The 54,767-nt window shown below is 70.3% G+C and carries 54 protein-coding genes and 1 pseudogene (2 of these 55 running past the window's edge); 28 read left to right on the top strand and 27 right to left on the bottom strand.

The annotated features are described in order from the left end of the window. The 5 genes in view from ACZ7MG_RS12550 to ACZ7MG_RS12530 are tightly spaced (at most 56 nt apart) and all read left to right on the top strand, a layout consistent with a single transcriptional unit that may run on beyond the window. On the top strand, positions 1-648 hold the 3' portion of the coding sequence (locus tag ACZ7MG_RS12550) for a beta-ketoacyl-[acyl-carrier-protein] synthase family protein (RefSeq protein ID WP_471382013.1). The gene continues 621 nt to the left of window position 1, outside the view; the window shows 648 of its 1,269 coding nt (coding positions 622-1,269); the start codon falls outside the window, past its left edge; its stop codon occupies positions 646-648. After that, positions 645-1,919 (top strand): beta-ketoacyl synthase N-terminal-like domain-containing protein, encoded by a 1,275-nt coding sequence (locus tag ACZ7MG_RS12545; RefSeq protein ID WP_471382015.1) that lies wholly within the window; start codon positions 645-647, stop codon positions 1,917-1,919. The genes ACZ7MG_RS12550 and ACZ7MG_RS12545 overlap by 4 nt, the downstream gene beginning before the upstream one ends. A 52-nt stretch (positions 1,920-1,971) precedes the next feature. Further along, positions 1,972-2,229 carry an acyl carrier protein gene (locus ACZ7MG_RS12540; RefSeq protein ID WP_471382016.1) on the top strand — a complete coding sequence of 86 codons (258 nt, stop codon included), beginning with the start codon at positions 1,972-1,974 and terminating at the stop codon, positions 2,227-2,229. Between the two features lies 1 nt (position 2,230). Next, positions 2,231-2,710 carry an SRPBCC family protein gene (locus ACZ7MG_RS12535; RefSeq protein ID WP_471382017.1) on the top strand — a complete coding sequence of 160 codons (480 nt, stop codon included), beginning with the start codon at positions 2,231-2,233 and terminating at the stop codon, positions 2,708-2,710. Between the two features lie 56 nt (positions 2,711-2,766). Next, entirely contained in the window at positions 2,767-3,102 is a 336-nt protein-coding gene (locus ACZ7MG_RS12530) for a TcmI family type II polyketide cyclase (RefSeq protein ID WP_471382019.1), read from the top strand. An 80-nt stretch (positions 3,103-3,182) separates the two neighbouring features. Here ACZ7MG_RS12530 and ACZ7MG_RS12525 read toward each other — a convergent pair whose 3' ends face one another. From ACZ7MG_RS12525 to ACZ7MG_RS12515, 3 genes are all read right to left on the bottom strand, one after another. Continuing rightward, complete coding sequence (locus ACZ7MG_RS12525) at positions 3,183-4,178, bottom strand: methyltransferase (RefSeq protein ID WP_471382945.1); 996 nt, start codon at positions 4,176-4,178, stop codon at positions 3,183-3,185. Between the two features lie 124 nt (positions 4,179-4,302). Next, positions 4,303-5,424: a right-handed parallel beta-helix repeat-containing protein gene (locus ACZ7MG_RS12520; protein ID WP_471382021.1), complete on the bottom strand. Its 1,122-nt coding sequence runs from the start codon at positions 5,422-5,424 to the stop codon at positions 4,303-4,305. 99 nt (positions 5,425-5,523) lie between these two features. Further along, positions 5,524-6,726 (bottom strand): serine hydrolase domain-containing protein, encoded by a 1,203-nt coding sequence (locus tag ACZ7MG_RS12515; RefSeq protein ID WP_471382024.1) that lies wholly within the window; start codon positions 6,724-6,726, stop codon positions 5,524-5,526. Positions 6,727-7,106: 380 nt separating this feature from the next. Between ACZ7MG_RS12515 and ACZ7MG_RS12510 the strand changes: the two genes are divergently transcribed. Continuing rightward, a complete protein-coding gene (locus tag ACZ7MG_RS12510; RefSeq protein WP_471382027.1) occupies positions 7,107-7,694 on the top strand; it encodes a DUF2637 domain-containing protein in 588 nt (195 codons plus the stop codon). A 6-nt stretch (positions 7,695-7,700) separates the two neighbouring features. Here ACZ7MG_RS12510 and ACZ7MG_RS12505 read toward each other — a convergent pair whose 3' ends face one another. Both ACZ7MG_RS12505 and ACZ7MG_RS12500 read right to left on the bottom strand, forming a co-directional pair. Beyond that, positions 7,701-10,199 carry a SpoIIE family protein phosphatase gene (locus tag ACZ7MG_RS12505; protein ID WP_471382029.1) on the bottom strand — a complete coding sequence of 833 codons (2,499 nt, stop codon included), beginning with the start codon at positions 10,197-10,199 and terminating at the stop codon, positions 7,701-7,703. Positions 10,200-10,333: 134 nt separating this feature from the next. Further along, complete coding sequence (locus ACZ7MG_RS12500) at positions 10,334-10,489, bottom strand: hypothetical protein (RefSeq protein WP_471382032.1); 156 nt, start codon at positions 10,487-10,489, stop codon at positions 10,334-10,336. Positions 10,490-10,604: 115 nt separating this feature from the next. Here ACZ7MG_RS12500 and ACZ7MG_RS12495 point away from each other — a divergent pair, with 115 nt between their 5' ends. After that, entirely contained in the window at positions 10,605-12,062 is a 1,458-nt protein-coding gene (locus ACZ7MG_RS12495; protein ID WP_471382035.1) for an APC family permease, read from the top strand. 253 nt (positions 12,063-12,315) lie between these two features. Here ACZ7MG_RS12495 and ACZ7MG_RS12490 read toward each other — a convergent pair whose 3' ends face one another. Then, complete coding sequence (locus ACZ7MG_RS12490; RefSeq protein ID WP_471382038.1) at positions 12,316-13,263, bottom strand: hypothetical protein; 948 nt, start codon at positions 13,261-13,263, stop codon at positions 12,316-12,318. A 517-nt stretch (positions 13,264-13,780) separates the two neighbouring features. On the opposite strand from ACZ7MG_RS12490, the gene ACZ7MG_RS12485 reads away from it, so the two are divergent. From ACZ7MG_RS12485 to ACZ7MG_RS12475, 3 genes are all read left to right on the top strand, one after another. Further along, positions 13,781-13,984 (top strand): cold-shock protein, encoded by a 204-nt coding sequence (locus ACZ7MG_RS12485; RefSeq protein ID WP_005483357.1) that lies wholly within the window; start codon positions 13,781-13,783, stop codon positions 13,982-13,984. 94 nt (positions 13,985-14,078) lie between these two features. Next, a complete protein-coding gene (locus ACZ7MG_RS12480) occupies positions 14,079-15,650 on the top strand; it encodes a DEAD/DEAH box helicase (RefSeq protein WP_471382040.1) in 1,572 nt (523 codons plus the stop codon). A 133-nt stretch (positions 15,651-15,783) separates the two neighbouring features. Further along, positions 15,784-16,383, top strand: a complete 600-nt coding sequence (locus tag ACZ7MG_RS12475) for a tellurite resistance TerB family protein (RefSeq protein ID WP_471382042.1) — start codon at positions 15,784-15,786, stop codon at positions 16,381-16,383. 22 nt (positions 16,384-16,405) lie between these two features. Here the strand turns inward: ACZ7MG_RS12475 and ACZ7MG_RS12470 are convergent, their stop codons facing one another. Together ACZ7MG_RS12470 and dacB are read right to left on the bottom strand one after the other, a co-directional pair. Next, the gene (locus tag ACZ7MG_RS12470) at positions 16,406-17,530 is read right to left on the bottom strand and encodes a M28 family peptidase (RefSeq protein ID WP_471382045.1); all 1,125 of its coding nucleotides are present in this window, start codon (positions 17,528-17,530) and stop codon (positions 16,406-16,408) included. Positions 17,531-17,833: 303 nt separating this feature from the next. Further along, a complete protein-coding gene (gene dacB, locus ACZ7MG_RS12465) occupies positions 17,834-19,192 on the bottom strand; it encodes a D-alanyl-D-alanine carboxypeptidase/D-alanyl-D-alanine endopeptidase (RefSeq protein WP_471382048.1) in 1,359 nt (452 codons plus the stop codon). A 561-nt stretch (positions 19,193-19,753) separates the two neighbouring features. On the opposite strand from dacB, the gene ACZ7MG_RS12460 reads away from it, so the two are divergent. Continuing rightward, positions 19,754-20,167 carry a VOC family protein gene (locus tag ACZ7MG_RS12460; RefSeq protein WP_471382051.1) on the top strand — a complete coding sequence of 138 codons (414 nt, stop codon included), beginning with the start codon at positions 19,754-19,756 and terminating at the stop codon, positions 20,165-20,167. Between the two features lie 73 nt (positions 20,168-20,240). Further along, positions 20,241-21,197 carry an alpha/beta fold hydrolase gene (locus ACZ7MG_RS12455; protein ID WP_471382053.1) on the top strand — a complete coding sequence of 319 codons (957 nt, stop codon included), beginning with the start codon at positions 20,241-20,243 and terminating at the stop codon, positions 21,195-21,197. On the opposite strand, the gene ACZ7MG_RS12450 is transcribed toward ACZ7MG_RS12455, so the two are convergent. Next, positions 21,184-22,761 (bottom strand): carbohydrate-binding protein, encoded by a 1,578-nt coding sequence (locus tag ACZ7MG_RS12450; RefSeq protein WP_471382056.1) that lies wholly within the window; start codon positions 22,759-22,761, stop codon positions 21,184-21,186. The genes ACZ7MG_RS12455 and ACZ7MG_RS12450 overlap by 14 nt on opposite strands. A gap of 354 nt (positions 22,762-23,115) precedes the next feature. Here ACZ7MG_RS12450 and ACZ7MG_RS12445 point away from each other — a divergent pair, with 354 nt between their 5' ends. Further along, a complete protein-coding gene (locus ACZ7MG_RS12445) occupies positions 23,116-24,537 on the top strand; it encodes a glycosyltransferase (RefSeq protein WP_471382059.1) in 1,422 nt (473 codons plus the stop codon). A gap of 103 nt (positions 24,538-24,640) precedes the next feature. Beyond that, complete coding sequence (gene helR, locus ACZ7MG_RS12440) at positions 24,641-26,941, top strand: RNA polymerase recycling motor ATPase HelR (RefSeq protein WP_471382946.1); 2,301 nt, start codon at positions 24,641-24,643, stop codon at positions 26,939-26,941. Positions 26,942-26,976: 35 nt separating this feature from the next. Here the strand turns inward: helR and ACZ7MG_RS12435 are convergent, their stop codons facing one another. The 3 genes from ACZ7MG_RS12435 to ACZ7MG_RS12425 form a co-directional block, all read right to left on the bottom strand. Then, a complete protein-coding gene (locus ACZ7MG_RS12435) occupies positions 26,977-27,471 on the bottom strand; it encodes a hypothetical protein (protein ID WP_471382061.1) in 495 nt (164 codons plus the stop codon). Positions 27,472-27,583: 112 nt separating this feature from the next. Beyond that, positions 27,584-28,813 (bottom strand): helix-turn-helix domain-containing protein, encoded by a 1,230-nt coding sequence (locus ACZ7MG_RS12430; protein WP_471382064.1) that lies wholly within the window; start codon positions 28,811-28,813, stop codon positions 27,584-27,586. Positions 28,814-28,997: 184 nt separating this feature from the next. After that, positions 28,998-29,582, bottom strand: a complete 585-nt coding sequence (locus ACZ7MG_RS12425; RefSeq protein ID WP_471382065.1) for a hypothetical protein — start codon at positions 29,580-29,582, stop codon at positions 28,998-29,000. Here ACZ7MG_RS12425 and ACZ7MG_RS12420 point away from each other — a divergent pair. Continuing rightward, positions 29,581-29,709, top strand: coding sequence for a hypothetical protein (locus ACZ7MG_RS12420; protein ID WP_471382067.1), 129 nt, complete (start codon positions 29,581-29,583; stop codon positions 29,707-29,709). The two genes, ACZ7MG_RS12425 and ACZ7MG_RS12420, sit on opposite strands and share 2 nt — an antisense overlap. A gap of 160 nt (positions 29,710-29,869) precedes the next feature. On the opposite strand, the gene ACZ7MG_RS12415 is transcribed toward ACZ7MG_RS12420, so the two are convergent. Together ACZ7MG_RS12415 and ACZ7MG_RS12410 are read right to left on the bottom strand one after the other, a co-directional pair. Beyond that, positions 29,870-30,745, bottom strand: coding sequence for a bile acid:sodium symporter family protein (locus ACZ7MG_RS12415; RefSeq protein ID WP_471382070.1), 876 nt, complete (start codon positions 30,743-30,745; stop codon positions 29,870-29,872). A 253-nt stretch (positions 30,746-30,998) separates the two neighbouring features. Next, positions 30,999-31,154, bottom strand: a complete 156-nt coding sequence (locus ACZ7MG_RS12410; RefSeq protein ID WP_471382072.1) for a hypothetical protein — start codon at positions 31,152-31,154, stop codon at positions 30,999-31,001. Positions 31,155-31,684: 530 nt separating this feature from the next. Between ACZ7MG_RS12410 and ACZ7MG_RS12405 the strand changes: the two genes are divergently transcribed. Further along, the gene (locus ACZ7MG_RS12405) at positions 31,685-32,254 is read left to right on the top strand and encodes a DUF4232 domain-containing protein (protein WP_471382075.1); all 570 of its coding nucleotides are present in this window, start codon (positions 31,685-31,687) and stop codon (positions 32,252-32,254) included. A gap of 184 nt (positions 32,255-32,438) precedes the next feature. Here the strand turns inward: ACZ7MG_RS12405 and ACZ7MG_RS12400 are convergent, their stop codons facing one another. From ACZ7MG_RS12400 to ACZ7MG_RS12380, 5 genes and pseudogenes are all read right to left on the bottom strand, one after another. Next, on the bottom strand, positions 32,439-32,828 hold the full coding sequence (locus tag ACZ7MG_RS12400) for a hypothetical protein (RefSeq protein WP_471382077.1): 390 nt from the start codon (positions 32,826-32,828) through the stop codon (positions 32,439-32,441). 230 nt (positions 32,829-33,058) lie between these two features. Continuing rightward, a complete protein-coding gene (locus tag ACZ7MG_RS12395) occupies positions 33,059-34,162 on the bottom strand; it encodes a M23 family metallopeptidase (RefSeq protein ID WP_471382080.1) in 1,104 nt (367 codons plus the stop codon). 526 nt (positions 34,163-34,688) lie between these two features. After that, positions 34,689-35,452 (bottom strand): annotated as a pseudogene (locus tag ACZ7MG_RS12390) (GntR family transcriptional regulator). Between the two features lie 82 nt (positions 35,453-35,534). Beyond that, positions 35,535-36,023 carry a GNAT family N-acetyltransferase gene (locus ACZ7MG_RS12385; protein ID WP_471382082.1) on the bottom strand — a complete coding sequence of 163 codons (489 nt, stop codon included), beginning with the start codon at positions 36,021-36,023 and terminating at the stop codon, positions 35,535-35,537. Further along, complete coding sequence (locus ACZ7MG_RS12380) at positions 36,020-37,300, bottom strand: hypothetical protein (RefSeq protein ID WP_471382084.1); 1,281 nt, start codon at positions 37,298-37,300, stop codon at positions 36,020-36,022. The genes ACZ7MG_RS12385 and ACZ7MG_RS12380 overlap by 4 nt, the downstream gene beginning before the upstream one ends. 259 nt (positions 37,301-37,559) lie before the next feature. On the opposite strand from ACZ7MG_RS12380, the gene ACZ7MG_RS12375 reads away from it, so the two are divergent. The 7 genes from ACZ7MG_RS12375 to ACZ7MG_RS12345 all read left to right on the top strand — a co-directional run bounded on the left by ACZ7MG_RS12375 (position 37,560) and on the right by ACZ7MG_RS12345 (position 42,496). Continuing rightward, entirely contained in the window at positions 37,560-37,862 is a 303-nt protein-coding gene (locus tag ACZ7MG_RS12375) for a hypothetical protein (protein WP_471382086.1), read from the top strand. Next, positions 37,859-38,062 (top strand): hypothetical protein, encoded by a 204-nt coding sequence (locus tag ACZ7MG_RS12370; RefSeq protein WP_471382088.1) that lies wholly within the window; start codon positions 37,859-37,861, stop codon positions 38,060-38,062. The genes ACZ7MG_RS12375 and ACZ7MG_RS12370 overlap by 4 nt, the downstream gene beginning before the upstream one ends. Further along, positions 38,059-38,319: a hypothetical protein gene (locus ACZ7MG_RS12365; protein ID WP_471382091.1), complete on the top strand. Its 261-nt coding sequence runs from the start codon at positions 38,059-38,061 to the stop codon at positions 38,317-38,319. The genes ACZ7MG_RS12370 and ACZ7MG_RS12365 overlap by 4 nt, the downstream gene beginning before the upstream one ends. Before the next feature lie 229 nt (positions 38,320-38,548). Continuing rightward, entirely contained in the window at positions 38,549-39,199 is a 651-nt protein-coding gene (locus tag ACZ7MG_RS12360) for a hypothetical protein (RefSeq protein WP_471382094.1), read from the top strand. Between the two features lie 291 nt (positions 39,200-39,490). After that, entirely contained in the window at positions 39,491-39,877 is a 387-nt protein-coding gene (locus ACZ7MG_RS12355) for a hypothetical protein (RefSeq protein WP_471382097.1), read from the top strand. A gap of 187 nt (positions 39,878-40,064) precedes the next feature. After that, entirely contained in the window at positions 40,065-40,511 is a 447-nt protein-coding gene (locus ACZ7MG_RS12350; protein WP_365216260.1) for a hypothetical protein, read from the top strand. 332 nt (positions 40,512-40,843) lie between these two features. Beyond that, entirely contained in the window at positions 40,844-42,496 is a 1,653-nt protein-coding gene (locus ACZ7MG_RS12345; protein WP_471382100.1) for a glycosyltransferase family 39 protein, read from the top strand. Positions 42,497-42,513: 17 nt separating this feature from the next. Here the strand turns inward: ACZ7MG_RS12345 and ACZ7MG_RS12340 are convergent, their stop codons facing one another. The 3 genes from ACZ7MG_RS12340 to ACZ7MG_RS12330 form a co-directional block, all read right to left on the bottom strand. Next, entirely contained in the window at positions 42,514-43,713 is a 1,200-nt protein-coding gene (locus ACZ7MG_RS12340) for a hypothetical protein (protein WP_471382103.1), read from the bottom strand. Between the two features lie 999 nt (positions 43,714-44,712). Further along, positions 44,713-44,874, bottom strand: coding sequence for a helix-turn-helix domain-containing protein (locus ACZ7MG_RS12335; protein ID WP_471382106.1), 162 nt, complete (start codon positions 44,872-44,874; stop codon positions 44,713-44,715). Positions 44,875-45,126: 252 nt separating this feature from the next. Then, entirely contained in the window at positions 45,127-45,723 is a 597-nt protein-coding gene (locus ACZ7MG_RS12330; RefSeq protein WP_471382109.1) for a TIGR03086 family metal-binding protein, read from the bottom strand. A 132-nt stretch (positions 45,724-45,855) separates the two neighbouring features. Here ACZ7MG_RS12330 and ACZ7MG_RS12325 point away from each other — a divergent pair, with 132 nt between their 5' ends. After that, positions 45,856-46,329, top strand: coding sequence for a DUF6597 domain-containing transcriptional factor (locus tag ACZ7MG_RS12325; RefSeq protein ID WP_471382112.1), 474 nt, complete (start codon positions 45,856-45,858; stop codon positions 46,327-46,329). Between the two features lie 384 nt (positions 46,330-46,713). Here the strand turns inward: ACZ7MG_RS12325 and ACZ7MG_RS12320 are convergent, their stop codons facing one another. The 4 genes from ACZ7MG_RS12320 to ACZ7MG_RS12305 form a co-directional block, all read right to left on the bottom strand. Then, complete coding sequence (locus ACZ7MG_RS12320) at positions 46,714-47,304, bottom strand: peptidase inhibitor family I36 protein (protein WP_471382115.1); 591 nt, start codon at positions 47,302-47,304, stop codon at positions 46,714-46,716. 190 nt (positions 47,305-47,494) lie between these two features. Continuing rightward, a complete protein-coding gene (locus ACZ7MG_RS12315; RefSeq protein WP_471382118.1) occupies positions 47,495-47,902 on the bottom strand; it encodes a PIN domain-containing protein in 408 nt (135 codons plus the stop codon). Beyond that, the gene (locus ACZ7MG_RS12310; RefSeq protein WP_471382121.1) at positions 47,899-48,126 is read right to left on the bottom strand and encodes a type II toxin-antitoxin system VapB family antitoxin; all 228 of its coding nucleotides are present in this window, start codon (positions 48,124-48,126) and stop codon (positions 47,899-47,901) included. The genes ACZ7MG_RS12315 and ACZ7MG_RS12310 overlap by 4 nt, the downstream gene beginning before the upstream one ends. Before the next feature lie 245 nt (positions 48,127-48,371). Then, entirely contained in the window at positions 48,372-50,453 is a 2,082-nt protein-coding gene (locus ACZ7MG_RS12305) for an RICIN domain-containing protein (protein ID WP_471382123.1), read from the bottom strand. A gap of 348 nt (positions 50,454-50,801) precedes the next feature. On the opposite strand from ACZ7MG_RS12305, the gene ACZ7MG_RS12300 reads away from it, so the two are divergent. Next, positions 50,802-51,842 (top strand): LacI family DNA-binding transcriptional regulator, encoded by a 1,041-nt coding sequence (locus tag ACZ7MG_RS12300; protein ID WP_471382126.1) that lies wholly within the window; start codon positions 50,802-50,804, stop codon positions 51,840-51,842. 7 nt (positions 51,843-51,849) lie between these two features. On the opposite strand, the gene ACZ7MG_RS12295 is transcribed toward ACZ7MG_RS12300, so the two are convergent. After that, a complete protein-coding gene (locus tag ACZ7MG_RS12295) occupies positions 51,850-52,092 on the bottom strand; it encodes a hypothetical protein (protein ID WP_471382129.1) in 243 nt (80 codons plus the stop codon). 338 nt (positions 52,093-52,430) lie between these two features. Between ACZ7MG_RS12295 and ACZ7MG_RS12290 the strand changes: the two genes are divergently transcribed. From ACZ7MG_RS12290 to ACZ7MG_RS12280, 3 genes are all read left to right on the top strand, one after another. Continuing rightward, on the top strand, positions 52,431-53,672 hold the full coding sequence (locus ACZ7MG_RS12290; RefSeq protein WP_471382948.1) for a sensor histidine kinase: 1,242 nt from the start codon (positions 52,431-52,433) through the stop codon (positions 53,670-53,672). Further along, entirely contained in the window at positions 53,669-54,484 is an 816-nt protein-coding gene (locus ACZ7MG_RS12285) for a response regulator (protein ID WP_471382131.1), read from the top strand. Before ACZ7MG_RS12290 ends, ACZ7MG_RS12285 begins: the two co-directional genes overlap by 4 nt. A gap of 114 nt (positions 54,485-54,598) precedes the next feature. Then, positions 54,599-54,767, top strand: partial view of a serine hydrolase domain-containing protein gene (locus ACZ7MG_RS12280; protein ID WP_471382134.1) — the start only. Its footprint extends 1,022 nt past the window's final position; 169 of the gene's 1,191 nt are visible here — the first part of the coding sequence; the start codon lies at positions 54,599-54,601; its stop codon lies beyond the right edge, outside the window.

The following is a 54,767-nucleotide window of genomic DNA, read 5'->3' as shown; positions in this document are numbered from 1 at the left end:
TTCGACGCGATCAAGGCCACCTCCCCCAACAACGACGACCCGGCCCACGCCTCCCGCCCCTTCGACGCGGACCGCAACGGGTTCGTCATGGGCGAGGGCGGTGCCGTACTCGTCCTGGAGGAGCTGGAGCACGCACGGGCCCGCGGGGCGCATGTGTACTGCGAGATCAGCGGGTACGCCACCTTCGGCAACGCCTACCACATGACCGGGCTGACCAGTGAGGGCCTGGAGATGGCGCGGGCCATCGAGGACGCCCTCGACCACGCCCGGCTCGACCGGACGGCCGTCGACTACGTCAACGCGCACGGCTCGGGCACCAAGCAGAACGACCGGCACGAGACGGCGGCCGTGAAGCGGACGCTCGGCGCGCACGCCTATGACACGCCCATGAGTTCCATCAAATCCATGGTGGGTCACTCGCTGGGCGCGATCGGCGCCATCGAGGTCGTCGCCTGTGCGCTGGCCCTGGCCCACCAGGTCGTCCCGCCCACCGCGAACTACGAGACCCCGGACCCCGAGTGCGACCTGGACTATGTGCCGCGCGTCGCCCGGGAGCGGCGGCTGAACACCGTGCTCTCGGTGGGCAGCGGGTTCGGCGGGTTCCAGTCCGCGGTGGTCCTGAACCTGCCGAGGGAGAAGACACGATGACCACAAGGACCACGACGACGAGGAGCGAACGGCGTCCCCGTCGCGCGGCCGTCACCGGCATCGGCGTGGTCGCGCCCAACGGGACCAGCACCGAGACGTTCTGGAAGTCCACCCGGGAGGGCATCAGCGTCCTGGACCGGGTCACCCGCGAGGGCTGCGAGCATCTGCCGCTCAAGGTGGCCGGGGAGGTGCGGAACTTCGACCCGCCGTCGGCGGTCGAGGAGCGGTATCTCGTGCAGACCGACCGGTTCACGCACTTCGCGATGGCCGCCGCCGACCAGGCGCTCGACGACGCCCGGCTCGACCGGCCCGAGACCGACGCGGCACCGTTCTCGGTGGGCGTGGTCACCGCGGCCGGCTCCGGCGGCGGCGAGTTCGGCCAGCGGGAGCTGCAGCAGCTGTGGTCCAAGGGCAGCCGCTTCGTGGGCCCGTACCAGTCGATCGCCTGGTTCTACGCGGCGAGCACCGGCCAGATCTCCATCCGCCGGGGCTTCAAGGGCCCCTGCGGGGTGATCGCCTCCGACGAGGCGGGCGGGCTGGACGCGCTGGCGCACGCGGCGCGGGCCGTGCGGCGCGGTACGGACGTGATGGTGGCCGGCGCGACCGAGGCGCCGCTCGCGCCCTACTCGGTGGTCTGCCAGCTCGGCTACGAGGAGCTGAGCACGGTCGAGGACCCGGACCGCGCCTACCGCCCGTTCACCGCCGCGGCCTGCGGTTTCGTGCCCGCCGAGGGCGGTTCGATGCTGGTCGTGGAGGCCGAGGAGACGGCCCGGGACCGGGGCGCGCCCGTGCGGGCGGTGCTGGCGGGCCATGCGGCGACCTTCACCGGCGCCTCCCGCTGGGAGGAGTCCCGGGGCGGGCTGGCCGAGGCGATCCGGGTCGCCCTGGACGAGGCGGGCTGCGCCCCGGAGGAGATCGACGTGGTCTTCGCCGACGCCCTCGGCACCCCGGCGGCGGACCGCGCCGAGGCCCTCGCGATCGTCGACGCGCTCGGCGCGCACGGCACCCGGGTCCCCGTCACGGCGCCGAAGACCGCCGTGGGCCGGGGCAACGGCGCGGCGGCCGTCCTCGACGCCGCCGCGGCCGTGCTCGCGATGGAGCACGGCGTCATCCCGCCCACCCCGAACGTCTTCGACGTCTGCCACGACCTCGACCTCGTCACCGGCTCCGCCCGCGCCGCCGAGCCGCGCACGGCGCTGGTCCTCAGCCGGGGACTCATGGGGTCGAACTCGGCGCTGGTGCTGCGGCTCGGCACCGGCGCCACCTCCTGACCACCCGCCCCCGACCACCCCGCACCCTCTGCACACCAAGGAGAGAGAACGCATGAGCGAGCGCATCACCGTGGAAGAGCTGTCCCAACTCATGAAGAAGGCCGCCGGGGTCACCGTGCCCCCGGGAGAGCTGGAGGAGCACCTCGATTCCGAGTTCGGCACCCTCGGCATCGACTCGCTGGGGCTGCTCGGCATCGTCGGCGAGCTGGAGAACCGGTACGGCACGCCGATGCCGGCGGACACGGAGAAGTGCCGGAGCCCCCGGGACTTCCTCGACCAGGTCAACAGCGCGCTTCTGGCGGGTGCCTGAGATGGCCGGGCACACGCAGAACGAGATCACCATCGCCGCGCCCGTCGACCTGGTCTGGGACATGACCAACGACGTCGCCAACTGGCCCCGGCTGTTCAGCGAGTACGCCTCCGCCGAGATCCTCTCCCAGGAGGGCGACCGGGTGACGTTCCGGCTGACCATGCACCCGGACGAGAACGGCAAGGTGTGGAGCTGGGTCTCGGAGCGCGAGGCGGACCGGGAGACCCTCAGCGTGGAGGCCCGCCGCGTCGAGACCGGGCCCTTCGCCTACATGAACATCCTCTGGGAGTACGAGAAGGTCCCGGGCGGTACGCGGATGATGTGGACGCAGGACTTCTCGATGAAGCCGGACGCGCCGGTCGACGACGACTGGATGACCGACAACATCAACCGGAACTCCAAGGTCCAGATGGCCCTGATCCGGGACCGCATCGAGAAGGCCGCCGCCGAACGGGGCGCCGCCCCGGGCCTGACCGACTGAGACGGCCGCACCCGACCCCGTATTCGGACCCCGTATTCGGACGGAGAACGACACCCATGCACCAATCCCTGATCGTCGCCCGGATGGCCCCGGGCGCGGCCCCGGACATCGCCAAGATCTTCGAGGAGTCCGACCGGGGGGAGCTGCCCCACCTCATCGGGGTCTCCCGGCGCAGCCTCTTCCAGTTCGACGACGTGTACCTGCACCTCGTCGAGTCCGAGCGGGACCCCACGCCCGCGATCACCAAGCTCGCCGGACACCCCGAGTTCCGGGGCATCAGCGAACGGCTGTCGGCGTACGTCTCCGCGTACGACCCGGCGACCTGGCGTTCGCCGAAGGACGCGATGGCGAACTGCTTCTACCGGTGGGAGCGGGACGGCAGCCGCTCCTGACCACACCGACAGGCCGCCGGACCCGCCGTGCGGCGGGTCCGGCGGCCTGTGCGGTCACGGTCGTGTCATCCGCGAACGGATCATCCGGGCACATGGCAGTCGAACGCGTGGAGGTACGCGTTGACCGGCCGTACGTCGTCGATGACCAGCCCCGCGGCCGTCAGCCGTGAGGTCATGCTCCCGGTGGTGTGCTTGGCGCCGCCGACGTTGAGGAGCAGCAGCAGGTCCATGGCCGTGCTGAACCCCATCGACGGCGAGTCGTCGACGAGGTTCTCGATGACCACGACCCGGGTGCCGGGGCCGCCCGCCCCGATGACGTTGCGCAGCAGCCGGGCGGTGCTGTCGTCGTCCCACTCCAGGATGTTCTTGATGACGTAGGTGTCGGCCCGGACCGGGACGGCCTCGCGGCAGTCGCCGGGGACGACCCGGGTCCGGTCCGCGAGCGCGCCGCCCGGCCGCAGCCGCGGGTCGGCGTTGTCCACCACGCGCGGCAGGTCAAGCAGGGTGCCGTGCAGGGCCGGGTACTTCTCCAGCAGGCTCGCCACCACATGGCCCTGGCCGCCGCCGATGTCGGCGACGGACGAACTCCCCGACAGGTCGAGGAAGTCGGCGACGTCCCGCGCGGACTGGACGCTGGACGTCGTCATCGCCCGGTTGAAGACGTCGGCCGACTCCGGGGCGTCCTCGTTGAGGTAGACGAAGAACTCCTTGCCGTACAGGTCCTCGACGACGTTGCGCCCCGAGCGCACCGCCTCGTCGAGCTTCGGCCAGGCGTCCCAGGTCCACGGTTCGGTGCACCACAGGGCGATGGCGCGCAGGCTGTGCGGGTCGTCCTCGCGCAGCAGCCGGGACATGTCGGTGTGCGCGAACGTCCCGTCGGGCCGTTCGGTGAACACGCCGTGGCAGGCGAGGGCCCGCAACAGCCGCCGCAGCGGCTTCGGTTCGGCCTTCACCGCCGCCGCGAGGTTGTCCACGGCCAGCGGGGTGTCGCCGAGGGCGTCGGCGACCCCCAGCCGGGCGGCCGCGCGGAGGGCGCCGGCGACGGCCGCCCCGAACACGAGTTCACGCAGCCGCATGGGGGGCGGCGGGGGCGGTGGTGTGTGCGCGGTCTGCGCGGGTGGGGTCTGTGTGGTCGTCACGCGACGCCTTCCTTCTCCCTCTTCGAGTTCATGAGCGACCTCGGCCGGTCGGCTCGGCCGGTCAGCACAGTCCCGCGGGCCTGGACGCCCGGCAGGTGTTGCCCGCGAAGGTGTTGCCCTTGCCGACGGTGTCCGTGTTGATCAGGTCCGCCGGGGCGTTGTTCTCCAGCACGTTGTCGGTGATCCGGTTCCGCTCGCTGGTGGTGCCCACGAAGCTCTTCCAGACCACGACACCGCCCGACAACGGGGAGTTGCCGGCGTTCCCCGTGATCCGGTTGCGGGTCACCAGGGTGTCCTCGGCGCCGGTCAGCACGATGCCGGTGCCCTGCAGCGCGTCCAGGCGCGCGGTCTTCGGGCAGGACTTGTTGTTCCGGTCGATGAGGTTGTCGCGCACGGTCAGCGCGCCCGCCCGCGGCATGTTCTCGTCGCCGACGACGAAGATCCCGGCGCAGTTGCCGGTGAGGTGGTTGTCCGCGACGGTGAGGTTCCGCAGCCGCCGGACGGTCAGCCCGATCCGGTTGCCCTCCAGGCGGTTGTGCGCGACCACCGCGCCGCCGGTGTCCGTGGCGCCCTGCTCGGCCTTGATGGTGTTGGCGAGGAACAGCCCGGCGTCGCCGTTGTCCCGGGCGGTGTTCTTGCGGAACACCCCGCGCACCGAACGCTCCTGGGCGATGCCCCACACACCGTTCTTCACGGCGGTCACATGCCGCACGGTCAGCCGGTCGGTGTCCAGGGCGTACACCCCGGACCCGGCGAAGCCGGTCACGGTCAGGTTGGCGACGGTGACGTCCTCGACCTTGCGGTCCTTCGTCCCGATCACACAGATGCCGTTCCCGGCGTCGCCGCAGGCGTCGGGGGTGGCGGGCTTGGGCGCGGCCGGGTCGACGGCGGCCGGTTCCACGACGGTACGGGGGCCCATGCCCCGCAGGGTGATCCCGGGGGTGCTGACCTTGACGCTCTCGCGGTACGTGCCGGAGGCCACCAGAACGGTGGACCCCGGCGCCGCGGCGTCCACCGCCTGCTGGATCGACTCCCCCGGAAAGACCACATGGGTCGGATGGGCCGAATGGGCCGAATGGGTCGGATGGTCCTCGCGGTCGGCGACCGCCTGCGGGGCGGCCCCGAGCCCCGCCCCGATGACCGCCGCGACGCACGCCACTTGGGCAATATGCCATTTCTTCATATTCCGCACGTTATGACCAGATACTCGATGAACGGGCGGATGGGCCATCCGGTGGCGTGTCCCCGCCCCGGCCCGTTCGCCGGACCCCGCGCGGGCCCGCTACCGAGGGGGCGCCGGGCGGTCGTAGACGTTCTCCGGGGTGACGATCTCGGTGATCGCGCGGGCGAACAGCGAGGACGGCTCCTGGCCCCCGGAGGTGATGTCGGTGTTGAGCAGCAGCACCAGGGTGGCCTTCCGCGCCGGCAGGTACACGGTGACGCTCTGGTAGCCGGGGATGGAGCCGTTGTGCCCGATCCAGCCGCCGGTCTCGAAGATGCCGAGGCCGTAGCTGGTGCCGGGGAAGCCGGTCGGCAGCGTCTTCAGCCGTTCCGCCTGGGTCTTCGGGCTGAGCAGGGTGCCGGTGGCGACGACCTCGGCCCAGCGCCGCAGGTCACGCAGGTCCGAGATCATCGCCCCGGCCGCCCAGCCCCAGCTGGGGTTCCAGTCCGTGGCGTCCTCGACCTCGCCGCTCAGCGTCTGGTTCGTGTAGCCGCGCGCGTGCGGCTCGGGGAACTCGGAGCCCTCGGGGAACAGTGTGTGACGCAGCCGGGCCGGGCGCAGCACCCGCTCGCGGATGACGTCGGCGAGCCGCCGGCCACTGACCTTCTCGATCACCAGGCCGAGCAGGACGAGGTTGGAGTTGGAGTACTGGAACTCCGCGCCCGGCGCGAAGGTGTTCGCGTGCCGGAAGCCGTACGCGAGCACCTCGCGCGGGGTGAACGAGCGGCGCGGGTCGCTCAGCAGGGTCCGCGTGAAGTCCGGGTCGGCGCTGTACGGGAAGAGCCCGCTGCGCATCTCCGCGAGATGCCGCAGGGTGATCCGGCGGCCGTTCGGCACCCCGCGTACGTAGCGGGAGATCGGGTCGTCCAGCCGGATCCGGCGGTCGTCGACGAGCCGGAGCAGCGCGGTGACCGTGAAGGTCTTGGTCTCGCTGCCGATCCGCGAGAAGAGGCCGGTGGTCATCGGCCTCCGCGTGACCGTGTCGGCGAGCCCGGTCGCCCGGACGTAGCACCCCCGGCCCGGCATCCACAGCCCGACGACGACACCGGGGACACCGGCCTGCCGGCGGACACCCTCGACGGCCGCGTCCAGCCGCGCGGCCACCTCGGACCCGAGGCCGCCGGAGCGACACGGCGCGGGCGCGGCGTGGACGGCCGCCGCGGGGACGACCGCCAGGGGGGCCAGGACCGCGGCCACCAGCAGCGCGGCGGCGGCGAACGGACGGCGGGAACGGCGGGAACGGCGGGCGGGGAGATGTCTCATCTCGGGGTGCCTATTCCGGATCGGGATCGGAGGGGCCCACGTCACCATCCGGGCACCGGGCCGAGGTGTCCCTCCCGGCCGCGTCGGGGTGCGGTCCACTCGATCGGAGCCGGGCGACTGAGCAGATATTCACCCTTTCATGGGCCATCCACCGTGGTTCGCTCCTCGCGGAAATCCCCGCCGATCGCTATTCTCCCGAATGCCCAAAATCAGGGACCGGCCCCTCTCGCGCCGGTCGGCAAAACGGATCCGAATGGACAGGATGAGGATTCAGAATGCGAACCGATTATGATTATGATTCGGTAGACCAAAACCCTGACGGGTTCCAGCCGTTCGAGACGCAGCCCATCTGGCTCCCCGGTCCGCGAGCCTCGTCGGGCGTGTGGGACCCCAACGACGAGCTGATCCACATGCCCTACACGGCCCACAGCGTGGACCCCGTCCCGCCCCTGCCGGAGGTCCGCGTCGACCTCCCGCGCCGCCCGGTCGACCGACGACGGCCACGCCCCGGGTCCCACATCCTTTCCAAGAACCCGCGGATCGTCCCGGTCGTCTTCTTAATTACGACAATCGCCGTGTGCGCACTGACGATGCTTTATTGGTCAGTCTCTTATTCGTACGGTCAACTGCGCGGTATCGCGCTGCTGGTCGTCTCGGAGCATTTGGCGCGCTGGTGGCCGCTGACCGTGTACGGGCCGTGGCTGCTGGCGGGGCTGTCGATTCTGCGGGCGTCGGTGCAGCAGCGCACCGCCCGGCGGTCCTGGGCGGTGATGCTGATCTGCTCGGGCACGGCGGTGGCGCTGTGCATCGGCCAGTCACCGGGTTCGCTGCTGGCCATGGCGATCGTCGGGATTCCGCCGATCACCGCCCTGGTCTGCTTCCGTGAGCTCGTCGGCCAGTTCGCGTCCGGGCCGGGCCCCCGGCACGCGGCCGACTCCCTCAACGGGCCCAAGCAGGGCAGGCCGTAGGCCGGTTCATCCGAGGGTCTGTTCCGTCCAGATCGTCTTGCCCGTGGGGGTGGGGCGGGTGCCCCAGCGCTGGGTCAGCTGGGCGACCAGGAGCAGACCCCGGCCGCCCTCGTCGTAGGAGCGGGCGCGGCGCATATGGGGTGCCGTGCTGCTGGCGTCCGAGACCTCGCAGATGAGGCTCCGATCGTGGATCAGCCGCAGCCGGACCGGCGGCTCGGCGTGCCGGATGGCGTTGGTGACCAGCTCGCTGACCACGAGTTCGGTGACGAAGGCCGCGTCGTTCAGGCCCCAGCTCTCCAGTCGGCCGAGGGCGTTCTTGCGGGCCTCGGCGACGGCGGAGGGGTCGGGGGACACGTCCCAGGTGGCGACCCGCCTGGGGTCGAGTGCGCGGGGCCGGGCGACGAGCAGGGCCACGTCGTCGGTGGGCCGCTCGGGCAGGACGGCGCCCAGCACTCCGTCGCACAGCGCGTCGAGCGAGACGGCGGGGGTGACGAGGGCCTGCCGGAGCCGGGTGATGCCGTCGTCGATGTCGCCGATGTTCGGGCCCGCGCCGACGCTGTGCTCGGCGCCACCGCCGTTCTCTGCGTTCCGGGATTCGATCAGGCCGTCGGTGTAGAGGGCGAGCAGCCCGCCCTGAGGCAGTTCGGTCTCCAGGGACTCGAAGGGCAGACCGCCCAGGCCCAGCGGGGGCCCCGCCGGGAGGTCGAGGACGTCGGCCGTACCGTCCGGGCGCACCACGACCGGCGGCGGATGCCCCGCCCGGCAGAGCGTGCACCGGCGCGAGACGGGGTCGTAGACGGCGTACAGACAGGTCGCTCCGACGATGCCCGCGCCGCCCTCCGCCTCCGTCGCCAGGCGGGCCACGAGGTCGTCGAGGTGGGTGAGGAGTTCGTCGGGGGGCAGGTCGATGTCGGCGAGGGTACGGACGGCGGTGCGCAGCCGGCCCATGGTCGCGGAGGCGTGGATGCCGTGGCCCACGACGTCGCCGACGACCAGCGCCACCCGGGCCCCGGAGAGCGGGATCACGTCGAACCAGTCGCCGCCCACCCCGGCGCGGGCACCGGCCGGGAGATAGCGGGAGGCGACCTCGACGGCGTCCTGCTCGGGCAGGCTCTGCGGCAGCAGACTGCGCTGGAGGGTGACGGCGGTGCCGCGTTCGCGGGTGTAGCGCAGCGCGTTGTCGATGCTGACCGCCGCGCGGGCCGCCAGTTCCTCGGCCAGGACGAGGTCGTCCTGCTGGAAGGGGTCGGGGTGCCGGTGGCGGGCGAAGACGGCGACGCCCAGGGTGGTGCCGCGTGCGGACAGGGGCACGGTCATCGCCGAGTGGAACCCGAAGTCACGGATCCGGGCGGTGCGTACCGGGTCCTGGGCCACCCAGTCGGCGATCGCGGGCTCGGTCACCCGGTACAGGACCGCCCGCCCCGTCCGCAGACTCTCCACCGGGGGCGAGCCGTCCGGGTAGTCGTCCACCTCGCCCGGCGCGACGACCGCCTCGGGGCTCCCCGGCAGCACGGACTGGTGGGCGATACGGCGCAGCGCGAGGGGCCGGCCGTCCGCCGGCGCACGCGGGGGCGGGCCGTACTCCCCCGCCGCCCCGAGGACGTCGGCGGCGCCCCCTTCGTCGAGGGAGGCCAGCAGGTCGACGCTGAGGAAGTCGGCGAGGTCCGGGACCGCGATGTCCGCCAACTCCTGTGCCGTCCGCGTCACGTCGAGGGTGCTGCCGATGCGCCGGCCGGCCTCGGCGATCAGCTGGAGGCGTTTGCGGGCCCAGTACTGCTCCGTCGTGTCGTGTGCGGTGGTGGCGACGCCGAGGACCCGGCCGTCCTCGTCCTCCAGCCGGTAGAACTGGATCGACCAGGCATGCTCGCGGGTCTCGCCGGGGGCGTGCGCGTGGTTCTCCATGTACTGCGGCCGACCGGTCTCCAGGGCCCGGCGCATCAGCCGCTCGACCTCGCCGATGGCGGGGTCGTCGACCGCGTCCGTCAGCCGCAGCCCGCGCAGGTCCTCGTCGCCGAGGCCCAGGGCACCGCGCGAGCCGCGGTTGGCGTGGCGGTAGCGCAGATCTGTGTCGTGCACCGAGGTCGCGCAGAACGGGGAGTCGAGGAAGCCGTGCAGCGCGAGCGCCGCGTCGCCGGGGCGGGGCCGGGTCCCCGTCAGCGCGGAGACCAGGAACCAGTCACGGGTCCCGCAGTACGACGTCCGGTGATGCCCCAGGACCTTGACCTCCACACGGCGGCCGTCCCGGTGCCGGAGGACGAGGGTGCCGTGCCAGCGGGGCAGCTCGGCGAAGGACGGGAGGGTGTCCGCCGGGGGCGGCTCGGCGAGCAGGGAGGCGGCCGGGCGGCCCAGGATCTGCGGGGGCGTGAATCCGAGGAGGCGTTCGGCGCCGGCGCTCCAGCCGGTGACGGTGCCGTGCTCGTCGACGGTGGCGCGGGCGGTGAGTGCCTCACCGACCGCGTCCGGGCCCGGGTCCGCTCCCGGTCCGTCGCCGATCTGCCGCTCCATGGCCGCTCATCTCGCTCTCACCGCTACCTTCGGTATGTCCCATCACATCCTTTTCACACTATTCCGCGACCGCCGGACGGGCATCATGTCCCGGACCGCGGGGCGGGGGCCGGCGTCGAAGCGGACGGGGCGGGTCAGCGGCGGCGGCGCAGGGACGGGTCGAGGAGGGCGGGCGGGGTGTCGTGCTTCTCGTGGGGGGCCAGGTCGGCGTCCTCGTCGCGGGCCTGCGCCGCCCGGCCGCCTGACCTCTGTCGGCGCGTCGCCGCACACGCACTGTCGTAAGCACCCAAACAATCTGTCGTCCTACACGTGTCACTCCCTTGCCACGCAGGCGCGTTGAGGCAAGCATGGGGCAGCTCGTTTGAGCCGAAACCAAACTCCTCCTCTTCGCCCGACAGGTGAACCATGTCCACAAGTGCGTCCAGAACCCGGCACGCGGCCGGTGACGGTTACGCGTCCACCGGCTCCCTCAAACAGAACGCGCTCGGCGTCCTGGGCATCCTCTTCTTCGTGCTCTCCGCGCAGGCACCGCTGACCGGTGTCGCCGGAGCGGCACCGGTGGCGATAGCCATCGGCAACGGCCCCGGAGTCCCCGCGATGTACGTCGTGGCCGGTGTGGTCGTCCTGCTCTTCTCCGTCGGCTACGTCGCGATGGGCCGCCACGTCGTCGACGCGGGCGCCTTCTACTCGTACGTCGGCAAGGGCCTCGGCGGTACGGCCGCCGCGGGCAGCGCGGGGGTGGCGCTGCTGGCGTACCACGCCATCCAGGCGGCGGTGTACGGCCTGTTCGGCTCCGTGATGAACGGGCTGGCGCTGCAGTACCTGGAGACGGACGTGCCCTGGTGGCTGTTCGCGCTCGGCACGATGGTGATCGTCCAGCTGCTCGGCGCGACCGGTGTCGACGTGGGCGCCAAGGTGCTCGCGGTGTTCGTGCTGGCCGAGATCAGCCTGCTGCTGGTCTTCGGTGTGGTGATGCTCCTCAAGGGCGGCGGCCCCGAGGGGCTGGCGCCCGGCTCCTCCTTCTCCCTGTCGGCGGCGCTGGAGGGCGCGCCCGGGGTGGCGCTGATGTTCGCGGTGGCGTCGATGTTCGGCTTCGAGGCGACCGCGATCTACGGCGAGGAGGCGCGCGAGCCGCACCGTACGGTCCCCCGGGCCACCTATCTCGCGGTCGTCCTGGTCACCGCGTTCTTCGCCTTCACGTCCTGGATGCTGATCTCGGCCCACGGCCCCTCGTCCAGCGCGGCCGCCGCGGGCAAGGCGCTGGAGGCCGGGGACGGGGCGGGCTTCGTCGCCGCGCCGGTGGCGGCGGAGCTGGGGGCGTGGGCGGGCGACGCGCTGCCGATCCTGCTGGCCACCTCGCTCTTCGCCAGCATCCTGGCCTTCCACAACTCGGCCAACCGCTATCTGTTCTCCCTGGGCCGGGAGGGCCTGCTGCCGCGCGCCCTGAGCACGCTCAACGGCCGCCAGTCGCCGTGGCTCGCGGGTGTGGTGCAGACCGGGGTGGCCGCGCTGCTGGTGTTCCCCTTCGCGCTGGCGGGCGAGGATCCCGTCCTCACGCTCTTCTCCTGGCTCAGCGGTCTCGCCGTGCTGGCGATCATGCTGCTGTACCTGCTGACCTCGGTGTCGGTCATCGTGTACTTCCGCCGCGAGCGGTCCGGTGACACGCGGCTCTGGAACACGCTGATCGCCCCGGCGCTCGGGGCCTGTGGCATCGCCGGGGCGATCTGGCTGATCGTCTCCAACTTCACCACGCTCATCGGCGGCGACACCGCGACGGCGGTCTGGCTGGCGCTGGCCGTCCCCGGTGCGCTGCTGGCGGGCATCGCCATGCCGCTGGCCTCCGGCGGGGCGGGGCGGCGATAGGGGGCGCTGGGGGCGCGTCGTCGTCCGCGGGCCCGGTGGGGCTTCTCGCGCAGTTCCCCGCGCCCCTGAAAAGCATGGGCTACGCCCCATGCTTTTCAGCCCCGCCCCCGGTCACCTTTCTGGCTACGGAGGGCTGGTCTTTCAGGCCCGTAGGGGCCTGTGTCTTTTAGGGGCGCGGGGAACTGCGCGAGAAGCCCCACCGGAGCCGCACCCGCCGACGAAGCCCAGCGCCCCCCGACGAACCGCGCCCCCTCTAACCCATCGCGCGCTGCTGCCACGCAGTGAAGGTCTGGAGGGGGTCGCCGTTGTCCAGGGCCCAGGGGTAGGGCGTGACCGCCCCGGCGATCGCGCGGAACACCTCGCCCGCCTCCCCCGCCCGCTTCGCCTGCACCAGCGCGTACGCCAGCAGGTTGAGGTCGGCGAGAGCCGCCGCGTGGGTCAGATAGCCGGGGCGCGGCCAGTCGGCGAGGGCGCGGTTCAGGGCCGCCACCGCGTTCGGACGGCTCCACAGGTGGACCGCGGTGAGGGCCTCCAGCCCGCCCTGGTCGAGGGTGCCCTGGTAGAGGTCGATGAGGGCCGCGATCTCCAGCCCCGCCGTCGGCGCCGTGGGCGCCGCCCCCGCACGTACCCGGTCCAGGAAGTCGACGGTCTGCGCATGCGAACCGCACTCCCACGGCGACAGATAGCCGAGCATCTGGAAGTGGGCCTCGCGGTGCCAGGGATCACGGCGGACTATCTCGTCCCAGAGCGGGAAGACCTCCGCGGCCGGCCGGCGCCACAGCCGCAGCAGCCCGAGACGCACCACCCACGGCGTGGGGTCCTCGGGCCGCAGCGCGGCGGCCTGTTCGCAGGCGTCGAGCGCCTCCCGGGTCTCCCCCGGCACCGGCTGCTCCTCGTACCGCGCCCGCAGCAGGACACCCCAGGCGAACAGCAACTGGGCGTCCGGCTCCCGCATCTGCTCCTCGGCCCAGGAACGCTGCAGCGCCGGTGACGCCGACTCCGCGAGGACACCGATCCGGTGGGCCCGGCGATCCCAGTCCCGGCCACTGTCGCGCAGCAGCTGCTCGATCATGGCCACCGCGAGACTGCGGCCACCCGAACTCCCCCTCTCCACAAGGCGCTTGCGCACCTTTCCGAGGTCGGAGTCGTCGAGTTCGGGAGCGAGTCTGGTCGTGCTGCGTCGGCGACCGAGGAGAGCCATGGCCGGAGAGTAACGAATTTTGGTCGCACAGTGATGGTTCGAGATGGACGTATGCAGATCCGATATCCCGACCGGCCCCCGACCGGCTCCCGGCCTGATCCCCGCCTGATCCCGGCCGGGGAACGAGGGCGAGCACGGCAGCCGTCCGGGGACGCCGGCGGCGCGCGGTGGGCCGCGCGTCATCCGGTCGGCGTACCGGGGCCGACATTTTTGGCTTTTCGCCCGATCCGGCACTCGGCCGGACATGGGGCGGCCACGGAAACGCCCGGCCCAGAATTTTCGCTGGCTGTGTCCGGTGTCTCCCCCCACGCACCCCGACCCTGTGCTACCTTGACATGAAGTGGCAGTTTTGGTTACCAGAGGCTTCTGAGTGCTCTTCGACCTTCCGTCGACGAGCACTCTTTGTTGTTTCCGGGACTTTCCGGGACTTTTCGAATCTTCCCGTCGGGTCGAACCGTGCTGCGACACCGGGTCCGCAAAGTGTGGGCTCCGGGCACTGCATCAAGGGAGTTACAGCATGGCATCCGGCACCGTGAAGTGGTTCAACTCGGAAAAGGGCTTCGGCTTCATCGAGCAGGAGGGTGGCGGCCCCGACGTCTTCGCCCACTACTCGAACATCGCCACCTCCGGCTTCCGTGAGCTTCAGGAAGGCCAGAAGGTCACCTTCGACGTCACGCAGGGCCAGAAGGGCCCCCAGGCCGAGAACATCGTTCCCGCCTGACGCTGACGCTTAACGCATGAGCCGGGGCCCGCGCCCGAAGGGTGCGGGCCCCGGCTCATGTGCGACAGGCGCCGCCGCATCGAGGAAGGTCCCCATGAACCGCACGGCTCGTACGAACAACAGCAGCTCCTCCCGCTCCCGCACGGAGAAGGGCTCAGCCGCGCGCACGGACAAGGGCGCCACCGGTGCCGGCGCGGCGCGGGGCAACCGCACCCGCGCACAGGGGACGGGATCCGGAAATGCGAAAGCGGCCGGTGCCGCCAAGGGCGGCTCGTCCAGGAACGGGCGGGGCAGCCGGCGTGGTGGGCGGACCCCCGCGGCCGTGACCGGCGGCGAGTTCGCGCTGCCCGTCACCGTGACGCCCGCGCTGCCGGCGGTCGAGGCGTTCGGTGAACTGGAGCTGCCCGCACGGCTGTTGGAGACGCTCCGCACCGAGGGCGTGACCGAGCCGTTCCCCATCCAGGCGGCGACGCTGCCGAACTCACTGGCCGGACGGGACGTCCTCGGCCGGGGCCGCACCGGCTCGGGCAAGACCCTCGCCTTCGGCCTCGCGATGCTGGCCCGTACGGCAGGACAGCGGGCCGAGCCCCGGCAGCCGCTGGCCCTCGTCCTCGTCCCCACCCGGGAACTGGCCCAGCAGGTCACCGACGCGCTCACCCCGTACGCCCGCGCGCTGCGGCTGCGGCTCGCGACCGTGGTCGGCGGCATGTCGATCGGCCGTCAGGCGAGCGCGCTGCGCGGCGGTGCCGAGGTGGTCGTCGCGACGCCCGGGCGGCTCAAGGACCTCATAGACCGCGACGACTGCCGGCTGGACCGGGTCGCCATCACCGTCCTCGACGAGGCCGACCAGATGGCCGACATGGGCTTCATGCCGCAGGTCACCGCGCTCCTCGACCAGGTGCGGCCCGACGGTCAGCGGCTGCTGTTCTCGGCGACCCTGGACCGTAACGTCGACCGGCTGGTCCGCGACTACCTGCACGACCCCGTCGTCCACTCCGTCGACCCGTCCGCGGGCGCGGTCACCACGATGGACCACCACGTGCTGCACATCGAGGACGACGACAAGCACGCCACGACGACCGAGATCGCCGCCCGCGACGGCCGGGTGATCATGTTCCTGGACAGCAAGCACGCGACGGACCGGCTGGTCAAGAAGCTGTTGGCGGTCGGGGTGCGGGCCGCCGCGCTGCACGGCGGCAAGTCGCAGTCGCAGCGCAACCGGGCCCTGAAGCAGTTCAAGGACGGCGATGTGACGGCCCTGGTCGCCACGAACGTCGCGGCGCGCGGCATCCACGTCGACGACCTCGACCTCGTCGTCAACGTCGACCCGCCGGGCGACCACAAGGACTACCTCCACCGCGGCGGCCGTACGGCCCGGGCCGGCGAGTCCGGCACCGTCGTCACCCTCGTCCTGCCGCACCAGCGCCGGGACGTCACCCGGCTGATGGCCGTCGCCGGGATCACCCCGACGACCACGCGCGTCCGCTCCGGCGACGCCGACCTGAACCGGATCACCGGCGCGCAGGCCCCCTCGGGCGTCCCGGTCGTCCTCGCCCCGCCGGTCACCGAACAGCCGCCCACCCGCCCCTCGGCGTCGCGCGGCCGCCGGAGCCGCCCCTCCCAGAGCCGCCGCCGCGCACCCGCGAAGGGCAACGGCGGCCGTTGACACCGGTTCGGTTCCGGACCGCCCGGCCGTGGAACTTCCCGGGGGGTGGGAGGCGTTCACAGGAAGACGTGCGGAACGCACGCGGACGACCGGAACGACCGGCACGACACGGGCTGAAGCCGAGGTGGCACGCATGGCGATGTGGGATCGGATCAAGGACCAGGCCAAGGGTCTGCAGCAGCAGGCGCAGGGAGCGCGGGGCGGCAGCGGACACGGGCGGCCGGGTGCCGCGGGGCCCCTGGGGTCCATGGGCGCCGGCGGGTCCTCGGGATCCGGGCGGTCGAGCGGCGGGTCGAAGGCCCAGCTGGTCAGCGCGCTCAAGTCCCAGCTCACCTCGCTCAAGACGGAGCTGAAGAGCGGGGCCTACCGGGACGCCAGCATGGCCATGTGCGCCCTGGTTGCCGCCGCCGACGGGCATGTTGACCCGGCCGAGCAGCAGCACGTCGAGTCGCTGATCCTCAACAACGACGTCCTGCAGAACTTCCCCGCCGACCAGCTGCGGCAGCGCTTCCACAAGCACGTCGAGTCGCTGTCCCGTAACTTCCAGCAGGGCAAGGCCGAGGCCATGCAGGAGATCGCCAAGGCCGCGAAGAAGCCGACGGAGGCGCGGGCGGTCGTCCAGACCGGGTTCGTGATCGCGGGCGCGGACGGGTACATCGCGCAGACCGAGGAGCAGGTCCTGCGCGAGGCGTGCGCGGTCCTCAACCTGTCGCCGCAGGAGTTCGGCCTCTGACAGCGGCCGGCGAAATGCCGCTCTACCTCTCCTGATCCCGTTCGGGCCTGGGCCACTGCAGCGCGGTGGCCGCGGTCGCGGCGGTGACGGCGGCGAGGCGTTCGTAGTCGAGCCGGTCCGGGGTGTCGGTGGGCCGGTGGTAGTGCGGATTGCGGAAGTTCGCGGTGTCGGTGAGCATCAGCGCCGGGACGCGGCGGTTCCAGAAGGCCGCGTGGTCGCTGCGGCCCAGGTTGTTCAGGGGCGGCACCAGCAGTCCGATCAGCGCGCCCAGGGCGCCGTCCGGGCGGGGGTCGCACAGGGCCATGGAGGGCAGCGCCGGGTCGGTGTGCTCCGCCGCGCGCTGCCAGAGGCTGGCGGCGGCGGCCGAGGAGCGCCGGTGCACCACGAGCCCGAAGTCGCCGCGCGATCCGGCGGAGCGGACCTGGGCTGCGACGCCGGGGAAGAGCAGACCGAAGCCGGCCGGCAGGCGCTGGGTCCCCGGGTCGTCGGCGAAGTAGCCGACCGACTCCAGGCAGATCATGCCCTCGATCCGCCGCCCACCACCGGCCTCCCGGCCCAGCTCCCGGACGGCCGCGCGGGCGCCGATCAGGCCGAGTTCCTCCATGTCGAACAGCACGAGGATGACGTCGGCCGGCCGGTACGCCGCCCGGCCCAGCACCCGGGCCAGCTCCAGGACGACGGCCACGCCGGACGCGTTGTCGTCCGCGCCGGGGACGCCCGCGACGCTGTCGAGATGCGCGCCCACGACGACGGTCGGGCGCGCCCCCGCACCCGTACGCGCCCTCGTACCCGCTCCCGCCTCCGCACCCGTACGGGTCCCCGTCCCCGGTAGCTCGGCGACGAGGTTCGCGCCGCGCAGTCTCGGGAACAGGCGGAGCCGGAACGGGCCCGCCGGGTGGCCCCGGCCGACCTGGTGGTCGGTGACGCCGAACTGCCAGCGCCGGTCGAAGGGGCGGCGTTCCACCGTCCAGCCCGCCAGGCGCAGTTCGTCGGTCGCGTACTCCTCCGCGCGCCGCATCCCGTCCGGCGCGCGCCGCCGGCTGCGCGGCTCGGCGGCCAGTGTCTCCACGTCGTGCCGCAGTCGGCCCGGGTCGACATGGGCCCGCAGGCCGGTCATCAGGGCACCGAGGTCGGTGGACGCCCGCATGGTTCTCCTCGCACGTTCGGTCCGGTCCCGAACGGCAGGGCTCCGGGCCGTACTTGTGCACGATATGCGGGCGCGTGTGTCCCACGGACGCCGGCCGTCCCCACTGCCGGCGTCCGTGAGTTCTGGGGGGCGGGGCGCGCCAGGAGGGTGCTGAAGATCTTGGCCGGAGCAGCGAGCGGCGTCTGGTGCGTGCAGCTGCAAGGCGCCGGAGCGTCCTCGTAGCGGAGCTACTAGGACGTTTCGGCAACGCGGCAGATGTGCGTGCCAGACGCCGGGAGCCCGGCCAAGATCTTCAGCACCCTCCTAAATCCAGCAGCCGTTCACCGTGGCGGCCAGGCCGTCGAGCGCGTCCTTGATGTCGGACGGTCCGGCGGTGGAGTCGTTCTCGATGAAGGAGAACACCTTCCACCGCCCGTCCTGCGCCTTGGTGAGACCGCTGAGCGCTACGGCGCCGGTGAGGGTGCCGGTCTTGGCCTTGACCTGGCCGACGGCGCAGCTGGAGTCGGCGGTGTCGAAGCGCCCGAACTCCGGGCCCAGCGTGGCACCGGCCTCACCGGAGACGGGCAGCCCGTCGACGATGTACTTCAGCGTCTGCGCGTGCCGGGGGTCGGCGGCCAGGTCGACGATGTCGGCGATGGTCCTCGCCGGGATGCGGGTCGTGCGGGACAGTCCGCTGCCGTCGTACATCGCGAAGTTGTCGAGGGAGACGCCGTACCGGGTGAGGACGTCGCGGACGACGGCGGTCCCGTCCTCGAAGGTGGCGGAGCGGCCGGCGCCGAGCGCGGTGAGCCGCAGCAGGGACTCGGCGATGTCGTTGTCGCTGACCTTGAGCATCTGCTTGACGATCGTGGACAGCTTGTCGGAGGTGTGCGTGGCGACGGGCACGTCGCCCTTGCCGACGACCCCGCGCGTGACGCCCCCGTCGACCGTGACCCCGCGCTCGGCGAGGAGCTTCGCGAAGACGCCGCCCGCGTCGAGGGAGGTGTCGTCGACGTTGTGGGAGTCGACGACCAACGCGCGTACGGGGGCGACGGAGTCGGGGTAGTAGCCGGTGTTCCAGCCGTTGGCGAGCGTCGGCTCGGGGAAGAGGCTGTCGTCGATCCGGACCTTCACCGAGGTGAGCCCGGCGCTCTTCAGCCCGGCGACGGCGGTCTTGGCGAGCGCGTCCAGGTCGTCCGTGGTCAGCGTGCGGTCGCCGCCGCCGACGAGGGTGAGCGTGCCGTCGCCGTACACGACCTTCGTGGTGAGCCGGTGGTCCGGGCCGAGCACGGTCAGCGCGGCGGTGGAGGTGGCGAGCTTCGTGTTCGAGGCGGCCATCAGCGCGGTGTCGGCGTTGTGACCCCACACCACCTTGTCGGACTTGGCGTCGATGACGACCCCGCTGAGCGTGCTGCCGAGACGGGCGTCCTGGCTACGGGTGTCGAGGTCGTTCGCGATCTTCTGCTCGGCGGCGTCGAGTTCGGTGGCACCGGCCTTCGCGGTGGCCTTGCCGGCCGTCTTGTCGGTGGTCTTGTCGGCGGCGAAGGCGGACGTCCCGGCCAGGATCGTCCCGGCGACGGGGGTCACCACCGCGAGTACGGCCGCCCGCCGGAGCGCCGGGTTCGGGGCCTTGGCCTTGCGGTGCCGGCCGGTCGCGCGCGGGGAGGGGGTGGGGCTGGGCATGGGAGGGCCTCGGTGGGGGGTGAGGAAATCTTGAAAGCGAAAGTAACAGCCACGACTCCCCCTACCGATGGGTACTTTGTGAAGACTTGACGCGCTGTCTTCCGTTTGTGACGGCGGCCACGCCTGGTCGGGGCACCGGGGGCGCCTCACAGCTCGGGGATGCGGGTGTGGTGGCGGGTGCGGGTCCGGTGGGGCTTCTCGCGCAGTTCCCCGCGCCCCTAAAAGACCAGGCCCCTGCGGGCCTGAAAGACCAGCCCTCCGGCGGCCCTGAGAGGCAACCTGGGGTGGGTCTGGACCGTGACGAGGTGGGCGCCGCGCAGCCGGGCGTGGTGCCGGGGGACGGGAGAGCTGGGGCAGGGGCATCCCGCTCCGCGTGGCCGACTCGGAGGGGGTGAGCGGTTCGCGGGCGATGGCGCGGGCGCGGCGCTGCCGGCCGGGGTCCCGCGGCACCGCGCCCCGAGGCTTCCTGGTCACCGCTCCCGGCATGCCGTTGTCAGTGCCGGGGGCTAGTCTCCGGGACAACTGACCGTATGCCCGTTTGTCCGTTTCAGGGAGGTTCTCATGGTCTCGCGACTCAACCCCTACCTCAATTTCGACGGCGACGCCCGGCAGGCGCTGGAGTTCTACAAGGAGGTCTTCGGCGGCGAGCTGGCACTGAACACCTTCGGCAGCTTCGGCCAGCCGGACGCCCCGGAGGCCGACCAGATCATGCACGGCATGCTGGAGGCGCCGAACGGCTTCACCCTCATGGGCGCCGACACCCCGCCCGGCATGGAGTACCGGCCCGGCGGCGGCTTCTCCGTCAGCCTCAGCGGTGACGACGAGTCCGAGCTGCGCGGCTACTGGGAGAAGCTCTCCGCGGGCGGCACCGTCTCCGTCCCGCTCGACAAGCAGATGTGGGGCGATGTCTTCGGTATGTGTACCGACCGCTTCGGCGTCCCGTGGATGGTCAACATCAGCGAGCCGCAGGGCTGAAGCCGCGCCGCGCCGGGCGCCCGCACAACCCACGGGTACGACGCCTCGTTGAGGTCCACGGCACCACCGGACGGTGGCGGCCACCGACCCGGCGGACGAGGAGACCCCCATGCCTTGGGCCAAGGCGAACGGCGTCGAGCTGTTCTACAAGACGGCCGGGCCCAGCTCCGGTGACCCGCTGGTCCTGGTGCACGGTTCCTGGGGCGACCACCACAACTGGATCCCGGCCCTCCCCGCCCTCACCGAACGGTTCCGCGTCCTGGTCTACGACCGCCGCGGCCACAGCCGCAGCGAACGCCCACCGGGACAGGGCACCCGACGTGAGGACGAGGAGGACCTGGCCGCGCTGATGGAGATGCTCGACTTCGCCCCGGCGTACGTCGCGGGCAACTCCTTCGGCGCCTCCACCACGCTGGGCCTCGCGACCCACCGCCCCGACCTGTTCCTGGGCCTGGTCGCCCACGACCCCCCGCTGACGGGCATCGTGGGCGACGAGCCACCGGCCGCGAGCGACGCCGGGGGTGGCGCGAGCGACGCGGGGGGTGGCGCGTCCGCCGCCCCCGACCCGCGCCCGCTCCTGACGGACATCGCCGGGAAGTTCGCCTCCGTCCTCGCCCACCTCCGCGCGGACGACTTCCCGGCCGCGGCCCGCCAGTTCACCGACGAGATCGCCCTGGGCCCCGGCACCTGGGACGGGCTACCGCCCCCGGTCCAGCAGACCTTCCTGGCCAACGCCCCGACGTTCCTCGACGAACACGGCGACCCCCACTGGGCCGACCTGGACCTCCCCCGCCTCGCCGCCTACACCGGGCCGGCGCTCCTCACCAGCGGCACGGCCGGCCTGCCGTGGTTCGCCCCGATCACCGCCCGCCTCGTCGAGGCCCTCCCCCGGGCGGCGACCCACACCTTCGAGGGCGCGGGCCACATCCCGCACGTGACCCACCCGGAGGCGTACGCGCGTGCCGTGACGGCCTTCGCCGAGGGGACCGGGGGGACCGGTACGGCACGCGGGTCCGTCAGCCGAAGCTGACGTTCAGTCTGCCGTCACTGGCGAAGGACCAGTTCAGGCCACCGGAGTACGAGGAGCAGCGGGACCCGTTCGTCCCGGACCAGAACTGGTTGGAGCTGTCGGAGCTGCCGATGATCCGGTCGTTCGTGCCACTGCCGCTCCGGCACGACGTGTTGTCGCGGAACACCGACGTACCGCCGTCGAAGTTGAAGTTCCGCTCGGTGTTGTCGATGCTCACGTTGCCCGAGACGGCCATCGTGCCCGGGTTGCTGTTCCACGTGAAACCGTGCTTGCCGTTGTCGTAGGCGATGCTGCGCCGCACGATGTGGTTGACGGCGATGTCGTCGCCGCCGAGCTTGTAGCCGTTGCGGTCGCCGTTGCCGGCCTGCGAGCCGTCGCTGAGGGTGCCGTTCTCGTAGGCGAGGGAGTCCTCGATGGTCACCGGACCGATGGGGCCGGTGTCCGGCTTGGTGTAGAGGTCCCAGCCGTCGTCGATGTTGTTGTGGGCGACGGCGTACCGGAACACGTTCCCGGGCCCGGTCGTCAGCTTCGCCGCGAAGCCGTCCGCGTCCTCGCCGTCGGAGTCGGCGTTGTCGTGCGACTCGGCGCTGAGGATGAGGTTGTTGGCGGGCCACTCGCTGCTGGGCGAGGTGGAGGCGATACGGCCGAGCTGGAGCCCGGTGTCACGGTTGAAGCGGGTCACCGTGCGCTCGATGACGTTGTTGCTGCCGCCGACGTAGATGCCGTTGTCCCCGGCCCGCTCGACGACGAGGCCCTTGACGTGCCAGTACGAGGCGTTGAGCTGGAGGCCGCGGTTCGACGAACTCTCGCTCTGTGCCGAGAAGTTGAGGACCGGGGTCTCGCCCGGGTAGGCGGTCAGGGTGGTCCGGGCGGCGGCGGTGGCGGAGCTGCCGACCGGGATGGTGACGGTGGAGGCGTGGGCGTACGTGCCGCCGCGCAGGTAGATGGTGCCCCCGGCCGTGATCCGGCTGATGGCCGAGGTGAGGGTGGTGGGGGCGGAGACGGTACCGGCCGCGCCGTCGGTCCCGGTCGGGGAGACGTACAGCGCGGAGCTCGACGGCGGGGGTGTGGTGGAGCCGTCGGGGACGTTCGCGTCGAGGTGGTCGATGTTGGGCAGTCCGGTGGCGGCGGTGGGGTTGATCCGGATGACGTTGCTGCCCGAGGTGACGGGCACGGTCAGCGTCTTCGTCGTCCACGCCGTCCAGGTGCCGGTGGTCTCGAAGGAAGTGGTCGCGGCGGTCGTCCCGTTCACGGTGACGGTCGCGGCCCGTGCGGCGGTGGTGCCGTTGGCGAAGCGGACGAACAGGGTCGCCGTGCCCGATGCGGGTGCGGTCACGGTGAACTGGGCGTACGCGCCGGCGGCGTTGGTGCCGTTGCAGAATCCGCTGCCCGAGTAGCCGGTCCAGTCGGAGTCGATCGTGCCGGTGCAGACGGCGGGCGCGGTCTCGGCCTCGTAGCGCGTGGTCGCGGCCTGCGCGGCCGTACCGGACCACGCGACGAGCAGGCCGGCGAGCAGCGCGGCGCTCGCGGTGGCGATCGTGGGTCTGGCGTGGATCGATTGCATCGTCGGTCTCCAGGGATGAGGGTCCAGTCCAGAACGATCCGATGGAGAAAGCGCTTTCTCTGTGGGCGAGTGTCGAGGGATGACTTGGACACGTCAATAGATCCGACGCAGATTGCGTTCACATGGATGAACTGGAGGGGCGGTCTGGGGTATCCCGCTGAAGATCATCTGAGGATGTGAACGAGCGCGCGCACAAAAAAGAGCAAGGAGGTAAGTCCTCTCCTTGCCTGTCTCAACGTATAGCGCACCTGGGGGCTTGCGGCAAGGCCCCCGTCGTACCGCAGAATCCTCGACCTGAGCACTGAGCCGATGTCGATGTCGATGTCGATGTGAATGAAATCCGGGGGCGCTTTGATGCGTGTGCTGTTGGCGAACTACGACTCGCGCGGGGGCGTCGAGCCGCTGGTCGGACTTGCCGTCCGGCTGCGGGAACTCGGCGCGGAGGTGCGGGTGTGCGCGCCGCCGGACGAGGAGTTCGCGCGGCGGCTGTCCGATGTGGGCGTACCGCTGGTGCCGTTCGGGCGTCCGGTGCGCGCGCTGATGACCGGGGCGACACCCCCGGGGCCGGGGGGTGTGCCTCGGCGCGCGGCCGAGCTGCTCGCGGAGTTCGACACGGTCGCGGAGGCGGCGGAGGGCTGCGACGTCCTGGTGGCGACGGGCCTGCTCCCGGCCGCGGCCTGCGTCCGCTCGGTGGCCGAGAAGTTCGACATCCCGTACGTCTACGCCAGCTTCCAGTCCGTGTCGCTGCCGTCGCCGCACCATCCGCCGATGCAGCGACCGGGGCACCCGTTCCCGGCGGACATGACCGACAACCGGGCGCTGTGGGAGTTCGACGCGTGGAGCGCGGACGAACTGTTCGGCGGGGTGTATGCGGAGCATCGGGTGGAGGTGGGGCTGCGGCCGCTGGAGGGACCAGGGGACGGGGAGGGCAGCGGGACGGGGACGGGGACGGGGACGGGGCTGCGCGACCATGTCTTCACGCGGCGGCCGTGGCTGGCGACGGATCCGGTGCTGGATCCGTGGCGGGAGCCGTCGGACCGCGAGCCGTCGGATCGGGGGCCGTCGGATCGGGGGCCGTCGGATCGGGGGCCTTCAGGGTGGGAGCAGTCCGATCTCGACGTCGTGCAGACCGGTACGTGGATCGTGCCGGACGAGCGCCCGCTTTCGGACGGGCTGGCGGCGTTCCTGGATGCCGGGGCGCCGCCCGTGTACGTCGGCTTCGGGAGCATCGCGATCGGTGGCTCGGGGGAGGTCGCCCGGGCGTGCGTCGAGGTCGTCCGCGCGCACGGCCGCCGGGCGATCGTCTCCCGGGGCTGGGCCGAGCTGGGTGTCGTCGACGACCGCGGCGACTGTTTCGTCGTCGGCGAGGCCAACCACCACGCCCTCTTCCGCCGCGTCGCCGCCGTCGTCCACCACGGCGGCGCGGGTACGACGACCACGGCGACCTGGGCGGGCGCACCCCAGGTGGTGGTGCCCCAGGGCGGGGACCAGCCGTACTTCGCGAACCGGGTCGCCGAGCTGGGCATCGGCGTGGCCCACGACGGCCCGACCCCGACGTTCGAGTCCCTGTCGGCTGCGCTGAAGGTGGCGCTGGCGCCGGAGACCCGGGAACGGGCGGCCGAGGTGGCGGGACTCGTCCTGCCGGACGGGGCGGCGAGGGCGGCGCGGCGGCTCTTCGACGAGTACGCCCCGCACACCCAGCACACCCAGCACACTCAGGACACTCAGGACACCCAGCGCACCTCGTTCACCTCGGATACCTCTTACACCTCGTAGCAACCCGGAGGCGTTCGCTGCGACCCGGAAACTCAGCAAGCCGGAAACGCAGCGACCCGGAAGTGTGCGGACCATGCAGAAGACGACGTTCGGAGCCCGTGAGATGAACCCCCCGGCCACCAACCCCAACACCCCCACGCCCCCCACCGACCCCACCACCTCCGGCACCGCCTTCGCCCTCCCCGACCGCCTCTCCGCCAAGGCCGACCCGGCCCTGATCGCCGCCGACGAGCGGCACTTCGCGGCGCTCGCCCAGTGCCTCGAAGACTCGATCGCCGAGGTGTCGGCCCAACTGGACGCCGCCCGCAGGGCCCCCGGCGGCCTGGGCCGGCACGCGATGGACCGCGACACGGAGATCCACCGTCTGACCGCCCGCCTGCGCACCCTGCGCCGCTTCGGGCTGGACCTCTGCCTCGGCCACATGGTCTCCACGGACGACCCGGAACACCCCGTCTACATCGGCCGCCTCGGCCTCACCGACAGCGCCACGGGCCGCCGCCTGCTGATCGACTGGCGCTCCCCGGCCGCCGAACCCTTCTTCGGCGCGACCCACGCCAACCCGATGGGCCTCACCAGCCGCCGCCGCTACCGCTGGACGAACGGCCGTATCAGCGACTACTGGGACGAGGTCTTCTCCCGCGACGAACTCGACGGTCTCACCGACCACCACACCGCCGCCCTCGACGACCAGTCCGCGTTCATCGCCAGCCTGGGCACCAACCGGTCGGAGCGTATGCGGGACGTCCTCGGCACCATCCAGGCCGACCAGGACGCGATCATCCGGGCGAGTTCACGGGGCGCTCTGGTGGTGGACGGCGGCCCCGGCACCGGCAAGACGGTCGTCGCGCTGCACCGTTCCGCGTACCTCCTCCACGCCGACCCCCGTCTCGGCCACCGCCGGGGCGGCGTCCTCTTCGTCGGCCCCCACCGCCCGTACCTCTCCTACGTCGCCGACGTCCTTCCGAGCCTCGGCGAGGACGGCGTACAGACGTGCATCCTGCGCGACCTGGTCGAGGAGGGCGCGGCGGCCGGTGTGGAGCCGGACCCGGAGGTCGCGCGCCTGAAGGCGTCGGCGGCGCTGGTGGCCGGGATCGAGAAGGCCGTCCGCTTCTACGAGGAGCCGCCCACCAAGGGCATGACGGTCACGACGCCGTGGTCCGACATCCCGTTGACCCCCGCCGACTGGACCGCGGCCTTCGAGGCGGCGGAACCCGGCACCCCCCACAACGAGGCCCGTCACCAGGTCTGGGAGGAACTCCTCACGATCCTGACGGACAGGTACGAGTACGAGCGCGAGGCGGGGGCCGCGGCCGGCCCCGGCGGGGACCCGGACTCCGAAACGGCCGTACCCCCGGCTCTCCTCCGCAAGGCCCTCCTCCAGAACAGGGAGCTGGTCACGACCTTCAACCGCGCCTGGCCCCTGCTGGAGGCGGCGGACCTGGTCGGGGACCTGTGGACGGTACCGGCGTATCTGCGCCTGTGCGCCCCCTGGTTGAGCCGTGACGAGGTCCAACTCCTCCAGCGCGCCGAGCCGGGGGCCTGGACGACGTCCGACCTGCCCCTCCTCGACGCGGCCCGCCAGCGCCTCGGCGACCCGGAGACGGCCCGCCGCAAACGCCGCCACGAGGCCACCCTCGCCGCGCAGCGCGAGCGTATGACCCAGGTCGTGGACAACCTGATCGAGGCGGTCTCCAACTCCGGCGCCGACGCGGACGACGGGGAGGGCCTGGTGACGATGCTCCGCGGCGAGGACGCCCAGGTCAGCCTGGTCGACAACTCCGAGCTGCCCATCCTCCCGCCGGACCTCCTGGCCGGCCCCTTCGCCCACATCGTCGTGGACGAGGCCCAGGAACTGACCGACGCCGAGTGGCAGATGCTGCTGCTCCGCTGCCCGTCCCGCAGCTTCACGATCGTCGGCGACCGCGCGCAGGCGCGGCACGGCTTCACGGAGTCGTGGCAGGACCGCCTGAAGCGGGTGGGCCTGGACCGCGTGACCCAGTCCTCCCTCACCATCAACTACCGCACCCCGGAGGAGATCATGACGGAGGCGGAGCCGGTCATCCGCGCCGTACTCCCCGACGCGAACGTCCCGACCTCGATCCGCAGCAACGGCGTCCCGGTCGCGTACGGCCCGGTGTCGGACCTGGCCACGACCCTGGACACCTGGCTCTCCACCAGCGACGACGGCATCGCGTGCGTGATCGCGACCCCGGGCTCCAGGGGCACCTTCCCCGCGAACCCCCGCGTCCGGTCCCTCACCCCCGAACTCACCAAGGGCCTCGAATTCGACCTCGTCGTCCTCATCGATCCGGAGACGTACGGCGAGGGCATCGAGGGGGCGGTGGACCACTATGTGGCGATGACGAGGGCGACGCAGCGGCTGGTCGTCCTGACGAGCGGTTGACGGGGAGTGGCTGACGAGGGCCGTCGCGGCCGTGTTCAGCCGCGGCGGGCGGCCCCGTCCGGCCACACCACGTCCACGGGGACACCGGCCGCGCGCGCTTCGAGGACGGCGTCGGCGGTGCCGCCTCCCCTGCCGGTGGGGGGTGCGCCGTCCCATACGGCGACGAGGCGGTCGGCCCGCTCGATCAGTACGGCGTTGGCGGCCTCGTACGCCTGCCGGTCGGACGTGTCGTAGGGAAGCGCGACGACCTCCTCGGCGGCCTGGACGAGGAGGTCGTAGGAGGCACCGTGCTCGGGCTCGACCACGCTCCGCCGATAGTCGCGGGAGGGCACGACGACGACCAGCCGTCCCCCTGCGGCGAGCACGGCCTCGGCGAAGAGCGTGTCGGCCCCCTTGGCGATGCAGGACACCCCGACGAGCGGGCCGCCGCCCTCGGCGTACGGCCTGAGCAGCTCGTCCAACGCCGCCCGCACCAGGGGCACGCCGGCCTCGGTCAGATCCAGGTGCCCGGTCACCGCGATGGTGGTCATGACGTGGCGTTCTCCCCCACTCGTTACGTCGTTACGGGCCTTCGGCCAGTAGGTCCAGCTAACAGGTCTAGTAGATCCAGTAGATCTAGTAGGTCTAGTAGGTCTAGTAGGTCTAGTAGGTGTCGAGCGGGACCCAGCCCCGCTCTCCCGCGTCGTTCGTGCCGTACCAGTAGTGCGGCATTCCCTTGATGCCGGTGGTGTGGAACGGGCGGCCGTCGTCGTCGATGCGGATCGTTCCGGTGCGGCCCTGGGAGGACCATTCCAGTTCGAGGTACCAGCGGGCGTCGTACGTCTGGGTCGTCGCGTCGACCAGCAGCACCTCCGGGTCCTCGGCGGAGACGCGGTAGGGGAAGTGCACGGCCGGGATGACACGTCCGCCGTCGGCGCCGTCCTCGCCGTCCTTCGGGCGGGCGGTGGGGCGGTCCGCGTCGAGGTTCACGGTGAAGCGGCGGGGCGTGAGCTCGCTGCCGCAGCCCTGGCCCATGGCGTACGCGTTCCCGGGGCCCGGGGTGCCGCGGCTGACGACGCGGACGCGGAGCGCCTTCAGGACCACGGCCGTGGACGAACGCCCCTGCACCGAGATCTCCACCTTCGTGCGCCGCCCGTGCACCGCGTCCTGCGTGGCCGCCCACACCCCGGCGTCCTGCTCCAGCGGGGGCGGCGGCACCTCCGCGGGGGGCTTGCGGATGACGTAGTCGTGGTCGCAGCCCTTGTCCCAGACGAGGGGGTCGACGCTCCAGGTGAGGGGGAGGTCGGGGGCCGGTTTCGTGTACGTGTCCGTGTCCGACGGTTCCGCTGGTTCCGCTGGTTCCACCGGTTTCGTCGAGCGGCCGGGTGCGCCGGCGGCGGTGGTCCGGGGGCTCGCGGGGTGGGTGGCGGTCGCCTCGGAGGGGTGGTCGTCGGGCAGGAGGACGGCCATGCCGCCGGCGGTGGCGAGCAGTGCGCAGGCCACGGCTGTGGATGCGAGGACTCGGGGGCGGCGGTACCAGGGGCGGGGAGTTGGAGCGGGGGAGCGGTCGTCCGGGTCGGGGACGCGAGCTGGGGCGGGTGCCGGGGTCGCCTCCGCCGGGGCATCGAGCGTACGCACCCGCTGTCGAGCCGCCACCGCGGACAGCCACAGTCGGTGCAGGTCGAGCCGCTCCTGCGCGGTGGCACCGCAGAAGGTCGCGAGCCGCTCCACGGGCGCGAAGTCCTGCGGCACCGCCTCGCCCGCGCAGTACCGGTACAGCGTGGAGGTGTTCATGTCGACGCGGCGGGCCAGGGAGCCGTAACTCCGGCTGGTACGGTCCTTCAGCCGACGCAGCAACGCCGCGAACTCCTCGGCATCGTCCTGCATCGGCATTACTCCCCCGTCGCCGCCGGGATCCCGCATCCCAGGCCCTGCTGTTACTGCACGTCGACTGGGCGGGGATGGTTCCACCCGGGCCCGCCCAGCCCGGCCGGGTGCGCTGGGCTGGGCTGAGCGGGGCTGGGCTGGGCGGGGCGGGGCTGGGCTGGGCTGGGCGGGTCCGGCGGTCGCTCCGCCGTCAGCCGGCGGCGCTGGTGGTCCCGATCTCGGAGATGCGGTTGTACCGCTCCACCAGCACGAAGAGCTTGATCTTCTGCGTCGTCGTCCCGCTGCCGTAGGTCAGGGTGACCACGACCTCGTGGCTGTGCCCCATGCTGCCGTTGTCGGTCACCGTCCACCGCGCCGGAACGTTCTGGGCACGCAGGACGCCGTCCACCCCGTTCTTGTTCTCCCAGGCGGCGAGCCGCTTGGCGAAGTCGGGCGTCAGGTAGTGCGTGCGGAGGGCCTTGGCCAGCGTGACGTCCGGGTCCGTGTAGTCGCCCTTCGCGTCGATGTACGCGCCGTAGAAGTCGGCGACCCGGGTCACGGCCTGGCCGGACGTACCGGTGACCGACTTCGCGGAACCGGTGGTCGACTTCGCGGTACCGGTGACCGACTTCGCCGCGGTGGTGGGCGCCTTCGCGGGGACCTGGACGAACGCCTGTGCCGACCCCTGCGCCACCACACCGAGCCCGACAGCGAGCACGAGGCCGACGGCGGTTGCGCGAAGCCCCGGACGACGGCGTACGAGGGATTTCCTGTTCACGTGTGTGTTGGTGTCCATGTGTACGTCTTCCTTCTCCAACTCAGAGCTGTCCCGGTACACGGGTGCCGGGCGGGTGTCGTCGCTCTCCCGTGGCCGGGGCGGTTCGTTGCGCCTCGGCCGGGGCGACACCCAGAGCTTCGAGTGACACCGGGGACCGCCACAACAGCCACCGGACCATCCCCGCCCCCGGAACGGACCCACCCTTGTTGACCTGCGAAGAAGGAGGTAGCGGGTATGAGTTGGAACGCCTTGGAACGCGTTGGAACGCCTTTGACCGCCTTCGGATGCCGCCTGGGCCCGGGGGCTCAGCCCGTCGTCGAGGGGCTCCCCGAGCGGGTCCGGGTGATGGCGTAACCGAACGCGGTCGCCAGGACGTACATGAGAACCGAGTAGACGGCGCTCGGAATGGCCACCTCGGTGCTGTCGAGGATGCTCAGCGCGATGGTGAGAGCCACGGTCGTGTTGTGGATCCCCACCTCCATGGCGCTGGCGACGGCCTGCGGCTCGTTGAGGCGAAGGGCGCGGGCACCGCCGTAGCCGATGCTGAGGCTCGCGAGGCAGAAGAGGCCTGTGACCAGGCCGACTTGGCGAAGGTAGTCCGCGAGGTTCTCCCGCTCGCCCAGCAGCGCCGCCAGCGACACGGCGACGAGGACGGCGATGGAGAACACCCGGACCGGACGGTCAGCCCGGGAGGCGAATTCCGCGGACCGCTTCCGCACGAGCATGCCGATCCCGACCGGTATCAGCACAATGGCGATGACTTGCAACACCTTGCCGAATTGCAGCCCCAGATCACCCTCGGCATCGAAGTAACCGATGGCCAGATTGGTGATGAGCGGAATGGTGACGGCCGCCAGCACGGAATTGATCGCGGTGAGCGTGATGTTGAACGCCACGTCGCCGCGGAACAGATGGCTGAACAAATTGGCGGTCGTACCGCCGGGCGACGCGGCCAGCAGCATCACACCCACCGCGAGCAACGGATCCATGTCGAAGGCCGTGACCAGCCCGAAGGCGACGAGCGGCAACACGACAATCTGCACGGTCAGCGCGAACACGACCGCTTTCGGCGACCGGCCCACCCGCCTGAAGTCATCCGTGGTGAGCGACAGCCCAAGCCCAAACATGATCACCGCAAGCGCGACTGGCAACCCGACCGTAATCAGCGCTGAATCCTTCATGCCTCACGCCCCCTCAACGACGGCATGACAGCAGCAGAGCTGCGAAAACTGCCGCACGGCCCGTAGGTCGCCACAGTGAAGCAGCCGCTATGCCCCTGTCACAAGGTTCGTGCTGGTCAGCGTGATGGGAGTTCTGAAGCTCCGATGCTCGGTACGGCACGTATGGCATGACATGTGGGGTTACAGCGCAGGGCGAGGACCTACGAAGCCGCACAACAGCCAGTCAGGGAACGGCAGTTCCCCACGCCCACCCTCACCGGCCTTTCTTGTTGAACCATCCGAGCGACTGGGCGACGGTCGAGCCACCCACGAGGATGCCGAGAGGAACGATCGTGAACCAGGTGGCATCGGCTTTCACGGCCACGAGCAGCAGGATGGCGCCGATGACCAGCGCCACGAGCACGAGCATGCCCAGAAGAACACGAGTCTTGGAAACCAACGCAGAACTCTCCAATGGTCGGCCGGGCTCTATCAACCAGACAGCGCATGCCGCCCGTTGAACCGCCGACGGCAGTTGCCCAACAGGAAGACAGCAAGCTCACCGGCGCGACACCCACGCCTCCGCCAGGAAGCCGATGCGGCGAGTCTCGCAACGCCGCCTCCCCAAGGCGCCAGTAGGACTACGTAATCCCTTACGTAGCTTCACCGGCCGGGGCGGGGCCGGGCGCCTCAAGCCGAGGGTGGAAAGGGAAGGGAGTTGCCGCTGCCGCTGTCGCTGCTGCCCTGTGCCACTGGATCTTGACCGTTCGCCATCGGACTTTGACCCGCAGATCAGCGACACAACCTGTCGTCACCGTTCCGTCACAAGTAGTCGCCGCACAGAACCCTGCCGCTCTCCCGTCCTATCTGCACTCACGTACGACGACCACGACCACGCGTACCGCGGGACAACAACCGACGACCGAAGCCCGCGGACGAGCGACTCAGGGGGACGACAGCATGCGGCACAGCAACGGCATTCGCAGGGCGGCTCTGGCGACGACGGCGGTCACGGCCGTCGCGGCGGCGGTGACCGGCATCCTGCCCGGCACCGCCATGGCGGCGAGCACCACCACCTCCGCCCCGCCGCCCGCCTGCGCGGCCTCCGCCCTCCGGGTCAGCGCCTGGCAGGCCGCCCACCCGCCCGTCGGGACCGGGACCGGGGCGGCGGTCGTGCAGTTCACCAACGCCTCCGGGAGGACGTGCGTCCTGAAGGGCCATCCGGCAGTCGCGGGCGCCGGCAACGGCTCCCCAACCCACAACACCCCGCTCAAGGTCACCCGCAAGGGCAAGGCAGCCACCGTGAAGCTCCGGCCGCACGGCAAGGCGTGGGTGAAGCTGACCTTCGTCCAGGTCCAGGGGGAGGGCGACGGCTACTGCGTGTCGGGCAAGACCCCGAAGGCGTATCCGACGATGGTCATCGGGCTGCCGCGCTCCGGGAAGCACCAGGTCGCCCTGAACGACGGGTGGTGGGCCTTGTGCGACAACAAGGTGACCGCCACCGGGGTCTCGGCGGTCAAGCCCTCCTGACCCCCCGTCCCCACCGATCGAGCAGCCTGCATGACGATCGCAAGGCTCTGACCTACACGTTGACTAGGAACTGCACATAAGAGCAGGTCAGCGACTCAGCGCACTGAGGTGTGCTGAGTCGCTGACCTGCGGTGCCAAGGTGGTTCACAAGCCAGGCCGGAGTCATGTCGGAGTCATGCCTGACTCATGCCGGGATGAAGCTCGGCCACCAGGGTGGGACGTTGCCCGGGCACACCGGGGCGGGGTAGGAGTCCGGCATCCCGAGCCATGTGACAAGGAACCAGGTGAACCACAAGGTGAAGACGAACCCTGTCATCAGGGCCGCTCCGCGATGACGTCGTCCGAGGGTGCTGTGCAGGATCACCCAAGAAACCGCGGCGGCGATCCAGATGAGAGGCGCGAGAAACAGCAAAGCCATGCCATTGGTTACGCCATTTCCAATGTCACAAGCAGCCCACGCCCTCCCCATCGCACCAATGGTCACCACTGCGGTCAGCCCGCCGAAGACGAGGCCGAAGCCAATTCCACTGAGCCGGCGCCTCGGAGAACTCGACGGTTCCGCTACCACGATCATCTCCCTCGCCTCGCCCTGGAGGCGGAGGGTACCAACGCTCTGAAGCAGCGTCCGACCTGGTGGAGGAGGTCGAAGGACCGCTCGACACACACGTGCCAGATCCTGCGGGGAACCACGGGGACAGCGGGAACTCGACCGTCATCCGCTCTTGAGAGAAGGCCCAGGTCGGCGTCCTGGGCCTTCGTCGTTGTCTCGACGTCGGCTCGACCGTCGGCACGACCGGAATCCGGTCAGAACTCCAGCACCTCGCGGTCGAGCGGATACCGCGCACGGTGAAGGCCCTCGTACGGCGAGGGCGTGATCGGCAGGACACCGGTCGGCTGCAGGCCCAGGTTGTCGTCCCAGATGCGAGGCTCGACCTGCCCGACGACGCGGAACTCCCGGAAGGTGAAGGGCGGACTGTCGGTCGGGAAGAACTCGGCCGTGGTCATCACCTGGAAGTGCAGGTGCGGCGTGGTCGAGTTGCCGCTGTTGCCGATCAGCCCGAGAACCCGGCCGGGTTCGACGCGGTCGCCTTCCCGGACCCTGAGCGAGCCGGGCGTCAGGTGGGCGTAGAGCAGGTAGCGGCCGGGCGCGACCTCCACGGTGACGTGGTTGCCGACGGTCTCCTCGATGGGCGGGACCGGCGGCGTGACGGGCGGCGTGTTGTCCGGGATCCCGTCCTGGACCTCCACCACTCTGCCGCCGGCAGCGGCGACGACCGGCTGCCGGTAGGTCAGGTAACTGGTGAGCCGCGCGGGGTCGCCTTCCCAGGTCTGTCCTTGCTCTCCGACCCGGTACCAGTCGATCGCGAAGCGCTGCGGCACGTAGAAGCGGCCGTTGATGGGACCGAGGCCGCGTCGGTGGTGGGTGTTCCCGCAGCACGACTCGCTGGAGTACCACGTGCCGGGGCGTACCGGCGCGTTCAGGTTCAGCGGCGCGGTGCGGCCGGTCGGGGTGACCTGAACCGTCTCCTCGAACGGGGAGGAGCCGGAGGCGGTGACGACGGCACCCGAGAGACGGTGTTCGAGGACCTTGGGCACATGCTGACCGCGGTCGAGGGCCAGGTCGAGCCAGATGACCCACTGCTGGGAGCCCGGGATGACGGTCGGCGTCGGCCCCGGGGGCGCCGGGGTGTACCCGTCCGCACCCGGCAGGGGATCACCCACGGGATTGGCGGCATCGGCCAGCGCCTGGCCACTGAGCGAGCCCACTACCCGGTGCGTGCGGGCGTCCCGGACCTCGACACGGTCGAGGCGCACCTGCGTACTGCTGGACAGTGCGTTCGTGGTGAGCAGTTCGTACGAGAGGTGCGTCCTGCCGTCCGTGGCCTGGAACGGCGTCGGTTCGGTCATCACCGCCGCCGTCAACGGCGTGAACTGTGGGCCGGCTGCCGGACCGGCCGTGTCGGTCCCGTATCCCGGTGCCGCTGAAGCCGTCAGCATGCCGACTGCGAGCACGGCGGTCAGGAACCCCCGACGTAGCGGGCTCCGGCCGGTGCGGTTGCGAGGGTCGCGCTCTGCCATGGTGCTCTTCCAGTCGTCGGGTCCCGGGCCGCGAAGGACACCGGCACGCCCCGCGCCGAGACGCATGCCCCTGTGTACCCGGCGACGCCACGCTCCGAGCCGAGGGCACCGGAGCCACGTCCGAACTACACCCGTCCAGCCTCATCGCCCAGCGAGCCCAGGTCCCGGGTCCCGGGGTGAGCTGCTACGTGTCGTCCCTGTGCTCGGTGTGTCCCTGACTGGTCGGCGTGTCCCTGGCTGGTCGGCACGGGTGCGACCGGGCGGCTCACGGTGAAGTCCCTGGGACTCGTCGCGGGTGGTCCGTCCCCGGTGCCCGGGCGGGCATCCACCGGCATCCGAGCCGCCCCTGCTCGCTTCAGGTCGCGGGCTGCTCGATCGGAAACTCGTAGGCGATCTCCCAGCGCCCGTCCGCCACGGTGACGTCCGCGGTCTCGACGGGGCGACCGTCGCTGTCGTAGTAGGTGCGCTCGATACGGGTCAACAGCTCACCCACGCTGATACCAACAGGTTGGCCTCCTCCTGGGTCGCCCGGCCGGGACGAGGAACCTCCACGGCCGTTGCAATGACAAACCCGATGGAACGCATCCGCTCCACGACCCCCATGCCGGCGAGCGGCCCCATCTCGGGGAGGACGATGGGCGTGCCGTCGGTGATGGCCATCGGCTCCCAGGACTCCGACAGCTGAACCGACCGACCGTCGGCGAGGAACTCGTACCGGGTCACGACACAGAGGTCACCCGAATCGACGGCGAGCCGCTCGGCGATGCGCTCCGGCGCGGGAACACGGGCCTGGCTGTGCGACTCCCAAGTACCGCGCCGCCCCTGCTCCTTCATGTCGGCACGGAACGGCGAACCGCCCCGATGCTCACGGTGCCTGGACCGGATCATCCGCAACCGCTCACGAGGCGCGCGGACGTACGTCCCGGAACCGGCCCGCCCCTCCAGAACACCCTCGATGATCAGGCGTTCCATGGCACGTTGCGTCACATTGCGCCCCACCCCGTACTCCCCGGCAAGCCGCGCCCGCGACGGCAGGCGCTCGCCGACGGCCCACTCCCCCGCCCTCACCCGGCGGCGCAGGTCGTCCGCGACATCGAGGTACGGGGCCTCTCGCGGCATACGTGCTTCTTCTCCCTAGGCCAACTAGGCCAACGTGCCGTGCACCAATGGACCGTTGCGGCTCTGCTGTCCACGACCCGGTTCAGCGCAGGGCAAGAACCATCACGTCGTACAGCGGCGAGTCAGGGAACGGCAGCTTCTCCCCCACTCGCTCGTACCCCCAGCCCTCATACATGGCCCGCAACCGCGGCCGCTCCCGCCGCACAAGCAACTCAGCCCGGGCCTCCGTCCGCTGCTCCACCAACTCACCATGCATGACCTGCGAAATCCCCCGCTTACGCCACTTCTCGCGCAGCATGTTCTCGCACAACTTGAACGTCGTCCCGTCATCGCGAGCCGTGAACCCATAGGTGAAGCCGGCCACTTCACCACCGACCTCAGCGACGACACACCCCCACCCACCGGCCGCGACATGCCCCTCCAACCGCTCCTCGAATCGCTCCATCGAGAAGAACGGATTGGTCGCGATGTCCTCCGCGTACACGTCGGCGTACACGTCCAGCAGGGTGCCGCGGATCTCCGCCAGCCGTCCGCCGGTGTAGTAGCTGGTCGTCAGCAGGTCTACGGTCATGTGGCCACCGCCTCGTATCGTTGGGAGAATTCCAGGGCGTCGGGTGCGACGCGGTCGACCAGTTCGTCCCGCAACTGCTTCAGGCGTCCGCCAATGCGGGGACTGTGCACCTCCGGCAGGAGCGCGAGCGCTTCGTTGCCGACCGCCACCGCCTCCTCCAGCTCGCCTGCCGCAGAGAGCGCACGCCCGAGACGTACGTGTGAGGCGAGCTGGTTGCGCCGGTACGGGCCCGACTGCACGGTGTGCAGGGACTCGCGGGCGGCGCCGACGGCTCTGTCGTACTGACGCAGGTCCACGAAGCACAGGGCGGCCGTGGCCGACAGTTCGCCGGCGTTGTAGAAGGCCAGCCATCTCTGCGGTTCGACCGGCTCCCGGTCGAAGTCCTTCTCCACGCGTAAGAGGGACCGCGCACACCAGCCGGACTCGCCTTGCAAGGCGTGCCCCTGGGCCACCCTGGAATGCAACAGCGACGAGAGCTGCCCGTCCCGCCGCCCCCTGGTCTCCTCCAGAGCCGCCCGAGCGATCGAGACGGCCTCGCCCCCATGTCCCAACTGCCATGCCTGATGGGACATCGAAGACCAGATGCGCGCCTGGAGCGGCTTGTCCCGGCCCAACAGGGCATAGCGCAGCCCGGCATCCCACCAACGCCGAGCCTTCTCCTGTTGCCCCGCGTCGAACGCGAACCACCCCGCGCTGGTGGCCATCTCCCCGAGCGCCCGGTGAAGTCGCGCTTCCACGTTGCCGCCGTACGTGCACCGCCGGGCGGCGTCCTCCACGTACTTGATGTACCTCGCCGCGATGTCCGACAGCTGCCCTCCTCCGCGTAGGTCGTCGATCTGGTGGAGCTTCGCGGCGGCTGCCTGGACACGGTCTACGTCACTCACGCCGAGCCTCCCCGACTCCGGCAGCGGAGGCAGGGCGAGAAGAGTTCCGGTCAGGCCGATGATGAACTGACGGCGTCGCACGGGCACATCCTGGGGCGGGGTGCGGGGTCTCCTCCGCACGGTAACCCCCTCGCCCTGCGAGGCGGGAGCCCGGAAGCCGAGTTCTTCGGCGGTACGGCCGAACACCGCCTCCAGCGGGACACGGCTGCGCTCCCGCAGCCAGGAGACCCTGCCGCTCAGCCAGTAGCCGACGAGACGCGCGCTGCAGTTGCCGGGCTCGCCGGTGGTCCGCTCGGCCGCCTCGTTCACCGCCTCCGCGAGAGCCTCCCTGGTGAACCCGTACTCGGTCATGAGCCGACGCAGCGTGAGATTCGGCTGATGCTGAGCCGACATGAACCCTCCGTCCCCATGCGCCCTCGGCCCCCGAGGTCACCCCACCCACGGTAGTGACGCGGAAGCACACCGTGAGAGAGAAGTTTCCCGCTCGCCTGAAGTTGCCCGCCCGGAACTTTCCTTTCCTCCCGTCTCGCGATGACGAGACCGTGGTCTCCGCACCGACCAACGCCAAACCCCGGCGAGGCGGCTACCTCCCGGGGCACGGCCGACTACAGCGGAGTCGACGATGAACTGTGTATCACGGTCACTCGTGTGGGTGAGGAGGGTCGTCTTCGGCCCACCCGCCCCCAACCACGGCCTGATCCGCACCCCCACAACCCTGGCCTCGACACCATCAGCCTCAGATCTGCCCCGCCCCAACCCCGCACCCGAGATCTGGGCCGCGATCCTCGCGAGCGCACGCCGTCGCCGTACCTCGTGCGGCTGGCCTCCCAGCGACGTACCGGCCGTCTCCGCCGAGGACATCACCAGCACCCTGGTCGGCCTCTACCTCCTCCCACCCGAAGTACGCCAACACGCACGCGCCGCAGCACGGATGGCAGAGGAGGCGTACGGATGACCGACGTGCAGAACCGCCGGCCGCCCCCTCCCCGCACCGAAATCCCCATGCTCCGCACCTACCGCCTGTGGTTCGAACACACCCGTAAGTGCGCCGCTGGCTGCAAGGGCACCCCCAAGGCCCAGGACGGCTGCGAGGACGGACGCCAACTCTGGGGCACGTACCGCCTCGCCCACATCGGAAAGACAACAACGCCATGACCTGGACCATCAAGCGCCCCCAGGGCCGCCCCGTACGCCGCACAACCGACAACCAACTCGCGGTGCCGCTACGCCTGTCCCTGGCTGACGGCCACGCGACGGACACCGAACTGACGCTCACGCTTGCCGAGGCGGAGCATCTGCACGCGGCCTTGTGCCGCGCACTCGACGGCGAGCCGCCCCCACCAACCGCACCGGACTGCCGCCAGTCGGTTCAGACCTCGCCCGGGATGGCGCACATCGTGGGGCGGGCGTAGGACACCACATCGCAGACCAGCACCATGGCCTCCCGGCAGACCCGAACCAGGCCTGCCGGGAGGCGGAGCAAAGACACAGACTGGGCTTGTTCCGCATTGACGGACATCCGAGATCAGGGGCCCTGCCCCGGAAGGATGTCCATCAATGCGGAACAAGCCCAGTTCGACCATGCGTAACGATGAGGCATCACTGCACCTACGGCGTCAGTGCCGATGTGATCCTCTTCTCATGGTCAGCCAGGACACCCCAACTCCCGAGAGCAATCAGGCTGCGGCTTCCCCAGAGGGAGCTGCGGCCGTCACGAAGCGCAGTCGCGGCCCTGTGACAAGCACCATGGCCCTTACTGCGGCGGCCTCCCTGGTTGTTGGCGCTGGCATCGGGTATGCCGTCGCACGCGCTTCCGAGGCCACAAATGCCTCGGCGTCTGCAAGCTCTTCAATCCTTGCCGGAGTCAGCAAAGCAACGGTCTGCGAGCTCGTCAGCGATGCAATGCAGCAGGAGCTCAGCATCAGAGAGGCGTCTCCAGTGGCCGAGGAGGAGGGTGGGGCCTCCTGCTATCTGATGATGACGGAGGACGACGCGGATAAGCCAGCTGGGTTTGTGGTCGCCTTCTATCCCACTACAGCGTCTTTGCAGCAGACGGTGGATGCAACAGACGTGATCCCGGAGAAAGCAGTGCCACTGCTGATCGAGGGACGTGCCGCTGCCCGCCAAGTCCTGTATGGCGATACTTGGAAGGCTCAGCTCACCGTGGAAGTGGGTGACGGAGCAACGCTCTACGTCGAGCGGTTCGGACCCAGAGACTCAATGTCGGAACGAGAGCTGCGTCGGTCCGTCGATGATCTTGCCGCAAGCGTTCTGCAGGGAGAGAAGGCCTGAGGTCGCGCGAGGCCTCCGCCAGAGCCGAACACGTCTGAGTGTCTAACTGCGTGACAACGCCAGCAGACGACGGCGACCAATCGCGAACGCGTGCGGACCATCAGCGCAGATGAGCAGCACACCAACCCAAGGAATAGCCCTCACCCAAGTTGCTTCGGGACGGAGAGGTCACTACCGAAAGCCACACTGCTAAACGTCCGCCGTCACACGTTCTTAAGCTGAAGCCCCGTCAGGGCATCGAAGTCCGTCCCGCCTATGTCAAGCCCAGCCGCCGTCATAGACGATGACCGCATGCGTTACTTCAACGGGACAGGCTGGCTCGCGATCTTCACCGGCACGGTGACGATGATCGGTCGGACAGTGCGAGTGGATGCCTGGGACGAGACGACGGGCGTCGCGCTCGTGGTCGATCCCCAACGCGGCATCCGCCGCCCGGTGACGGACTATCCGGACTTCTCCCACCTGGAGCAGGCCGACCAAGTGGTGGCAGCCATCCCAGGAGGCGGCTGGCGCGCGTACTGGAAGGACGAGGGACCCGACAACGGCCCGTTGACCGAACAGGTGCTCACATGGCTGGTCACGTCCAACGGTCGAGCCACCCCACTCACCGTCGACGCCCACGGGCACGTGGACGACGCTGAGAGCGCCGATCGCCTCATCCCACCTGGTGAGGAGTGAAACAGTTTCCCCCGCGTCGCCGTCTCAGTTTCCGTCTCGTTCAGCACCGTTCACGGCAGTTCAGAGGAGGCCGCCCGTCAGGCTCGCCGAGCAGGCCAGCAGCCCATGAGCACAGGTGACCGCCCTCGAACCGAGCCCAGCACCCCACCACCACAGTTGGAAAGCATGATGTGGGAAGCATGTCAGCATGAACGCATGGGGGACGCTTCTCGCAACCGTTACCGGAGCAGCTATCGCACTGCTTGGGCAGTACCTCAATAAGCGCAGCGAGGCACGCGCCAAGTCCGTGGAGTTGCTCATGGACGCGTGCGCTCACGTGGCGGCATCAAGTGGGGATCTGCTCAACCGCATCTGGGAGGAGCACGTCCTGAACCTTGAGAGTCGGGTGGTCGGGTGGGACTTGGCAGGTCATCGTCTTGCATCTGCGCGGGTTCAGATCCTGACTCAGGACGCTGGACTGCTGGCTGCCCTACGCGAAGTCAACGACGCCGGCCAAGCACTTGGAGCCTACTGGCGACGAGGCGACGTGGAAGAAGCCGAGTATCAGTCCCGGCGAGACCGCTACCGCGCCGCGATGCATGAGTTCCTTGCGCAGAGCAGTCGGGTACTCGGCAGCCACTTGGACCGCCCCTGAAATGCATGCACCGCACCACATCCGCACCAGATCGAGCGGGGAACAAACCGGCCGCGAATGCCCGCAGCTTCCCAAGCTGATGGCTCAGCTGCGTCGGCCTCATGGCATTGCCAGCTGGTACCGGGCACGTATTCCAACCACGAGGTATTCTTCCGCGGGCGACGCGAAGATCCTCATGCCGGGGGCGTCCATGGCTCTTCCCCAGACCACCGCCACCGACCCCTGATGCTGCAGCAACACGAGCCTCGGGCACCCGGCATGTTCCGTCTGTTGCAGCTTGATCTGTACAACTGGGTCTGGGATGGCGGAGGTTGGTAATGGGGGAAGGCCGTGTGCAGACAGTTGCGCTTGGCAGCTGTCGGGCTCAGCGTGAGCGCCTGCGCGTGTCGCCAGCTCTGTTCCGGGTGCCCGTGACAACGGTGCTCGGCTATCTGGAGACATGGAGGGCACCTGACCTGCGGCATCCGGTGCTTGATCAAGATCGGCTGAACCGCAGGTATCGGCAGCTGCTCGCGGTCGGTCTCGTGCTGCTGGCTTCGCTGGTGAGTCTGTGGAAGCTCGACCGCGACGCGTCGTCCTGGCGGGACGAGACGGTGAGCTATGCCGTGGCCAAGCGAACCCCAGGAGAGATGTGGCTCTTGGTACAGAACATCGATGCCGTCCACGGCCTGTACTACTTCCTTGCCCATCTTGCACTTGGGGTATGGGACGACGGCGTCCTGACATTGCGGGTCCTGTCGGTGCTCGGCACGGTGACTGCTGTGTTGGGGGTCTACGCCATCGGGACCCGGCTCGGTGACCCAGCAACCGGATTCTTGGCCGGAGTTGCTTTCCTGTGCGTTCCCCAGGTGCAGTTCTACGCGCAGGAGGCCCGCTCCTATGCGCTGGTGAGTGCCGCGGTGGTATGGGCGACGTGGTGCTTCGTGCGCGCGCTGCAGGACGGCCGGCGACGCTGGTGGGTCGGGTATGCAGGGTTGCTGTTGCTGGGCGGGTGGCTGCATGTGTTCGCTCTGTTGGTCATCCTCGCGCACGCCGTGACGCTCTGGCGTGGCGGCCACCTGCGCCGTCTCGGACGCCGCTGGTTGGTGATGATCGCCTTCGTCGGTTGCGCCGTGGCGCCGCTGGCTGTGGTCAGTGCCGGTCAGGCGTCAGCGCAGTTGGACTGGCTGAGCCGACCGGGTCTGCAGGACTGGCTGGGGTTCGTGGTTCCTGCTGCCGTGGCGGCCGCTTTGGGGTGCGTGCTTCGTCGGCAGAAGACGGGCGCGGCCAGGGCAGTAACGCTTTCGACGCTCGGCATGCCGCTCCTGATCGTCCCTGCCGGATTCCTGCTCACGGTGTCCCTCGTACAGCCGTGGTACGTCGATCGCTACGTCCTGTACTGCATGTCCGGCCTGGCTCTCCTCGTCGGCCAGGCCCTGCGGCACTGGCAGCGGATTCTGCGAGTGGAGGCGGCTTCAGAGCGCAGGCGGCGCAAGCTGTACGCCACAGCCGCCGTGGCCTTCGCTCTCTTCTCAGCGCTCGGCCCCTGGTACTGGCAGATACGCTCCGCTGCCAGTCGCACCGACACGGTGGAGAGCTATTGGGGGCTCACCGTCACCGTCCCGGGAGACCCCGAACCGGTTCTCTTCCAGCCTGCACGCCGCCGCGCATGGGTACTTGCCCGGCCCGCTGTTTTCGGGCCGCTCGACGACATTGCGCTGCAGCAGACGCCGGCTGCGTCCGGAACGTTGTACGGCGTCGAGGCGTCACCGGACGTCATCCGACAGCGCATGCTCCAGCATCGTGAGATCAATGTCTTGCGCGATCGTCCCGGTCAGCCCCTGGACAACACTCCCGCCGAGATCACCAAGAGAGCAGTTCTACGCCAGCACTATCAGCTCTGCTGGGTGATACCGGTCAATGGAGGCGAATCCGCAATCTTCATCCGCCGCGACGCCGCAGCGACGAACCCCCTGTGTGCGCCTGGGCGCGATATCTACAGCTGATCAGCTCAGGATCCGACTCAGGACGTCCCCGAGTTTGTGGCTGGTCTCGGGCCGGATCGCGAGGTCAGGTACGTGTTCCAGTCGCGGGCTGCTCGGCGGGTCCACTGCAGGGCTGCGCTGATACTGATGCCGAGGGTGTCGCTGAGCACTGACGCGGGCAGGTCTGCGGCCAGTGCGAGCAGAGCGGTGTTCCGGCTGGGGCGGGCGGGCAAGCAGTGGAGACGCATCTTGCGCGCGAGTGCGGGGGCTGACTGGTGAGTCCCAGGGGCGTAGCCGGGCAGGAGCCAGCCGGGGCGCGGCGTGATGCGACCCACCGCCGAGATCGGCTCGGTGTGGTCGGCTTGACGCTGCAGCAGCTGGTGGACGGCGGGCGGCAGCGCCACGGGGTGCTCGCCTATGCGCAGGTGAGGTGTGCCGCCCGTGAGGTCGGAGCGCGTGAGAGCAGCGATTCGTGTGATCGGCATTCCATACAGCAGCATGAGGGCCCCGGTCACCCGCACATCCAGGGGCAGCGCCTCGTCATGCAGACAGCGTCGCAGGTGCGTCCAGTGCTCGGACTCGCTCCACCAGCAGTGGGGTTCGTCGCGGGGGCGGTCGCTGATCTCAAGGTGCCCGGTGAGACGACGCTCGTGGGCCCAGCGCAGGAACAAGCGGACATGGCGGCGATCCCGGCGCTCAGACAGCCACGCGTCGATGTCGCCTTGAGTAAGGCTGGCCAGCGGTATGTCGTGGTCGTCCAGCCAGGTGAGAAACGCGGCAGTGCGGCGAATGGCATTGCGGACCGCTGCCGCGCTGGCCGGCGTGAGGCGCCCTCGTGCCGCCCGTCGTCGGGCCCGTCGCAACAGGGCCCATTCTGCGTAGATGTGCAGGGTGCGGCGGTGTTGCGCCGGCAGTGGCGTGAGCGTGCGCTCCAGCCAGGGCTGCAAGCCTGCCAGGGGCTCATTGCGTGCCGGAACGACACCGAGGTGGACGAGGGTGGCTCGCAGCAACGCCGGCCCCTGTCCGGGTCCGGCCGAGTCAAGCGTCTCGTGGGTGAGCGGGAGATCGTCATCGACCAGGCGACGCAGACATGCGGCTCCACCGCGCGGCTTGTCCAGCCAGACCAGGATCGAACGCGCTCTGGGGACGCGCACCAACGCCTCAAGCAGCGGCCGGACTTCTGCGGGCACTTTGCCGCGGCTGCTGAGGAATTCGGTGGCGAGGCGGTCACGCAACACGCAGCGGGCGCAGCGGGCACCACGTTCGGTTTCCCGGACCGATCAAAGGTCGGGTGCGGCCGCATGTCGCGCACGGACGCGGGTGCGAGCGGATGTAGCCGTAGCAGGAAGCGCATACGCCTCCTAACGGCCATCGAGCCCGGCGTCGCTTGTGCTGCCCGCACCGCGTGCATGGAACGACAGGGTGAGACCGGCAGGAACTGCAGCGCGGCACTCCCGCCCGAAGACCAGTACAGGGCCGTAGTCTTCAGCAGTTGATGCACACGGCCAGGGGGCCCTTGGCACATGACCGGCATAGTTCAGGAGCACCGTTGCGTGCTCTGACATGGATGACGGTTGTCCTGCCGCACAGTCCGCACTCCCGCGGCAGGCGGTGAGCGCGATAGCAACTGTCACACAAGGGGCCGGTCTCAAGCCGTCGTGCCACCAGGCCCGCTTGACCGCAGGAACTGCGGATTCAGCAGGGCGTTGTGCGCAGGCCGCGCACAACGGCCGACCGTCCGTCAGACGGCGGTTGACGCGCGCCCGGCGTTCGCAGACGCCGCACTCTTCGTGCCGCGACGGGTCTGCAGCTACGCAACTGCTGCATAACGGCCCCTCCGGCAGCACCGCAGCCACGACGCGCACTACATCGCAGCGGATGCAGACCCGCATTCGGCCCGCGGCAGCACAGCTGGGAACAGACGCGTCCCTGCGGACTCCGCTCCGGTAATCGGAGCTGCTTGCCGCACCACACGCACGTCGGAACGCTCACCTGGCGCCCAGCCGCGTGCAGGTGACGCAGAAGGCGGTGCAAAGAAGGGGGCACATCCGCGTCACCCGAGCTCAACGCGTCCGGATGCTGGCGCAGGTGGTCATCCAAGCGGTGGAGGCCGACGTGGCGGTGCGCATTGACAGTGGCCAGCGCCTGCTCGGTTTCCTCCACGGTGAGTTCCGGAACCGCCCGCTTCAGATACGCGACAACGCGGGCACGGACCACGGCTGGCGGCTCTGGCCGACTCATGTCGAATCGGGGCGTCGGATAGTGCTGCGCCGAACTGGCGGTGGTGGTGTCGGCGTGCCTTCCGCGGGCTTGCGGACCTGCGCGTTCGCGACCTGTACTTCGATCAGATCGTTAGGGGTGCAGCCGAGGATGTCGCACAGCGCGGCCAGCGTGTCCATGGACAGCATCACCTGGCCGAACGCAGCGAAGAGATCGCCGTATGGACCAGCCGCCCACCCGTGCGGCGTCGCTTCCAACGCCCGGCAAGGTGATCGTCCTCACCGGCCCGCCCGGCTCGGGAAAGAACACCATGCGCGTTTTGCCGGCCGACCGGCTGTCGCCGAGCGTCCACCCGCCCTCCGACGACTACCCAGGCTCCGATCCGATCCCTGGGCACCTGGGCACCTGGGCACACGTGCGTTCACATGCGGTCAGGCTCGGCGTTTCCACGACGGGTCGCGGCCCGCCAGTCCCAGAGCGCGGTCGAACAGCGGCGCAGTCGTAGGCACGCTGACTTCGGGGCCGAACACCCCGTACTGCCTGGCCATCTCGGCCTTGCCGGCGATGTCCTCGTACAGCGCCGCCGCGAGTTCCTCATCCACGTTCAGCTTCTGCTCGGTCGCCACCGCCAGGTCCCAGCCGTGCAGCAGCCACTCGCCCAGCACGATCCCACCGATGAAGCGGGCCGGCATCCGCCCGCTCCCAGTCAGCACCGTCTCGCCGACCCACGCCTGCGGATCGCTCCAGACAGCGGCGGCCGCCGCCGACCGGGCGGCATACGCCTCGGCCCAATCCGGCTCCGCGGTGAAATCATGCCCCTCCGCCACTTCATCCGGCTGGGCTTGTGGAGGCTGCTTCAGTCCCGCCGCGTGGCCCCGCACGCCGGTAAAGAAGATCAGGTGATTCACGAGTGCCCCGACCTTCATCTCCGGGCACGGTGTGCTTCCGCCGAACTCGTCCGGCCCGATCCCGCGCACGATGTCCACCGCCGCTTCCGAGGCCCGGGCCATCACAAATCTCGTTTCCATGCCATCCCTTCCCCGTTTGACATCAGGCACGGTAGACAGGACGACGATGACGGGTATTGAACAAACGCGACAACGGGCCATCCTCGACCCGCACACCGCGGCTGAGCGGTTCCGGCTCGACCGCGCGCCGGGGTGGTCCACCTCACCTTCACCACCGGCGGGCAGGCCCAGATCACAGGCATCGTGAGCGACACGTGCACCCGAGAGATCTCAGGCACCGGCCGGGTACTTGCCCTGCGATTCCGACCCGGCGGCTTCCGCCCCTTCCTCACCGCCCCGGTGTCCACCCTTACCGACCGAGTCCTGGACGTCGAAGAGATCTTCGGCTCGGCGGCGCGGGCAGCAGCAGACGCCATCATCGCCGAACCCTTCGTGCCCACCGCGCTAGAACTGGCAGCCGCGCTCGTGCGCGGCTTCGGGCCCACTCCTGACCCTGCCATCGACAAAGCCGCCAGGCTGGTCGAAACGATCAGCACCGACCCTTCTGTTCTACGGGTGTCCCAGCTCACAGCGATCGCCGACATGAGCGCGCGCCAGCTGCAGCGACTGTTCGCCGAGCACGTCGGCATCGGACCCAAGCGGGTGATCCGGCGAGCCCGCATTTAGGAAGCCGCCGCACGCACGGCCACGGAATCGCCTTCAGCTGGCGGTTAGTCCGGTTCTCCGAACATCGGTACTTGCATCGGATGCATCTCGGCCCGAATTCAAGACGTATCGGTCCGCATGGCGGCGATGGCCTTCCTGTGACCGTGCCGTCCCGCGCCGCGAAGCGGTATCGCGGCTACGCGCCCTCCGCGGCATGGTCCATCGGCGGCAACGCGGAACGCGGCGCCGCACCCTGCCGGTGCCACGCCGCGTGTTTCGGGCTGGTGTGCTGAAGTTGTCCGGCTCGGGGGCTGACGGGCCGAGGCCCGTGGTCGTGGTGCGATCGCCGATCCGGCCCGGTCGGGGCTGTGGCCTGGTTCGGGCTGGCGGCGGCGCGGTTCTGGGTTACGCGTACAGCTGGATCAGGTCGGCTCGGTCGTTGGCGCTTACCTGGGGTTCGGCGTATGCGCCCGGGCCGCCGAAGATCCACTCCCAGCCGCTGCTGCCGCCCTCGGTGAGCCAGTTCTTGCCGACCATCCAGGCGCCTCCGGTCTGGTTGTTGAAGAAGGAGCTGACCTGGTCCTGCCAGGTGCCGCCGCCGGGCATGGGGTAGCTGGCGAGTTCGTAGGAGCGGTAGTAGTAGAAGTCCAGGCGGTTGCCGGTGTAGTTGCTGTGTTGCCATACACAGGCGTAGCCGGGCCTGCAGTCGCCCAGGCCGGCGGCTGCGCGGGTGGACGGGGCGACGGTCAGCTCGACGCCCGGCTCCAGCCGTACCCGGTCCTTGCCCACCCGCTCGGCGCCCTCGTTCTGGCGCAGCAGGTCCTCGATCTGCTGCTCCACCTTGGCGTCCGCCGTCTGCGCGGACGAGGCGGTCTGGGCCGGCGCGGCGATCGACGGCGAGGCCATAGCCGTGGTGAACACGGACGCGGCGACCAGTCCGAGTGCGAGCGAGGCACAGCGCATGCTCGACGATTTCCGCGAGCTCAGTGGATTCACGCGTCTCTCCCTTGGGTGTGGCAGGAACTGTCGTTCCCGCGACACCCTCATGGTCAGTGGCGTCTCCCGACCGGCACCAGGCGTTTCGAGCACGGTCGAATACCGCTGGTCACCTGGTACCTCGGTGCTCGCCATCGGTACGGCGGAGGTCGGCGTGTCTGCGGTGGCGGTGGATCGGGGAGCCGGCCGGCTACTTGAGGTCGACCGTTCGGACCGGCTGCCCGGTGGTGCGGGCGATGGTTTCGAAGTCGCGGTCGTAGTGCAGCAGCATGAGTCCTGCTTCTTCTGCGGCTGCGGCCACGAGGAGGTCGACGGCTCCGGCGCTGCGGTGCTCCCCCTTGGCGGTGAGCTCGCGCTGGACGACGCGGGCACGCCGGTAGACGCCGTCGGGCATGGGGCACCAGGTGAACTGGTTCAGCCGTTCCTGGACGGCCTCGCGGTCTTTCGCGGAACGTACGGAGTAGAGGACTTCCAGTTCGGTGAGGTCGCACAGGGCGATCAGACCGGCGCCCATCCTCTGCTCCCACTCTTCGGTTGCCTGACGCAGCAGAACGCGAGCCAGGGCGGACGTATCGATGAGGTAGTCGGCAACGCTCACCGGGCGGAACCACCTCGATAGTTGCGCTTGTCCAGGAGGAATGCGATGTCGAGGGCGCCTTCATCCGCGAGATCCTGCAGCTCATGCACGGCACGCAAGCGACGGTTGCGTGCGACGATCTCACGCAGGGCGGTGTTGATGGTGTCCCGCTTCGTGGAAGTGCCCAGTTCCTTCGCTGCGGCGTCCAGCGCGTCGTCGTCGAGATCGATGACGGTTCTGCTCATGAGCCCACCTCCGTATACATCAGCCAGTATATCACTGTACATGATCGAATGTATCGCAGGCGGGACTCGGCTCCGCCTACGTCGCGACGGACCGCAGAGCGCGCTCGATGTCAGCGGGGACTCCGAGATGCGCGCGCCTGATCAGTCGGCGCACCCGCCATCGTGGCTGACTGTCGTCGGTACGGAAGAAGCCCCAGGCAGCATGGCTGCCTGGGGCTTCCGCGTGGGGCCTGTGCCTTCGACGATTACGACGTGGTCGCCGGCGTCACGTCCGTCAGCTTCCAGCGCTGGTTGTAGCCCGAGTTCGGGGTCCAGACTCCGACGCCGGCGCCGTCATTCGTGGACTGGCCGTAGACGTCGGGGAGTTGGCCCGTCGCCACGTTCACCAGGGTCCAGGTCTTGTCGCCTGTGGTGGAGAGGATCCACTGGGCGGCCTTGTCGCGGGTGCCGGTGTCGGGCTCCGCGACCAGGGAGCCGTTGCGGATGGCGAGGCGCTTGCCCGAGGTGGGCTCGGTGAGGGCGTAGCGGGCGCGGTTGTCGGGAACCGCCTCGCCGATGCGGTCCACCGTCCACTGCTGGCCGGAGCCGGGAGCGGTGCTCGGGGTCTTGATGTTGAGGCTCTTGCCGTCGGCGGCGATGGCCAGGTTCTTGCTGCTCTGGAAGCCCGTGAGGGTGTAGGTGTGGTCGTCCTGGAGTTCGGCCTTGGCCGACACGCCCGAGACGCCCTTGACCAGGAACGAGGTCACCGACTGGGCCGGGACCGTGATCGTGGCCTGCTTGTCGGTGACGTCGACCGCCTTCTGCTGGATCAGCTTGCCGGCCGCGTCCGTGACCACCGGGGTCACCTTCGCGTGCTTGGAGATGTCGCCGAACTTCGAGAGGTCCAGCGTCACCGCGCGGGACTCGGTGGTGCTGTTGACGTGGACGATCGTCGCCCGGTTGCCGTGCTTCGAGACCGCGGCCGTGCTCGACTCGTCGTTGGTCTTGATCAGGTTGTCGCCCGGCTTGATGTAGTGCGTGAAGTTACGGGCGGTGTCGAACTTCGTGTTCGTGTAGATGGGGCAGGTGGCGAGGGTGTCCGACTTCCCGCAGGAGAAGGAGAGCTGGATCGAGCCCCAGTTGCCGCCCTTGGCGGACTCGCCGCCCGGCTTCATGTTGTCGTAGTCCTCGACCGGCTGCCAGAACACCCAGGCCTTGGGCTCCAGTTCGCGGAGGTCGTCCACCATGCGCTGGGCGAGGCCCAGGCCGGGGCGCATGTCGGTGAAGCTCTGGCCGTCGCCCCAGTCGCCCTCGACCTCGCTCATCCACAGCGGCTTGTCGGCGCCCTTGGCGAGGTCGCGGACCGTGGTGCGCTGGCTGGTGCCGTAGGTGTGGACGTTCATCTGGTCGACCAGGTCACGGACCTCCTGGGGGTAGGAGTTCCAGTTCGTGGCGAACGTGCCCGGGTTCGTCTCGTCCATCGCGGAGATCTCCGCGCGGGTGCGGGAGTCGTCCAGGACCGGGCCCAGCGCCTTGATGACCTTCTGCTGGAGCTCCGGGCCTATGTGGGCGCCCTCCTGGCGGCCGCCGGTCGGCTGGCCGTCGGCGCCGAGCTTGGTGCCCCAGTAGTTGGTGTTGGGCTCGTTGAACGGGTCGAGGGTGTCGACCCTGATGCCGTGCGCCTTCTCCAGGCGCTCCGTGGCGCCGACCAGGTACTTGGCGAAGTCCTCGACCGACTCCTCCTTCAGCTGGTCCTTCGACGCGTCGAAGTTGCCGGAGACGTAGCCGCTCTCCGTCATGAACCACGGCGGGGAGTTGCTGAAGGTCTCCCAGTGCGTGATGTCCTTCTTGATGCGGTCGACCCACCAGCGCTGGGTGGCGTCGGCGTTCTTGTTCCAGTCGTTCTCGTCGTCCGCGCTCCACCAGTCGACGTCCTCGCGGGTGGTGCCCGCCGGGGCCTTCCACCAGCCCTCGACCGCGCCGCCGGCCCGCAGGTAGTCCTTGACGTCGGGGGCGTTGCCGCCGCCGATGTTGTAGCGGGCGATGTTGAGGTTGAGGCCGTCCTCGCCGAAGAGGAGGTTCGCGAGCTTCTCGCGGATCGGCGCCGGGTAGTCGCCGGTGGCGTTGGCGAACCAGACCAGGCTGGTGCCCCAGCCCTCGAAGCTGTCGCCCATGTAGGAGGGGTCGGGGCTCACCGTCACCGCGGTGGCAGCGGCGGCCGTCGTGTCGGCGTGCGCCATCGGCAGGGAGGTCGTGGCCATGGCCGTGCCGGTGGCCAGGGCCGTGATGCCGATGGCCCCGAAGAGCCGTCTCGTACGAGTGCGGTTCGTACGGGTGCGGTGTGCCATTCGAGTACTCCAACTCTTCCGTGTGCCGCGTCCCGGCGGACGTACACGGAGATCGGGGCCGGCGTTCAGTGCGGTGCGATGCCTTCAGCGTCGTGCGTCGTGCGTCGTGCGTGGTGGGCGCCTGATTGCCAGGGTTCGTAGTGCTCTCGTAGGGTTTGTCGCAGTGAATGTTTACGTAAACATCCACTGAGGCGGATGTCTACACTGTCCGAATCGCGGCGGTCAAGGACTCGTCAGGGATCAGCAAGTAGTTCCGGGCCAGGCGGAAGAGTCGGGGGAACCCAGGTGGACGTGACCGACGGGCGTGTCGCGCGCAGACGTACGGCCCGGCCCCGGCAGGGACCCTCCATGGGGGATGTCGCGCGCCTCGCCGGGGTCTCCGCCCAGACCGTCTCCCGCGTCTCCAACGGGTTCGCCGGGGTCAACGAGGACACCCGGCGGCAGGTCCTCGACGCGATGCGGGAGCTGGGGTACCGGCCCAACAGCGCGGCGCGGGCGCTCCGGCGCGGGGAGTTCCGGACGCTCGGCGTGATCACCTTCTCGCTCTCCACCCTCGGGAACATCCGCACGCTCGACGCGATCGCCACGTCCGCCGCGCGGGAGGGGTACGCCGTCACGCTGCTGCCCGTCGCCGTGCCGACGCAGGACGAGGTGAACGGGGCGTTCTCGCGGCTCGGGGAGCTGGCCGTGGACGCGGTCATCGTGATCATGGAGGTCCATCTGCTGGACGCGGCGACCGTGTCCGTGCCGCCCGGGGTGCAGGTCGTGGTGGCCGACTCGGACGCCGGGGACCGGTACACCGTCGTCGACACCGACCAGGCCGGGGGCGCGCGGGACGCCGTACGGCATCTGCTGGAGCTGGGGCACGGGACGGTGTGGCATCTGGCCGGGCCGGAGGGCTCGTTCGCGGCGCAGCGGCGGGCGAACGCGTGGCGGGAGACGCTGGAGGAGGCGGGCGTCGCGGAGGTGCCGGCGCTGGTGCGCGGGGACTGGTCGGCGGAGTCCGGGTACCGGGCCGGGCTGCGGATCGCCGAGGAGGCGGACTGTACGGCCGTGTTCGTCGCGAACGACCAGATGGCGCTGGGGTTGTTGCGGGCCCTGAACGAGCGGGGGCGTCGGGTCCCCGAGGACGTCAGTGTCGTCGGCTTCGACGACATCCCCGAGGCCGCGTCCTTCCTGCCGCCCCTCACCACCGTCCACCAGGACTTCGCGGAGGTGGGGCGGCTGTGTGTGGACGGGGTGCTCCGGAAGATGCGGGAGGGTGGGCGGGAGGAAGAGGACGGGGAAGGGGAAGGGGAGGAGGAGAGCGAGGAGCATGGGACGACGCTCGTTCCCACGCGGCTCGTACGGCGGCTGAGTACGGCACCGCCGCCGGCGCCCGCCCGCTGAGGCGCGCTCAGTGCCTGAGGGGCTCGCTGGGGGCCGACTCCTGCTGGACGGCGTCCTGTTGCCGCTCGCTCCGGGCGGCGGAGAGCGCGTCGAACGCGTTGTGGAGGCGGCGGAGTTCCCAGAGGAGGTAGGCGGAGGCTCCGGCGAACGGGAGCCAGGTGCCCAGGTGAAGGACGAGGACCGGCATGTACAACAGGCCGACCAGGACACCGAACTTGAGCAGGATGGCCGAGTACGGTTCGTTCCTCATGGCTGCCCCCTTGGCCTCGGCTTGACCCTGAGGCCTTGACCCCTCGGTCCTGGCTCCTCGGTCCTGGTCCCTCGGTTTTGGCCCCTCGGTCGCCATGATGCCTGCGGGTCGGTGGCTCCGGGAGGGGCGGCGGACGGTGCGCCCCGTTTCTTCACAAACGCTCAACTTGTAGCGGCCAGGGGCCTCTTGCCTGAGCGGGGCAGCGGCCTGCGCAGCGGGGAGGATGCGCATGCCGCCGTGGCGTTTCCGGGAGAACGGGGATCCAGAAGCCTTGCTGCGCAAGCAAGTTGGGGTCGCCCGGCCCGTTACCGTGGGGCCTCGTGAACGGCATACGGGGAGTGCGAGGCTGGTGGGCCCGGGGGCGGGGACTTGCTGATGGGTATCCCTGGGTGGTGGATGTCGGGGGCGCGTTGTTGGTGCAGGGGGCCATGACGATGCCGTTCGTGGTGCCTCGGGCGGCGGGGCTGGCGCCGGTGACGTGGGCGGCGTACGGGCTGATGACGTTGACCGTGGTGCCGCTGGTGTGGCGGCGGCGGGCGCCGTTCGTTGTGCTGCTGGCGGTGCTGGTGACCAGCATGGTGTACAAGCTGGCGCTGGACGGGCCGGGGCAGCCGTTGCCGTACAACGGGCTTGTCGTCGTCTACACGATCGCCGTGCTGTCGCCGCCGCGGATCCGGCTGGTCAGCGGGGTGCTGGTGTGCGTCGCGGTGCCCGTGGGGGTGTGGCTCAACACCCGGTCAGCGCGTGAACTGACCTTCTCCGCCTTCGTGTTCGCCGCCGCCTACGTCTTCGGGCGGCTCACCGACGCCCGCCAGCGCGCCCACCTCGTGGAGGCCGAGCGGGCCGCCGCGCGCGAACGGGCCCGGATCGCACGGGAGATGCACGACATCCTCTCCCACGCCGTCAGTCTGATGATCGTGCAGGCGGAGGCCGGGCCCGTGGCCGTGCGGACCGCCCCGGAGCGCGCCGAGGCCGCCTTCGACGCCATCTCCGAGACCGGGCGGGACGCCATGGTTCAGTTGCGGCGGATGCTCGGCCTCCTCCGCGAGGGGGAGGGGGAGGGGGAGGGGCAGGAGGAAGGGGCGACTGAGAGTGGCTCGCCTCTGCAACCTCAGCCCGGCGTACGGGAGTTGCCCGCTCTGTTCGATCGGGTGCGGGGCAGTGGGCTGGTGGTCGGGTACGAGGTGGTGGGGGTGGAGCGGGGGCTGCCGGGGGCCGTCGGGGCGACCGTGTTCCGGGTGGTCCAGGAGGCGCTGACCAATACGGTCAGGCATGCGGGCGCCCGTAACGTGAGCGTCCAACTTACGTATGGGGGGACTGACTTGGCTGTGCGGGTGCTGGACGACGGGCGCGGGCCGCGCGCCGGGTACGGCAGGGGCGGCTCCCCCGGCTCCGGGCACGGGCATGGGCACGGGCACGGGCACGGGCTTGTCGGGGTGCGGGAGCGGGCCGCCGCGCACGGGGGTACGGCCGAGATCGGGGCGGGGCCCGGCGGGCGGGGGTTCGAGGTGCGGGTGCGGATACCCGTACCGGGTGCGGCGGCCAGTGGTGTGGTGGCCGGGGCGGAGGCGGGGGCATGACCGGTGAGGTGATCCGGGTGGTCGTGGCCGACGACCAGGAGCTGGTGCGCAGTGGGTTCGCGTTGATCCTCGACGTCCAGCCGGACATCGAGGTGGTCGCGGAGGTGGGGGACGGCGCCGAGGCCGTGGCGGCGGTGCGGGAGCATCGCGCGGATGTGGCGCTGCTCGACATCCGGATGCCCCGGATGGACGGGATAGCCGCCTGCCGGGCCATCGGTGACATCGGCATCGGCGGCATCGGCGGCATCGGCGGTATCGGCGGCATCGGCGGCATCGGCGGAGGGGTCGGGGGGAGCGGCGGGTGCCGGGTCGTGATGCTCACGACCTTCGACTCCGACGAGTACGTGTACGAGGCGCTGCACGCGGGGGCCAGCGGGTTCCTGCTCAAGGACGTCCGGCGGGACGATCTCGTGCACGCCGTGCGGGTGGTGGCGCGCGGTGACTCGCTGCTGGCGCCCTCCGTGGCCCGGCGGCTGGTGGAGCAGTACACGCGGCCCGCGCCCACCCCGGCCCGGCGGCCCGACCCCCGGCTCGACGTGCTGACCGGGCGGGAGCGCGAGACGTTGCTGCTGCTCGCGCGGGGGCTGTCGAACGCCGAGATCGCCGCCGAACTGGTCGTCAGCGACCACACGGTGAAGACCCATGTCGGCAACGTGCTCGCCAAGCTCGGCCTTCGGGACCGTATCCAGGCGGTGATCTGCGCGTACGAGACGGGGCTGATCTCGGCGGGGGACCCGTCCCCGGAGGTCGGGGGTCCCCCGGCCGGGGGAGGCCGCCGGGCCGGAGCCTCCCCCGCGTCGGCGAGGGACTGACCCCACCGGCTCCCCCAACACCGCCTGTGTGGGCGATCCGTGCGGGGCCGCCGGTCAGAAGGATGGAGTCGACCACAACACCGGCTCACACCAACGGGGTTACCCATGCCGACCATGAAGAGTTCCACGCGTACGCTGCTCGCCGCCGCCCTCGTTCTCGGGGTGGCCGCGGGGTCCACGGCCCTGCCGGCCACCGCGTCCGCCGCGCCGCCCCGCGCGGTCGCCTCGGACCGGTCGGAGATCGACCCCGACGTGGCCGCCGCCCTGAAAACCGCCGTCTCCG

The sequence above is a fragment of the Streptomyces sp. NPDC107538 genome (assembly GCF_055657445.1).
This window is presented reverse-complemented; position numbering and strand designations above follow the sequence as displayed.

What these genes read in the sequence shown, in the direction of transcription:
- ACZ7MG_RS12545 (WP_471382015.1), top strand. Translation starts at nt 645, where the DNA reads ATGACCACAAGGACCACGACGACGAGGAGCGAACGGCGTCCCCGTCGC.
- ACZ7MG_RS12540 (WP_471382016.1), top strand. Translation starts at nt 1,972, where the DNA reads ATGAGCGAGCGCATCACCGTGGAAGAGCTGTCCCAACTCATGAAGAAG.
- ACZ7MG_RS12535 (WP_471382017.1), top strand. Translation starts at nt 2,231, where the DNA reads ATGGCCGGGCACACGCAGAACGAGATCACCATCGCCGCGCCCGTCGAC.
- ACZ7MG_RS12530 (WP_471382019.1), top strand. Translation starts at nt 2,767, where the DNA reads ATGCACCAATCCCTGATCGTCGCCCGGATGGCCCCGGGCGCGGCCCCG.
- ACZ7MG_RS12525 (WP_471382945.1), bottom strand. Translation starts at nt 4,178, where the DNA reads ATGCGGCTGCGTGAACTCGTGTTCGGGGCGGCCGTCGCCGGCGCCCTC.
- ACZ7MG_RS12520 (WP_471382021.1), bottom strand. Translation starts at nt 5,424, where the DNA reads ATGAAGAAATGGCATATTGCCCAAGTGGCGTGCGTCGCGGCGGTCATC.
- ACZ7MG_RS12515 (WP_471382024.1), bottom strand. Translation starts at nt 6,726, where the DNA reads ATGAGACATCTCCCCGCCCGCCGTTCCCGCCGTTCCCGCCGTCCGTTC.
- ACZ7MG_RS12505 (WP_471382029.1), bottom strand. Translation starts at nt 10,199, where the DNA reads ATGGAGCGGCAGATCGGCGACGGACCGGGAGCGGACCCGGGCCCGGAC.
- ACZ7MG_RS12495 (WP_471382035.1), top strand. Translation starts at nt 10,605, where the DNA reads ATGTCCACAAGTGCGTCCAGAACCCGGCACGCGGCCGGTGACGGTTAC.
- ACZ7MG_RS12490 (WP_471382038.1), bottom strand. Translation starts at nt 13,263, where the DNA reads ATGGCTCTCCTCGGTCGCCGACGCAGCACGACCAGACTCGCTCCCGAA.
- ACZ7MG_RS12485 (WP_005483357.1), top strand. Translation starts at nt 13,781, where the DNA reads ATGGCATCCGGCACCGTGAAGTGGTTCAACTCGGAAAAGGGCTTCGGC.
- ACZ7MG_RS12480 (WP_471382040.1), top strand. Translation starts at nt 14,079, where the DNA reads ATGAACCGCACGGCTCGTACGAACAACAGCAGCTCCTCCCGCTCCCGC.
- ACZ7MG_RS12475 (WP_471382042.1), top strand. Translation starts at nt 15,784, where the DNA reads ATGGCGATGTGGGATCGGATCAAGGACCAGGCCAAGGGTCTGCAGCAG.
- ACZ7MG_RS12470 (WP_471382045.1), bottom strand. Translation starts at nt 17,530, where the DNA reads ATGCGGGCGTCCACCGACCTCGGTGCCCTGATGACCGGCCTGCGGGCC.
- dacB (WP_471382048.1), bottom strand. Translation starts at nt 19,192, where the DNA reads ATGCCCAGCCCCACCCCCTCCCCGCGCGCGACCGGCCGGCACCGCAAG.
- ACZ7MG_RS12460 (WP_471382051.1), top strand. Translation starts at nt 19,754, where the DNA reads ATGGTCTCGCGACTCAACCCCTACCTCAATTTCGACGGCGACGCCCGG.
- ACZ7MG_RS12450 (WP_471382056.1), bottom strand. Translation starts at nt 22,761, where the DNA reads ATGCAATCGATCCACGCCAGACCCACGATCGCCACCGCGAGCGCCGCG.
- ACZ7MG_RS12445 (WP_471382059.1), top strand. Translation starts at nt 23,116, where the DNA reads ATGCGTGTGCTGTTGGCGAACTACGACTCGCGCGGGGGCGTCGAGCCG.
- helR (WP_471382946.1), top strand. Translation starts at nt 24,641, where the DNA reads ATGAACCCCCCGGCCACCAACCCCAACACCCCCACGCCCCCCACCGAC.
- ACZ7MG_RS12435 (WP_471382061.1), bottom strand. Translation starts at nt 27,471, where the DNA reads ATGACCACCATCGCGGTGACCGGGCACCTGGATCTGACCGAGGCCGGC.
- ACZ7MG_RS12430 (WP_471382064.1), bottom strand. Translation starts at nt 28,813, where the DNA reads ATGCCGATGCAGGACGATGCCGAGGAGTTCGCGGCGTTGCTGCGTCGG.
- ACZ7MG_RS12420 (WP_471382067.1), top strand. Translation starts at nt 29,581, where the DNA reads ATGTGTACGTCTTCCTTCTCCAACTCAGAGCTGTCCCGGTACACGGGT.
- ACZ7MG_RS12425 (WP_471382065.1), bottom strand. Translation starts at nt 29,582, where the DNA reads ATGGACACCAACACACACGTGAACAGGAAATCCCTCGTACGCCGTCGT.
- ACZ7MG_RS12415 (WP_471382070.1), bottom strand. Translation starts at nt 30,745, where the DNA reads ATGAAGGATTCAGCGCTGATTACGGTCGGGTTGCCAGTCGCGCTTGCG.
- ACZ7MG_RS12410 (WP_471382072.1), bottom strand. Translation starts at nt 31,154, where the DNA reads ATGCTCGTGCTCGTGGCGCTGGTCATCGGCGCCATCCTGCTGCTCGTG.
- ACZ7MG_RS12405 (WP_471382075.1), top strand. Translation starts at nt 31,685, where the DNA reads ATGCGGCACAGCAACGGCATTCGCAGGGCGGCTCTGGCGACGACGGCG.
- ACZ7MG_RS12400 (WP_471382077.1), bottom strand. Translation starts at nt 32,828, where the DNA reads ATGATCGTGGTAGCGGAACCGTCGAGTTCTCCGAGGCGCCGGCTCAGT.
- ACZ7MG_RS12395 (WP_471382080.1), bottom strand. Translation starts at nt 34,162, where the DNA reads ATGACCGAACCGACGCCGTTCCAGGCCACGGACGGCAGGACGCACCTC.
- ACZ7MG_RS12385 (WP_471382082.1), bottom strand. Translation starts at nt 36,023, where the DNA reads ATGACCGTAGACCTGCTGACGACCAGCTACTACACCGGCGGACGGCTG.
- ACZ7MG_RS12380 (WP_471382084.1), bottom strand. Translation starts at nt 37,300, where the DNA reads ATGTCGGCTCAGCATCAGCCGAATCTCACGCTGCGTCGGCTCATGACC.
- ACZ7MG_RS12370 (WP_471382088.1), top strand. Translation starts at nt 37,859, where the DNA reads ATGACCGACGTGCAGAACCGCCGGCCGCCCCCTCCCCGCACCGAAATC.
- ACZ7MG_RS12365 (WP_471382091.1), top strand. Translation starts at nt 38,059, where the DNA reads ATGACCTGGACCATCAAGCGCCCCCAGGGCCGCCCCGTACGCCGCACA.
- ACZ7MG_RS12360 (WP_471382094.1), top strand. Translation starts at nt 38,549, where the DNA reads ATGGTCAGCCAGGACACCCCAACTCCCGAGAGCAATCAGGCTGCGGCT.
- ACZ7MG_RS12355 (WP_471382097.1), top strand. Translation starts at nt 39,491, where the DNA reads ATGCGTTACTTCAACGGGACAGGCTGGCTCGCGATCTTCACCGGCACG.
- ACZ7MG_RS12350 (WP_365216260.1), top strand. Translation starts at nt 40,065, where the DNA reads ATGAACGCATGGGGGACGCTTCTCGCAACCGTTACCGGAGCAGCTATC.
- ACZ7MG_RS12335 (WP_471382106.1), bottom strand. Translation starts at nt 44,874, where the DNA reads ATGGACACGCTGGCCGCGCTGTGCGACATCCTCGGCTGCACCCCTAAC.
- ACZ7MG_RS12330 (WP_471382109.1), bottom strand. Translation starts at nt 45,723, where the DNA reads ATGGAAACGAGATTTGTGATGGCCCGGGCCTCGGAAGCGGCGGTGGAC.
- ACZ7MG_RS12310 (WP_471382121.1), bottom strand. Translation starts at nt 48,126, where the DNA reads ATGAGCAGAACCGTCATCGATCTCGACGACGACGCGCTGGACGCCGCA.
- ACZ7MG_RS12305 (WP_471382123.1), bottom strand. Translation starts at nt 50,453, where the DNA reads ATGGCACACCGCACCCGTACGAACCGCACTCGTACGAGACGGCTCTTC.
- ACZ7MG_RS12300 (WP_471382126.1), top strand. Translation starts at nt 50,802, where the DNA reads ATGGGGGATGTCGCGCGCCTCGCCGGGGTCTCCGCCCAGACCGTCTCC.
- ACZ7MG_RS12295 (WP_471382129.1), bottom strand. Translation starts at nt 52,092, where the DNA reads ATGAGGAACGAACCGTACTCGGCCATCCTGCTCAAGTTCGGTGTCCTG.
- ACZ7MG_RS12285 (WP_471382131.1), top strand. Translation starts at nt 53,669, where the DNA reads ATGACCGGTGAGGTGATCCGGGTGGTCGTGGCCGACGACCAGGAGCTG.